This is a genomic window from Deltaproteobacteria bacterium (assembly GCA_016930875.1).
In the GTDB taxonomy this organism is placed as follows: domain Bacteria; phylum Desulfobacterota; class Desulfobacteria; order Desulfobacterales.
In genome coordinates, this window is the sequence record JAFGFW010000014.1 from 57672 (window position 1) to 99612 (window position 41941).

General features: G+C 50.4%; 32 protein-coding genes (1 of these 32 running past the window's edge). 12 read left to right on the forward strand and 20 right to left on the reverse strand.

Going from position 1 to position 41941, the window contains the following annotated elements:
* The 6 genes from mutS to guaB form a co-directional block, all read right to left on the reverse strand.
* A protein-coding gene (gene mutS, locus JW883_01335; protein MBN1840908.1) for a DNA mismatch repair protein MutS crosses the window boundary here: on the reverse strand, nt 1-1673 show its 5' portion. Its footprint begins 940 nt before the window's first position; the window shows 1673 of its 2613 coding nt (coding positions 1-1673); the start codon lies at nt 1671-1673; its stop codon lies off the left edge, out of view.
* A gap of 72 nt (nt 1674-1745) precedes the next feature.
* Nucleotides 1746-2090 (reverse strand): DUF1049 domain-containing protein, encoded by a 345-nt coding sequence (locus JW883_01340; protein MBN1840909.1) that lies wholly within the window; start codon nt 2088-2090, stop codon nt 1746-1748.
* Nucleotides 2091-2102: 12 nt separating this feature from the next.
* Nucleotides 2103-2591, reverse strand: coding sequence for an HIT domain-containing protein (locus JW883_01345; GenBank protein MBN1840910.1), 489 nt, complete (start codon nt 2589-2591; stop codon nt 2103-2105).
* A 231-nt stretch (nt 2592-2822) separates the two neighbouring features.
* Nucleotides 2823-3554: a UPF0280 family protein gene (locus tag JW883_01350; protein ID MBN1840911.1), complete on the reverse strand. Its 732-nt coding sequence runs from the start codon at nt 3552-3554 to the stop codon at nt 2823-2825.
* Nucleotides 3555-3593: 39 nt separating this feature from the next.
* Nucleotides 3594-7112 (reverse strand): DNA polymerase III subunit alpha, encoded by a 3519-nt coding sequence (locus tag JW883_01355; protein ID MBN1840912.1) that lies wholly within the window; start codon nt 7110-7112, stop codon nt 3594-3596.
* Nucleotides 7112-8575, reverse strand: coding sequence for an IMP dehydrogenase (gene guaB / locus JW883_01360; protein MBN1840913.1), 1464 nt, complete (start codon nt 8573-8575; stop codon nt 7112-7114). Before guaB ends, JW883_01355 begins: the two co-directional genes overlap by 1 nt.
* Nucleotides 8576-8909: 334 nt before the next feature.
* Here guaB and JW883_01365 point away from each other — a divergent pair, with 334 nt between their 5' ends.
* Nucleotides 8910-9524, forward strand: a complete 615-nt coding sequence (locus JW883_01365; GenBank protein MBN1840914.1) for a threonylcarbamoyl-AMP synthase — start codon at nt 8910-8912, stop codon at nt 9522-9524.
* Between the two features lie 3 nt (nt 9525-9527).
* On the opposite strand, the gene JW883_01370 is transcribed toward JW883_01365, so the two are convergent.
* The 5 genes from JW883_01370 to JW883_01390 form a co-directional block, all read right to left on the reverse strand.
* A complete protein-coding gene (locus JW883_01370; protein MBN1840915.1) occupies nt 9528-9806 on the reverse strand; it encodes an integration host factor subunit beta in 279 nt (92 codons plus the stop codon).
* A 3-nt stretch (nt 9807-9809) separates the two neighbouring features.
* Nucleotides 9810-10709: a signal peptide peptidase SppA gene (gene sppA, locus JW883_01375; protein MBN1840916.1), complete on the reverse strand. Its 900-nt coding sequence runs from the start codon at nt 10707-10709 to the stop codon at nt 9810-9812.
* A gap of 229 nt (nt 10710-10938) precedes the next feature.
* Entirely contained in the window at nt 10939-13035 is a 2097-nt protein-coding gene (locus tag JW883_01380; GenBank protein ID MBN1840917.1) for a 30S ribosomal protein S1, read from the reverse strand.
* Between the two features lie 107 nt (nt 13036-13142).
* Nucleotides 13143-13805, reverse strand: a complete 663-nt coding sequence (gene cmk / locus JW883_01385; GenBank protein ID MBN1840918.1) for a (d)CMP kinase — start codon at nt 13803-13805, stop codon at nt 13143-13145.
* A gap of 8 nt (nt 13806-13813) precedes the next feature.
* The gene (locus JW883_01390) at nt 13814-14893 is read right to left on the reverse strand and encodes a histidinol-phosphate transaminase (GenBank protein MBN1840919.1); all 1080 of its coding nucleotides are present in this window, start codon (nt 14891-14893) and stop codon (nt 13814-13816) included.
* Between the two features lie 160 nt (nt 14894-15053).
* Between JW883_01390 and JW883_01395 the strand changes: the two genes are divergently transcribed.
* Nucleotides 15054-16178, forward strand: coding sequence for a DUF1343 domain-containing protein (locus JW883_01395; GenBank protein ID MBN1840920.1), 1125 nt, complete (start codon nt 15054-15056; stop codon nt 16176-16178).
* Nucleotides 16179-16309: 131 nt separating this feature from the next.
* On the opposite strand, the gene JW883_01400 is transcribed toward JW883_01395, so the two are convergent.
* Together JW883_01400 and JW883_01405 are read right to left on the reverse strand one after the other, a co-directional pair.
* Complete coding sequence (locus JW883_01400; protein MBN1840921.1) at nt 16310-16612, reverse strand: hypothetical protein; 303 nt, start codon at nt 16610-16612, stop codon at nt 16310-16312.
* Nucleotides 16613-16721: 109 nt separating this feature from the next.
* Nucleotides 16722-17060 (reverse strand): hypothetical protein, encoded by a 339-nt coding sequence (locus JW883_01405; protein MBN1840922.1) that lies wholly within the window; start codon nt 17058-17060, stop codon nt 16722-16724.
* 101 nt (nt 17061-17161) lie between these two features.
* On the opposite strand from JW883_01405, the gene JW883_01410 reads away from it, so the two are divergent.
* Nucleotides 17162-19801: a 1-acyl-sn-glycerol-3-phosphate acyltransferase gene (locus tag JW883_01410; protein MBN1840923.1), complete on the forward strand. Its 2640-nt coding sequence runs from the start codon at nt 17162-17164 to the stop codon at nt 19799-19801.
* A 512-nt stretch (nt 19802-20313) separates the two neighbouring features.
* Here the strand turns inward: JW883_01410 and JW883_01415 are convergent.
* Genes JW883_01415 through JW883_01430 form a run of 4 tightly spaced genes read right to left on the reverse strand, consistent with a single transcriptional unit; the run spans nt 20314 to nt 26801 of the window.
* Nucleotides 20314-23469 (reverse strand): efflux RND transporter permease subunit, encoded by a 3156-nt coding sequence (locus tag JW883_01415; GenBank protein MBN1840924.1) that lies wholly within the window; start codon nt 23467-23469, stop codon nt 20314-20316.
* 16 nt (nt 23470-23485) lie between these two features.
* Nucleotides 23486-24673: an efflux RND transporter periplasmic adaptor subunit gene (locus tag JW883_01420; protein ID MBN1840925.1), complete on the reverse strand. Its 1188-nt coding sequence runs from the start codon at nt 24671-24673 to the stop codon at nt 23486-23488.
* A gap of 41 nt (nt 24674-24714) precedes the next feature.
* Complete coding sequence (locus JW883_01425) at nt 24715-26085, reverse strand: efflux transporter outer membrane subunit (GenBank protein ID MBN1840926.1); 1371 nt, start codon at nt 26083-26085, stop codon at nt 24715-24717.
* Between the two features lie 59 nt (nt 26086-26144).
* Entirely contained in the window at nt 26145-26801 is a 657-nt protein-coding gene (locus tag JW883_01430) for a CerR family C-terminal domain-containing protein (protein ID MBN1840927.1), read from the reverse strand.
* A 745-nt stretch (nt 26802-27546) separates the two neighbouring features.
* On the opposite strand from JW883_01430, the gene JW883_01435 reads away from it, so the two are divergent.
* The gene (locus JW883_01435) at nt 27547-27882 is read left to right on the forward strand and encodes a hypothetical protein (GenBank protein MBN1840928.1); all 336 of its coding nucleotides are present in this window, start codon (nt 27547-27549) and stop codon (nt 27880-27882) included.
* Between the two features lie 13 nt (nt 27883-27895).
* On the opposite strand, the gene JW883_01440 is transcribed toward JW883_01435, so the two are convergent.
* Nucleotides 27896-28186 carry a hypothetical protein gene (locus JW883_01440; protein MBN1840929.1) on the reverse strand — a complete coding sequence of 97 codons (291 nt, stop codon included), beginning with the start codon at nt 28184-28186 and terminating at the stop codon, nt 27896-27898.
* A gap of 393 nt (nt 28187-28579) precedes the next feature.
* Between JW883_01440 and aroF the strand changes: the two genes are divergently transcribed.
* From aroF to JW883_01480, 8 genes are all read left to right on the forward strand, one after another.
* Nucleotides 28580-29617 carry a 3-deoxy-7-phosphoheptulonate synthase gene (gene aroF, locus JW883_01445; protein ID MBN1840930.1) on the forward strand — a complete coding sequence of 346 codons (1038 nt, stop codon included), beginning with the start codon at nt 28580-28582 and terminating at the stop codon, nt 29615-29617.
* Entirely contained in the window at nt 29568-30698 is a 1131-nt protein-coding gene (gene aroB / locus JW883_01450) for a 3-dehydroquinate synthase (GenBank protein MBN1840931.1), read from the forward strand. The genes aroF and aroB overlap by 50 nt, the downstream gene beginning before the upstream one ends.
* Nucleotides 30695-31837: a shikimate dehydrogenase gene (locus tag JW883_01455; protein ID MBN1840932.1), complete on the forward strand. Its 1143-nt coding sequence runs from the start codon at nt 30695-30697 to the stop codon at nt 31835-31837. Before aroB ends, JW883_01455 begins: the two co-directional genes overlap by 4 nt.
* A gap of 362 nt (nt 31838-32199) precedes the next feature.
* Nucleotides 32200-33462: a 3-phosphoshikimate 1-carboxyvinyltransferase gene (gene aroA, locus JW883_01460; GenBank protein ID MBN1840933.1), complete on the forward strand. Its 1263-nt coding sequence runs from the start codon at nt 32200-32202 to the stop codon at nt 33460-33462.
* A gap of 94 nt (nt 33463-33556) precedes the next feature.
* Nucleotides 33557-33961 carry a type II 3-dehydroquinate dehydratase gene (gene aroQ, locus JW883_01465; protein ID MBN1840934.1) on the forward strand — a complete coding sequence of 135 codons (405 nt, stop codon included), beginning with the start codon at nt 33557-33559 and terminating at the stop codon, nt 33959-33961.
* A gap of 227 nt (nt 33962-34188) precedes the next feature.
* The gene (locus JW883_01470; protein ID MBN1840935.1) at nt 34189-34701 is read left to right on the forward strand and encodes a shikimate kinase; all 513 of its coding nucleotides are present in this window, start codon (nt 34189-34191) and stop codon (nt 34699-34701) included.
* A 195-nt stretch (nt 34702-34896) separates the two neighbouring features.
* Nucleotides 34897-35949 carry a chorismate synthase gene (gene aroC / locus JW883_01475; GenBank protein MBN1840936.1) on the forward strand — a complete coding sequence of 351 codons (1053 nt, stop codon included), beginning with the start codon at nt 34897-34899 and terminating at the stop codon, nt 35947-35949.
* The gene (locus JW883_01480; GenBank protein ID MBN1840937.1) at nt 35946-36782 is read left to right on the forward strand and encodes a prephenate dehydrogenase/arogenate dehydrogenase family protein; all 837 of its coding nucleotides are present in this window, start codon (nt 35946-35948) and stop codon (nt 36780-36782) included. The genes aroC and JW883_01480 overlap by 4 nt, the downstream gene beginning before the upstream one ends.
* A 1048-nt stretch (nt 36783-37830) precedes the next feature.
* Here the strand turns inward: JW883_01480 and JW883_01485 are convergent.
* Together JW883_01485 and JW883_01490 are read right to left on the reverse strand one after the other, a co-directional pair.
* On the reverse strand, nt 37831-40251 hold the full coding sequence (locus tag JW883_01485) for an AAA family ATPase (protein MBN1840938.1): 2421 nt from the start codon (nt 40249-40251) through the stop codon (nt 37831-37833).
* A gap of 16 nt (nt 40252-40267) precedes the next feature.
* The gene (locus JW883_01490; protein ID MBN1840939.1) at nt 40268-41383 is read right to left on the reverse strand and encodes an exonuclease SbcCD subunit D; all 1116 of its coding nucleotides are present in this window, start codon (nt 41381-41383) and stop codon (nt 40268-40270) included.
* Nucleotides 41384-41941 lie beyond the last annotated feature (558 nt).

Here is a 41941-nt window from a genome sequence, read left to right on the forward strand (position 1 = left end):
ACATCCACCTGGGAGACCAGGCCGGCCATTTTGCCGATGCGGCGATTACCTTGAGCCACCTTTTTTCGTACCGTGCAGAACAACTCATACTCCAACTGGGCCCGTTTCTCTTCCGCTCCAAGGACCTTTGATTCATAGGTTTTGAGGTCTTCGGAAATATAACGCTCTCCGTTCACCAGGGTCTGCTTGCGCACGTAGTGAGACGGCACTGATTTGATATGTGTCTTGGAAACCTCGATATAGTACCCAAAAACCTTGTTGAATCCAACTTTCAGGGAGTTGATACCGGTAGCCTTCCGCTCCCTGGCCTCCAATCGTGAAATCCAATCCTTGCCTTCCTGGCTTATGCGAATCAATTCATCGAGCCCCTGATCAAAGCCAGGCCTAATAATGCCCCCTTCCCGGAGAGTTAGGGGCGGTTCGTCGGAGATGGCGCTCTCGAGCAAACGCCCAATGTCGGCAAGATCGTCCCACTCGCCCTTGATCTTTGAGAAATCGCCGCTTCTATACCCCTCAATAAGAGCCAGTATCCGTGGAAGTCTCTCGATAGAGCGCTTCATCGCCACCATGTCCCGGGCATTACACCGGTCGAGGGCAATTTTGGCATTCAGACGCTCAAGGTCATAGATCTCGTCCATGGCCTCCCTTAGTGAACGTCTGACAAGAAGATTCTCCTTGGCCTCTTCAACGCTGTCCAGCCTCTGTTGGATTTTGCCGATATCCAAAAGGGGATACTGAAGCCATGTTCGCAGTTTCCGCCCACCCATGGCTGTTACTGTGCAGTCCATCACGCCCAGGAGGGAACCACGTCTTGCCCCGGTTCGAATAGTCTCAAAGAGCTCCAAGTTCCTTTTTGTCGCCTCATCTATTACCATAAAATCAGATAGGGAGTATGACACGATGCCCGTTAGATGGACAAGATCTCCTTTGTGTGTGTCATCCACATAACGCAACAGACCTCCTGCGGCAGCAATTCCGGCCTGCCATTCATGGCAGCCAAACCCTTCCAGCGAACTGGTCTTAAACTGCCTGAAAAGTCGCGCTCGAGACGATTCAAGTTCAAAGGTCTCGTCTTTCAAAAAGCATATTGAGGTTTGATTAAGGCCGTGTATTAGCGCCTTGACTTGCGCTTCTTCGCGCTGTGATTCGGCAATCAGAGTTTCCCGTGGCTCTATGCGCCTGCACTCATCCAATACCTCATCGAATTCTCTTGACTCTGTGACCTTGAAAGTCCCTGTGGAGATGTCCAGATTTGCAATACCGAAGCTTCCCTGCCACAAATAAAGGGCCATGAGGAAATTGTTCGATTTTGAATCCAAGATATCGGTGTCAAGAACCAGCCCTGGCGTTATGACGCGCACGACATCTCTTTTTACAAGGCCCTTGGACTTTGCCGGGTCCTCCACCTGATCGCAGATGGCCACTTTGAAACCGTGTTCGATCAATTGCGCAACATAGGACTGGGCAGCGTGGTGGGGAACACCACACATGGGAATCGCTTCTTGGTCTTTTTTGTTTCGGGAGGTCAGGGCAATTTCAAGAATTCGAGATGCAACCTTGGCATCTTCAAAGAACATCTCGTAAAAATCGCCCATCCGGAAAAACAGGATGGCATCAGGGTAGTTATGTTTGATGGACAGGTATTGCTGAACCATCGGGGTGGCTTTAGCCATGACAGCACAACAGGAATTTCCTCTGACTTCTCTTCTGCCTTTGAGCCTTCAGCTTTCAGCTTTGATCTTCAATCAGATGCTTCCGCTTTCTTTCTGAGGAGTTTGTTCCTCTGCAATAGGCAGGCTTTTTAGGACCTTTATTTCTTCCTCCAGCTTCCTGATGGTCTCTTGATGGTTTTGCAGGGTCTTCTTTGTCTTAAAGCGTTCGCTCAACCCATGAAAATAAGAGAGAAGGAGCCCTGCAAGCAAGAATCCGAGAAAATATACAGATAAAGGAACTGGCTGGCCTTCACCGCTCCATAGCAAAAGGTTAAGCCTTAAGGATTTCTCGTCCATGAAAACGTCAATATTCTGCACGACTACAATCACCAAAAAAATGATCACCAGAGAAAGTAACAGAGGCTTGAAAGATCTCATCACAAATTCTCCTTATCTTCTAGCTACTTCTAAAGCTTTAAAATGCGGTTTCAGGTTTCCGTAAGTCGCCTCCAAATGCTCCGGAATTACGCGAACTTCGGCAAAGACTGTCATCGCATTCGTGTCGCCGTGCCAGCGCGGAACAATATGAAAGTGAAGATGTTGCTCTACCCCTGCGCCTGCCACTACGCCCAGATTAAGCCCCACGTTAAATCCATCAGGGTTCATCACTTTCTTGAGCATCCCGATGGAGTCTCTGACCGTCTTCAAAAGATCACTCATCTCCTCCAATGTCAGATCGTCCAAGGAAGCTATGTGCCTTTTGGGAGCAACCAAAAGATGGCCATTAATATATGGATACTTATTCATCATGACCATTGAAAGAGATCCCCTGTATAGAGTGAGGCTTCCTTGATCGGACAGAGCAACACAGAAGATGCACTCTTGTTCCTTTTCGCCCAATATGTAATCCATGCGCCATGGAGCCCATAATGTCTTCACTAGTTGCGCCTCACACGACCGGTCTCACAGGATCCTGATGGCAATCCGTGCCCATCAATTTTATAGCACTATAACAAAGTTAGCTGAAAAAACAACCCCTTTTCCACAGTCTCCATAGGACTCCGTCATGTAAACATGTATCACCCACGAAACTGCAGACTTTCTCACTGAATAAATCTTTGGAAAACCCGATTGAGTTTGACGTTGTCATGCTCAGATTAGTTATGGTCGCTAACCAAGCCCGACCAACTCCACCGTACCCCATACGCCCATCTGGTCGTCCAGTATGACAACAACACCAAGGACTCCCTGGATATCTCCCGCCAGACGGATTGCAGAAACAACGTCTTCTTTCTTAGAAACCACGTTTCCTATGGTCGTGGCAGTTGCGTCTGCAAGTGCCGCAGATTCTGAGATTACAACGACTGCGTCAGAGCTTCCGAAGCTGATGGAATGCCCAACACTACCCGAAGAGGTGCAAACCGCCATAGGCGTTTCCGGCGAATCTATTCGCACGCCCAGCTTACCGCTTAAGGGAGAAGGCCCAGCAAATATGGCTACAGTCAAGGGAAATGTTGTACAGATGAAAATATCTCCCCCGTTTTCAATCATAACCTCTTTGCTATAGCTCAAGAGATCTCTTCCGACATACTCGGCCACCGCGCCTGCAACGGCGGCCATGGGGCCAACACCCGCCTTCTGGCTCGCCTCTATCATGGTCCTGACAATGGGCGGCGCAAGGTGATCATCAGAAAGTGGCGTCAGGCTCTCAACAAAGTCCGGATGGTCCTCGGCGTATCTTTCCAACGGCACTCTATGTTTCAGGACCAAATCCCTGGTTTCCCTTTCAAGGGGCCTCTGAGCCCTGACCAGCAAATCAGTTTCCTTCACAACTACACGAAAAGATTCAAGCTTGTCGTCCGTAACAAGACTGCGGTAGAAGCGATGTTGGTAATCTCTCATTTTCATTTCCCATCTGGTATCATGCATCCTGCAACCGACTCACTGTCTCTGGCAAACCGTTTCCACTGCATCGTATCCAAGGAACTCGTTTATGGCGTTGGTCAGTGCACTCCCGGCCCTTAGCCGTATATGGTCAGGCAGGGCAACGATGGTTTCCGTCCTTTGGGGAATACGCAGATGCAGATAGGCGCCGCTGGTCCCCTTATGTTTCTCCAAAATATCGTAGAGTTGTTGAAGCTTTTCTTTGTCAAGACTCGTTATGTCGAGCTTTAAACGGACACTCGTTGTCCAGGTCTCCTCGGCCTTTTCTATGGGAATGACGGTATCACCGAGAATCTTCACTGACTTTTCATCTTTTGTCACACGACCTTCGATGAAGATGGCGGCATCCTTGACAACAAGATCGGATACGCTCGAATATACTGATGAAAAAAGCGTGACCTCGGCAAAACCACTCAAGTCCTCAAGTGTCACAAAGGCCATAAGGTCGCCCTTCCTGTCGTTGTGATGTTTTACATCCCTTACCAGCCCCCCCAGGCGAACAACCGCCCCGTCGGAAAGCTCGCGGAGCTCCAGGGTGTCGGTGTTGGCAAATTTATTGAGTATGGATTCATGCCTGGCCAGAGGATGACCAGTGATGAAAAAACCCAAGGATTCCTTCTCGTGCTTCAAGAGTTGGCCCTCATTCCACTCCTCCATGTCAGGAAGCGGGGAATAGACAACGCCCAAGCCGTGCTCCGGCATGACCTCAAAGAGGCTGATCTGACCGTCCATGCGATCCTTTTGGATCTTCTGGCCGACTTCAAGAGCCTGACCGAGCACGGCTATCATCTGGGAACGTTTGGCTCCGGTGGAATCAAAGGCGCCGCATTTTATCAGACTTTCAATCACTCTCCGGTTGACTTTTTTCTGGTCAACTCTTTCGCAGAAATCAAATAGCGATTCAAAGGGACCGCCTTCACTCCGGACAGCAAGAATTGACTCAATGGCCCCTTCTCCAACGTTCTTTATGGCGGCCAGGCCAAAACGAATGGCGCCATTTACGACCGTAAAGGTTATGTCACCTTGGTTAATGTCGGGTGGAAGTATCTCAATTCCCTGGCTGCGACATTCGGAAATATACTTAACCACGGCTTCGGTGGTGTTCATCTCGCTGGTCAAAATGGCGGCCATCAACTCAACAGGAAAGTGGGCCTTCAAATAGGCTGTCTGAAAGGCAATCATCGCGTAGGCAGCGCTGTGGGCCTTGTTGAAACCATAGCGCCCAAATTTTTCCATGAGATCAAAGATCTCTTCCGCCTTTTCCGGGGCAACCCTTTTCTTTTCGGCCCTTGTCAAGAAACGCTTCCGTTCCTGAGCCATCATCTGGCCTATCTTCTTACCCATGGCCTTTCGGAGATTGTCGGCATCGGCCATGGAGTAGTCTGCAAGCACTGCGGCAATGTTCATCACCTGTTCTTGATACAGAATCACGCCGTAAGTGTCCTTCAGGATAGGTTCAAGCTCGGGGACTATGTAAGTGACAGGCACACGACCGCTTTTCCTCTCAACAAAAGCGTCATGCATGCCACTGTCTAGCGGCCCCGGACGATAGAGAGCCACCAGGGCAATGATGTCCTCAAAACATGCCGGTTTCATCCGGCGCAGCAGGTCTTTCATGCCGGAACTCTCCAACTGGAAAACTCCGGTGGTCTCGGCGGATGCAAGGAGTTCAAAGGTTTTCTTGTCTGTCAGATCCAGGCTTGCCAGATCCGGAGGTTCACGGCCGTCCTTGCGTATGATCTCACAGGCATGTTTCATTACGGTCAGGTTGCGAAGGCCCAGCAGGTCGAACTTGATCAACCCGATCTTCTCTATTGCCTTCATGTCGTACTGGGTTACGACCTCCCCCTTCTTTCCCCTGGCCAGCGGAAGGTGCTCCACCAGAGGCCTGTCTGAAATCACTGCCCCGGCCGCATGGGTGGAGGCATGCCTGGGAAGCCCCTCCAGGGCCAGAGCAATGGAAAGGAGTTCTTTTATTTGGGGACGTTCTTCTGCCATAACCCTTAATTTTGGCTCCCGAGAAAGAGCGCTCTCCAGGCTGATACCGAGTCCCTCTGGTATCATCTTGGCAATGGTGTCAACCTCCCTCAACGGGATGTCAAGGGCCCTTCCCACATCCCTGATGACGGCCCTGGCCTGCATTTTGCCAAAGGTGATAATTTGGGCCACATATTCGGGGCCTCCGTATCTCTCCACGATGTATCTGAAAACAGCATCACGGCCTTCAATACAGAAATCAACGTCAATGTCAGGCATGCTCTTACGAGCAGGATTCAGGAATCGCTCAAATATGAGGCCATAAGCAATGGGGTCCAAATCAGTGATCTTCAGGGCATAGGCTACAAGACTGCCGGCGGCAGATCCTCGTCCGGGCCCCACAGGAATGTTCTGTTCTTTTGCAAAACGAACAAAGTCTGCAACCACCAGGAAATAACTCGAAAACCCCATCTTCTTGATGACAGCAAGCTCCTGGTCAAGACGCCTACCGTAAAGCTCTATGTCTGCGGCTGAAAATCCGGGGTTCTTCGAACGGACCTCTTCTAATCTTGCCTCCCATCCCCTTCTGACTTCTTGCTCAAAATACTCGTCCACCATCAAAGGGATATTCTCTTGCCGGCCTGCATCTTCATGACCGGGGCCACTGGGAATCCGAAATTTGGGAAAATGATAAGAACTCAAATCGAGATCCAGGTTACAGCGGTTACTGATCTCAATCGAGTTTTCGACGGCCTTGGGGTAGTTTGCAAAATAGAGAGCCATTTCCTTTGGAGACTTAAAATAAAGCTGATCGGTCTGGAACTTGAGACGCTTTGTTTCCTGAACGGTCTTGCCTGTCTGGATGCACAACAACACGTCGTGAGCACGGGCATCTTCCGGATCCAAATAATGACAGTCATTTGTGGCAACCAGGGGGAGTGAAAGGTCTTGGCTCATTTCCAACAAGGCGCGGTTCACTGTCTCCTGGGCCTCAATACCGTTGTTTTGGACCTCCAAATAGAAATTGCCCTCGCCAAACATGCCCTCGTAGGCACGGGCAACCTCGGCTGCCTTTTCCAAACGCCCTGCTCTTATTAACCTGGGGATCTCTCCGTGAAGACAAGCGCTTAGCGCAATTAGGCCATCACTGCACTCTGATAGAATGGCCTTGTCAACTCGCGGCTTATAATAAAAGCCCTCCAGATGGCCGGCTGTCACCAGCCTGCACAGGTTCTTGTACCCCTTGGCATTTTTCGCCAGGAGAATCAGGTGATACAGGCCTCCCTTCTGGCGTGGGTCCTTGTCAAAACGGCTTGCGGGAGCCACATACATCTCGCAACCTATTATGGGCTTTATCCCTGCCTTGTATGCCTTCTGATAGAACTCAATGACACCGTACATGGTGCCGTGATCAGTGATTGCCAGGGAGGTCATCTGAAAGGATGCCGCACGATCCAGCAGGGGATCAAGGCGAATCGCCCCGTCAAGGAGACTGTACTGCGTGTGGACATGAAGGTGGACGAAGTTTGAAGATTGCATCAGTCTAACATATAGTTGGGGGCTTCTTTTGTAATAATCACATCATGGACATGACTCTCTTTCAGGCCCGAAGAGGTAATGCGAATAAACCGGGCATCTCGCTGCAACGCCTCAATACTCCGACACCCGACATATCCCATGCCCGCCCTCAGGCCGCCTACAAGCTGGTAAACACATGCAGAAAGCGCCCCCTTGTAAGGGACCCTGCCAACAATACCTTCAGGAACAAGTTTTGCTTCCTCGGTGAGATCTTCTTGATAGTACCTGTCTTTGCTCCCCTTTTTCATAGCCTCCAGAGAACCCATGCCCCGATAGACTTTGTAGCTTCGGCCTTGGAAAAAGATCGTTTCGCCGGGACTTTCCTCAGTGCCTGCAAACAGACCCCCGATCATTACGCAGTGAGCCCCGGCTGCGATAGCCTTGGTCATGTCACCTGAAAATTTTATCCCGCCATCTGCTATCAAGGGAACCCCTGTTTTTTCGGAAATTGGCCTGCAGTTCAAAATGGCTTCCACTTGAGGAACACCAACCCCTGCAATAATGCGAGTCGTGCAAATGGACCCCGGGCCAACACCTATCTTGACGCCATCAACCCCTGCCTTAATCATGGCCTCTGCGCCTTTGCCCGTAGCCACATTGCCTGCAATCAAATCTATCTCTTTAAATGTCTGCTTCAGCATCTCAACGGCCTTCAACACTCCTGCGCTGTGACCGTGAGATGTATCAATGACAATGACATCAGATCCTGCTCCAAGTAAGGCCTCGGTGCGTTCCTCCATGTCGGGTCCGACTCCGACTGCAGCACCAACTCTTAGCCTGCCCAGACTGTCCTTGCATGCCTTCGGGTATTTCTTGATCTTTTCGATGTCCTTTATCGTAATGAGCCCTTTCAAACGTCCTTTGTCATCTACCACCAGGAGTTTCTCGATTCGGTGTTTATGGAGAAGTCTCTTTGAATCTTCTAACGTAATCCCTGCAGGCACCGTCACCAAATTATCCTTGGTCATCACGTCAGAGACCTTCTTGTTCAGATCTGTCTCAAATCTGAGGTCTCTGTTAGTGACAATCCCTACCAGTTGTTCTCCTTTAACTACGGGCACACCTGAAATCCGGTATCTTTCCATAAGCCCCAAAACCTCGTGGATCGGTTTTTCAGGCTCAATCGTCGTTGGATCCACGATCATCCCACTTTCAGACTTCTTGACCTTATCCACTTCCTGGGCCTGGCTTATGGCGCTCATGTTTCGGTGGATAATGCCAATTCCGCCTTCTCGCGCTAAACTGATAGCCGTTTGAGCCTCAGTCACGGTATCCATGGCTGCGCTGACAATGGGAATATTAAGAGAGATCCTTCTCGTCAAGCGGCTGCTGACATCAACGTCTCGAGGCAATACCTGCGAATAGGCAGGAACGATTAAAATATCATCAAAGGTTAAGGCTTCCTTAATCATGGTCTCGCCCATAGGTCTTCTCCTCTTCTTTTTGGGACCGAATGAATACCAGAAGGGCACTCCCTTGGCAACGGCAAATTGGATCGCTCCGCGACATTGTACGCCGCGACCGCGGACCTTCGCCCACGGCAACGTCAAAGTCGATCGGGTTTTGCCACATTAGAAGGAGTTGCGACGCCTAAAATTCGTGCTTCGTATTTGTAGCATTTTGATTTAACATATAATTTTTGTTAATTCAGCCGGTTAGTTGCTTAAATGACGTGGCCCTGGCCCTGACCGCTTAGGACTTGCAGTGATCCATATAAAATGCTATTTTATTTATGGAAACCCCAGGACCCTAAAAATCATGCTAATAGCGATCAATCCAATAAACCCCCAAGCCCGCTTAATCCGAAAAGTGGCGCAAGTGCTTGAAGATGGCGGCATCATTGCCTATCCGACGGATACGTACTATGGCATTGGTTGTGATATCATGAACAAGAAGTCCATAGAGAGGATCTACAGGGTAAAACAGAGAAACAAGAAAAAACCCTTCAGTTTCATCTGCTCTGACCTCAAGAGCATCAGCGAGTACGCCAAGGTCTCCAACTACGCATACAAGACCATGAAACGCTTGCTCCCCGGCCCTTACACCTTTGTTTTGGAGGGTTCAAAGCTCGTCCCAAAGATCATGTTAACCCTGCGCAAAACAGCAGGAATTCGAGTGCCAGACCACCCCATTTGTCTGGCACTGGTCAAGGAACTCGGGCATCCCATATTATCCACAACCGCCAATCTCGCTGATGGACCAGCCTACAGCGAGTCTCATCCCTATCTGATCCACGAAACCTTCGGATCTCAGATTGACCTTGTTATAGACGGCGGCCCCGTGCCTGGAGGGCCCTCAAGTGTGGTTTCTCTCATTGATGACACACCTGACGTCATACGGGAAGGATCAGGAGATGTAAGTATTTTTCGGTGAGTGTCAACCGTTGATGCGGTTGATCAAGCTCCCTGCTGGCTTGAAGTGGACGACCCAACGTGCGGGCACATGAACATTGGCTGCGGTCATCGGGTTTCTTCCCTTCATGGGCCTTCGTTTCTTGACTCTCAAGCGACCCAGACCTCTAAGATCAACAGTCTCGCCTCGCATCAAGGCCTGTGCCATACTCTCAAACATTATTTCCACCACGGTCAACATATCCTTCTTGGCAATGCCGGGAAAAGCCTTCATCAAGTCCTCAGCGAGATCACGCTTAACCATTGCCTATGTTCTGCCCGGTAGACAGAGATATCCGGAATGAAGCGCCGCCGCGGTTATCTGGTCCAACACCCTGGTCAAAGTCGAGGACCCCAAAAGGTATTCTAGGAGGGAAAATTTCTTTTCCTTTGCATAAAAAACCGAGGGTTCGCCCTTGATGCCACCCAATTTGCCTGCCAGGCTAATAGCATCTTCCAGATTACCGAGACTGTCCAGCAAACCCAGTTCTCGAGCCTGTTCTCCTGACAAGATGCGACCATCGGCAATGGCCTGGACTTCTTCTTTAGGCATTTTTCGACCTTCAGCTACTGCCACCACAAACTGCTGGTGCACGTTGTCAATGAACCCCTGCAATAGTTCTTTTTCTTTGGAAGTCATCTGCCGCAAAGGAGAACCCACGTCCTTGTATTGCCCGCTCTTGAGGACAAAGGCAGCCACTCCTATTTTCTTGAACAGCTCTTCGAAGTTGGCAAATTCCATAATCACGCCAATACTCCCTGTAATCGTGCCAGGATTGGCCATGATATGGTCCGTTGCCACCGCCACATAATATCCCCCCGAGGCCGCAATAGCCCCCATAGACGCGACAATTTTCTTCAAGTGTTTGGTCTTTTTCACTTCTTCATAGATCTCTTGGGAAGGACCAACACCGCCTCCGGGAGAATTGATTCTTAAAACGATTGCCTTTATGTCTTTCTTGTCACGCAATTCCTTGAGATGCGTGAGTATAGGCTTGGGATCGGCAATAATTCCCTTTATTTCAATCACGCCAACGTTTTCGCCAAACTGAAAGGCTGAATTCCTCTTACCAAGGAAAAAAATGGCCGTCACGCTGATAACAGCGACGGCCCCGATGGTACATATTACTAGCAAGGAAAACAAGACAGGATGTCTTCTTGCAAACATCGCAATATCCCTTTTCCAATCAATCGATTATTTGTAAAATCTGTTTTTTTGTGCCAAAAAATATTCCTGGTACACTGTTTTTCAATGTATACCAATAATTGAGGAATCGAGGGATTAAATGAATTTCCGCTCGTTCGACCTTGAGGCTCTCGACAGGCAATTCATAAATTACTCAATTTCAAATTCCTCAATTCCATTCTATCCGGGCCAGAAATTGTGGATCAAGGAATCAACTCTCACCAGTCTTGTCCGCAGATGTACCAGTTGTCTCCTCGGCTTCACCTGAATGCGTCTGCTCATCGCCAGCCTCTGCTTCAATGTATTTAGTTGCGCCTTCCGTGCCTGGGGGCAAAACTCCTTCTTCGGCTTCGTTCCCGCCTTCCGGGCTTTGCGCCTCAGGCTCATCGGCCTCTTCATGGGTCGACTCGGAATCGTCCTTGGCAGAATCCTGCTCAGCTGATTTTTCTTTGAGATTCTCCTTCAAGAGTTCACCCAAGCTCGATGTGGGGCCGTTGTAACTGCTTAAGTAGTCGGACACCAGGTCGTGCTCTTCGTCCATCTCAAGCTGTTTGACCGAAAGCCCGATCCGCCGTTCCTTGGGATTGATATTGAGCACTTTGGCAGACACGATATCTCCAACCTGAAACTTGCCCAAAGGGGTCTTGAGTTTCTCTTTTGTCACTTCTGAGACGTGGACAAGGCCTTCAATACCTTCCTCCAGTTCAATAAAGACACCAAACTCCGTGACATTCGTGACCGTGCCGACAATCTTGGTTCCCACCTTGTAACATTCAGGAACAGCCTCCCATGGGTCTCGCTGAAGTTGTTTGATCCCCAAAGAAAACCGTTCGCTTTCCTTGTCAATATTGAGCACAATGGCCTGTACTTCGTCCCCCTTTTTGTAAGCCTCAGAGGGATGCTTAATCCGTTTGGTCCACGATATGTCTGAAATATGCACGAGGCCGTCAATCCCCTCATCAATTCCAATGAATAAACCAAAGTCGGTGATGTTCTTTATTTTTCCTTCAATGGTGGTTCCCACGGGATACTTCTCGGCAATCACATCCCATGGATTTGGCACCACTTGCTTCATACCGAGAGAGATCCTCCTGTTCTCGGCCGAGATGTTTAGGACAACAGCCTCCACTGTCTCTCCAACCGATACCACCTTGGAAGGATGACGAATCTTTCTCGTCCATGACATCTCAGAAACGTGAATCAGGCCCTCAACACCCTTTTGAAGCTCCACAAAAGCCCCGTAGTCCGTTAGGCTCACGACTTTACCCATAACGTGGGACCCAATAGGATATTCTTCTTCAGCCGTGGCCCAAGGATCAGGCACAAGTTGTTTCAGTCCGAGAGATACGCGTTCCCGTTCGAGATCAAGATTCAGGACCTTCACCGTTATGTCGTCTCCCACCGAGAACATTTCAGACGAATAATTCACGCGGCCCCATGACATATCCGTGATGTGGAGAAGGCCGTCGATGCCTCCCAAATCAACGAAGACTCCGTATTCGGTGATGTTTTTTACCGTGCCTTCCAGAACCTTGCCTTCGTGGATCGTGGCAAGGGTTTCCGCGCGCTTTGCTTCACGATCTTTTTCGAGGATAACCCGTCTCGATAGTACAATATTGCTCCGTTTTCTATTATATTTCAGGATCTTAAAATCAAAGGTCTGGCCCACCAGATCATCAAGGTTGCGCACTGGCCGAAGGTCTACCTGGGAACCGGGTAGAAACGCAGGCAGACCGATATCAACGGAAAGCCCCCCCTTGATCCGGTTGGTTATCACTCCCTTGATCGTCTCTTCGTTATCGTAGGCTTTTCGAATATCATCCCAGACCTTGACTCTTGAAGCCTTGTCTTTTGAAACCCTTACAGCCCCATCTTCGTCTTCCCAGCGGTCCACCATAACGTCGATGGTATCGCCCACATTCGCATCGATCCTGCCGTCTGGTCTCCTGAACTCCCCAATAGGGACTTGGCCTTCAGACTTGTACCCAATATCGACCAATACGAATTCCTTGTCGACTTGGATGATCTTGCCCTGAACAACTTCGCCTTCCTGCACCCGCCCGATGCTCTCTTCATACATTTCCATGAGGGCTTCTTGTTTGCCCTCTCCGGCTTGGGCGCCCTCTGCGTTCGCCTCACCTTTCACGGTTTGGCCAGGCTCCGACGTCTCTTCTGCTGCCAGTTCCTTTTCTGAAGTCTCTTGAGTTTGGGATTCCTCTGTTTCCAAACCTTCACCCGCCTCTAACTTCCCCGTCTCCGCGTTGTGCTCTTGTTGTTCGATTTCAGTGTTCTTTTCCAAGCCTTCCATTAAACGCTTGCCCCCTTATTGTTTGTTAACCGACAATGGGCTGTGTGCCGGTCTATAAAAATATTTTCTATATCAAGCATTTTAGCAAAAAACAACCTTTTATTTTACTAATGTGCAATGTGACGAAGCATAACTTCAACCACCTCTTCGATTGCCAAGGGACCAGAATCGATCCTGATCGCATCACGGGCGGGCCTTAAGGGCGCCAGGGCTCGGCTGGAATCATCATCATCCCTTTTTTTCATACTTTCTGCAACCTCAGCCAGGCTGGTATCTGCACCCATCGTCACCAATTCTCTGTAACGCCTCAATGCCCTGACATCGGGGTCTGCATCCAGAAAAAACTTAATATCAGCCCCAGGAAAAACCACCGTGCCCATGTCCCGTCCTTCAAAAACAACACCGCCGTTTTTGCCCATTTCTCGCTGAACGCCCAAGAGATAGTCCCTCACAACACGCCTTGCTGATAGGGCGGACGCAAACATGGTGATCTCCTGAGTTCGTATCTGATCCGAGACGTCAACCTCGTTCATGCACAATCTCGGCCCTCTTATGCTCTTTTCGAATCTCAGCGCAAGGCCCCTCAAGATCTGTGCCACCTTCCCGTCATCATCTACTCTGCACCCTTCGGAAAGAACCGCCATGGCCACGGCTCGGTACAAAGCGCCCGTGTCAACATACGTATACTCAAGATGCCGGGCCACCTCTCGACTCACAGTGGTCTTGCCAGCGCCTGCCGGGCCGTCAATTGTTATCAAAAAACGTTTCATCAATAGCACTAAAGCACTTCTTTCAAGGCCTCGACAAAACGCTGGTTTTCTTCAGGCAGTCCCACGTTCACACGAATGTAGTTCGGGTATCCATATGCGGTCATAGCACGGACAATCACCCCCCTCGAAAGCAACCTCTCAAAGACCTCATTGGCATCCTGTTTAAGGTTTATGAGAAAGAAGTTGGCTTGGGTAGGGAAATATCTAAGTCCCATCTTACTCACTTGTTCATACAGAAAGTCCAATTCCTCGTGGACCATCCTAATAGTTCTTTCGAAAAAGGCATCGTCGTTCAAAGCCGCCAGAGCGCCAACCTGCGCCAGCATATTGGTATTAAAAGGTTGCCTTACTCGATTAATGTAATCCGCAATATCCTTCTTCATCACCCCGTAGCCAATGCGAAGTCCGGCCAGGCCATATGCTTTTGAGAACGTCCGCAGAGTCACCACCGCTTTTTCTGAATCCAAGTAATCAAGACCTCTTGGACAAACCTCGGCTCGCACAAACTCAATATACGCCTCATCCATCACGACAATCACGTCCGAAGAAATTCGGTCCAGAAATGCCTCAAAGGCATCCCTTGAAACGATTGTTCCCGTAGGGTTGTTAGGGTTGTTTACAAAAACCATACGCGTATCCCCAGAGACACGTTCAGCCATTTTTTCCAAATCCACCGCGAGGTCTTTCAGAGAAACCTTAACAGGTCTTGCTCCAGCAGCCTGCACCATGATCTCATACATCAGAAACGAAGGAGATGGCATAATCACCTCATCGCCCTCTTGAAGAAACGTGCGAGCCAAGAGCTCTATGATCTCATTGGAGCCGTTTCCAAAAACTATCTCACTGCTTGAAACCTGGAGCTTTTCGCCCAACCGCTGCCTCAGCAGGTAGTTGTAGCCATCAGGATACCGATGAAGGTCCTTCAGCGCCTCCTTTATGGCCTCAACGGCCTTTGGGGATGGTCCAATGGGGTTCTCGTTGGAGGCAAGCTTGATAGAACCGCTGGTGCCGTATTCTCGTTCGAGTTCTTCAATTGGCTTGCCAGGCACATAAGCCTTTAGTTTGGCGATATAGTCAGGCACTTTCATAAGAATCACCTTGATTTTCGCTCAAATAAATTCTAAGAATCTGTTGCTATCATAATTTTCCAGACTGAAAAAGAATTTTTCGCAACTAGCCGCGCCAAAGCCAAAAGATGTGAAAACGATTGAAACCGGTATTGAGAGGTTTATCGCTAACCCGTCTCGAATGCTCCAAGGAAAACGCCTTGGGCTCTTGTCAAACCCCGCCGCGGTCGATCGAAAATTTCAGCACAGCCGCAGCTTGATTGAAAACCGTTTCCCCGGCCAGCTTAAGGCTCTTTTCAGCCCTCAGCACGGATTTTTTGGTGAAAAGCAGGACAACATGATCCCTTCCGATAATCTGGTCGACCCGATTCTCAATATACCTGTCTTCAGTCTCTATGGCGTAACCAGAATGCCCACTAAGGCCATGATGGAATACATAGACACGCTCATTGTTGATCTTCAAGACGTTGGGACCCGGGTCTATACCTTCATCTATACCATGGCCTTATGCCTGCAATCGGCTCGTTCTCATGGCAAGCAGGTCATAGTGTTGGACCGTCCAAACCCCCTTGGCGGAATCCTCATAGAAGGAAATTGCTTGAAACCCGAATACAGCTCTTTCGTTGGGATGTATCCTATTCCAATGCGTCACGGCCTCACCATTGGCGAACTGGCCCTTCTTTTTAACAACCACTTCGAAATAGGATGCGAATTGACCGTAGTACCCTTGGCAGGATGGAAACGTGACATGCTTTTCCAGGATACAGGCTTGCCGTGGATATCGCCTTCGCCGAATCTACCCACCCTATCCTCGGCCATGCTATATCCTGGACAAGTCTTATGGGAAGGCACCAATGTCTCTGAGGGCCGTGGCACTACTCAACCTTTTGAGATCTTTGGGGCGCCTTTTTTCGATGTAGGTCGTCTTCAAGAAACGCTGACCAGCAAGAATCTCCCGGGTGTCCACATTCGTCCGCTTGCCTTTGAACCCACGTCCAATAAGTGGACAGGAGAACTGTGTTACGGTTTTCAACTCCATGTTATCAAGCCCAAACTCTTCAGGCCCTACTTCACGACTCTGGTCCTTCTTCAGGCTGTGGTTGCTCTTCACTCTGATTCCTTTCAATGGAAGTCGCCGCCGTACGAATACGAGTTTGAGAAACTCCCCTTTGACGTGATCACAGGAGACCCTGCGGTCCGAAGTGCCATAGAAGCCCTCGAACCTCTGGAAGCTTTGAGAGACGGTTGGGAGGAAAATCTTGCGAGATTTGAGGAAATACGAAGGCCATATTTCCTCTATGAGTAAAGACGTTGGGCGCTTATGTAGGCCTTCCAGAAAAAAAATGAGCCTTTATAAAATACATAAGTCCCGCACAAAAAAAAGTACGGGACTTATGCGAATATATCCTTATTCAGCTTACTTTACTGTAATTATAGCTATTTTTTTGCTTTCTTTTCTTTTTCGCTTTTTAGGTCTTCGACCTCTTTCTTCAGGTCTTCGACCTCTTTCTTATAACTCTCCACATCTTCTTTGTTCACAGCAGGGGTTTCAAAACCTTCGTCTTTGCTTTTCCACGTGTCTTTAAGCTCGTCAAACCCCAAATAAATTGCTAGAGCACCCCCCGAAAGAAGGCCAAAAGGTATAGCTCCCGCCAGTAGCTGCAGGAAGGGTTTCCACCATACTGCCAGACCTATAATTCCTAAAACCGCCGCAGCCGCACCACCGATCAATGTCTTCATCTTACACCATCCTCCTTTTATTCAAATATTTTCTTCTTTGCTCATGTCAATACAAAAATCGCTACATGCTTAACACAAGCTGCAAATCAAATCAAGCCCAAAATTTCAATCAAGGCTTTTTTCGCTCAAAAAGGGATATCACATTATTATTATTCGCATTGTCCTCTCTCTGGTCGGACCCGTCCTCGGACGGCAAAGAATCACGTTCTGGTTTGCAAGCTCCCATGACCCTTTCTAATCTGATCCTGGCGCCGTTCATCGTGAAAGTGTCGCCATTGATATACTCTTCCCGCAGTATCCAAACAGCTTCCACAACAGGAACCTGCAAGATAAGCAACTTGACCTGGTACCAGTCCGCCTTGGAATCGGCGCAGATATCTTCGATGCGAGCAAAAAAGGCAGGGTGCTCTTCCTGGTAAATTAGGACAAGATCTCCAATAGTTGGCATATTAATTTTTCTATATCATACTATTTTCAAATTGACACGAGCAAAATTTGTGTTAATTTTTTGAGGTTATTCATTACCGTCAGTCCACAGGCAGCAATCTCATGAATTTTGTCCAACCCGTCAGGGGTAAAATAAGAAAATGGGTCGATGCATTTCTTCGTAGCCATCATGATCACTACACCTGTAGCCTGCCAAAAGACTGGGGGTGCTTTTCACCGTTATCCTTGATTTTGAAGTCGCTCTTCTCGCACGTTTCCACGAACTCGACGCAAACTGCCTTCTTAAAAACCCTTAAGGACGAATCATTTATTGTCTATGTATCCAAGTATAAAAGCAACTTCGAGTACCTGTTTTATCATATCAAATACAAAAGCGAGGGGCTCCCTTTCCCTCAATTCGGCTTTGATTACACTATATTGATCTGGCAGAGGCTCTCCAGGCTCATTCGCATTGCTCTTGCCCATCTAGATCACCTGCTCCGGCACAAGACTCTGCCCGACCCATATGTCTCAGGCTTTTTCAAACGTGAACTGGAGTCCGGCAAGGCGGCCTTCTTATCTCTGGTAGACCGCAAGGGATTTTACCACCGGTTTGTGAAGGCAAAGCGCGATCCTTTGGAGTATCTCATTGAACTTCAGCACGAGATCTCGCGTCCAATCCATATCATCCCCCAGTGGCTACTTTTCAGCAAGAAACCCCAGGATGTGCCATTAGGCCTTGTGGATATCTTCTTTGGCAGCGAGGAAAATCCCGGACGACTCCGACGGTGGATGGCAATACTGCGCACTCCTCAAAAAGCTTTTGTGGAGACTTCAGATCCATTGAATCTCTTGTCATTTGTCCAGAAAGCGGACAACCAGGAAAGAAGCGCCCAACAACAGGCCTTTGTCCTTAGACAGATGCTTCTGGATCAGATAAATCGTCACCGCCAGAGCATCACCGGACCGGTTCTCAAAACAAGGGTTGAACTAAAAGAGCTGATCCTGAGAAACGAGCGCTTCCAGGATTTCATGAGAGGTTATGCCCAAACCGGCAAAAAAAACCTGGCAGACTTGCATAAGAAGGCGGATGAAGATCTAAATGACATCGCCGCTGATTACAGTCCCCACTTCATTCAGGCCATTAGCATGATCTTCGGCTGGATATGGAAAACCATGTTTGATGGCATTGTCCTCGACATGGAAGGCCTGAACAGAGTGAAAAGCGCGGCCACAAGGGCCCCGATTGTGTTTGTTCCTTGTCATAGAAGCCACTTTGATTACCTCATCCTTTCACACGTACTCATTACAAACAACATGCCTTGTCCGCACGTAACCGCAGGACAGAATCTGGCCTTCTGGCCCGTGGGGACCCTTTTCAGAAAAAGCGGGGCCTTTTTCATCAGGCGGTCTTTTCACGGCGCAAGGCTCTACGCACAGGTTTTTTCAGAATACGTGCGCATGTTAATCCAGCAGGGCTTTAACATTGAGTTCTTTATCGAGGGAGGCCGGAGTCGAACAGGAAAGATGGCTCTTCCAAAGACTGGGCTACTTACAATACTCATAGAGGCTTATAAAACCGGGGCATGTCAGGATTTGATATTTGCGCCTGTCTACGTGGGATACGACCGCCTACTGGAAGAGAGCGCAATCTTAGGTGAGCTGGAAGGACGCGAAAAAAAGCAGGAAAGCTTTGCACAGTTGATCCGTGCGCGAAAACTCCTCAACAAAAGACACGGCCGGGTATATGTTCAATTTGACGAGCCGATATCTCTGAAGGCTTTGGTTTCTGAAGCCGGAAAATCGCTCCAAGATATGGAGCATGCTGAATACCAGGCCTTGGGTCGCAACCTCGCCTACCGGATTATTAATGCTGTTAATCGCATCTCGGTGGTGACATCTCAGGCAATCACAGCCAGCGCCATTCTAAATTATCCCAAGCACAGTTTTACTCAAAGCGACCTTATGACTTGCGTGGAGACATATCTCAATTATCTGATTTTCCATAATGCACGCTTGTCGGAAAACCTCGATGACACCCTCCTTGGAATAAAGAATGTCTTGGCCATCTACAGCAAACGCAAGTTCGTAGAAAAACAAAAGATCAAAGCAAAGGACGAGCCGCCTCCTGCCGATCCAAGATATGTGGCATCTGAGAACAAGCGCATGAACCTGGAATACTACAAAAACAACTGCATCCATCATTTCGTGCCGGCCGCTTACACTGCCTTGGCAATCCTGTCCTATGATGCATTTCAATTCTCCGCATCGGCCCTGCATTCTGACTACAATTTCCTGCAAGAGTTCTTCAAATACGAATTTGCCTATGATGTGGAAAAGACGCCTGAATACATGGTCAGAAAAACCCTTAAGGCCTTCATTGATGACGCTATTCTTATGCCTCATCCCACGCTTCCTGATACGTACAATATTACCTCGGCAGGCCTGCGAAAACTTCTGTTTTTTGCAGGCTTTCTAAAAACCTATTTTGAATCGTACCGCGTCGTCCTTGATGTCCTGAAAGGCTATGGCCGAAGGGAACTGGTCAAGAAAGAGCGCATGAAAAAGATCAGGGCCCTTGGCGATCAATTGTACAAGCAACAGGAGGTTGAAAGAAGGGAGGCGCTTTCTCACATCAACTATGAAAATGGCCTGACGTTTTTCAACTTCAAGGGAATCCGGGGAAACGAAGATCAGCAAGGTATTGAATTCTACAGCCAAGTTATAAGGAAATATCTCAACTGCTTTATGGTTCAGAAGTAGCGAAACAGTCAGTTCGTGCCAATTCAGACCAATATCAAACAGGATGAAGGCGGCTTTTTTCTTGTGACGTTTCCTGATATTTCTTTTCCCGCCACAGATGGAAAAACCCTAAAAGAGGCTCTGGTGGAAGATGAGGTTTTCCGGAGAACCTTCTTCAAAAGATGGATATTCTATCTTTACTGTACGCTTTTTCAGGGAAGGAAAGAGTATACAACAGATCGATTTTGTACATAAAGGCAGGGCAGGAGATTTGATGAACATGGAAACAGCCCCTTTTTGCATAAGCGGCTTGCCCTGCGTCAAAAAAAAATGGTTTACCTTATGCCTGAGCTGTTGCACTGGAGAAAAGCGTAACAGCAGGGTAAGAATGCCTGATAGGTTCCCCGAAGGGCTTATTGAAGGATCGGTCAAAGTCGCAGATCCGCCTCTGGCGTGGATGGGCTGAAGTCACAGATCCGCCGTTTTTCTGGCGGGCTGAGATGCCAAAATGTGAAGTTATTTTTGCGCGAGCCCTAAGATACGGTGGTGGGTAAGACTTTGGCTTTCAGGCTGGCCAGAAGATGATGCACATCGTTAAGAATCATATAGAGAGATGGCACCAGCAGCAACGTTATGCCGGTGCCGAAGAGCACTCCGAAGCCGAGGCTTATGGCCATGGGGATTAGGAACTGAGCCTGGAGGCTCCGTTCCAGGAGCATTGGGGTTAAACCGGCAAACGTAGTCAGTGAGGTAAGGATGATGGCTCTAAATCTCAGGGCACCGGCTCGGGTAATCGCCCCATGGGCGTCCGCCCCCTGACGACGGATCCGATTGGTCGCATCAATTAATACCAGAGAGTCATTTACCACCACGCCGGCCAGCCCGACAATGCCGAACATGCTCAGAAGACTCAGGTTGTGCCCCATAATCAGGTGTCCGAATATGGCGCCGATTATCCCAAAAGGGATGGCCGCCATCACGATAAACGGCTGGGTAAACGACTTGAAAGGAATTGCCAGCAGGGCATAGATGCAAAACAGTGCGATGACAAAGCCCTTCATGACATCAGCCATTGACTCTCTTTGTTCTTTGCCTTCTCCTTCCATGGTGTATCTCAGGCCGAGATATTTATGTTGGAGTTGCGGTAAAAAACGCCTCTCCAGGTCTGTACGCACCTCATTGGCGTTGGTGATCGTCTCGTCCACGTCCGCCGTGACCTTGATCACACGCAGACGCTGAGCGCGCTGGATGGAGGCGTACCCTTGCTCCATCTTCACCTCAGCCACCTGACTGAAAGGAACCTCCAAGCCATCCGGCGTGCGTATGCGCATTTCTTCGAGAGAGCCCAAGGACTTGCGTTCTGAGTCCGGATAACGCACCATGACCTTGACCTCATCCTGATCGCGCTGCAAACGCAGAGCCTCAGCCCCGTAAAAGGCATGCCGGACTTGCCGGGCCAGGTCGTCTAAGGTCAGGCCCAAACTGCGGGCAGCCAGTTTCAGTTTGAGCTGTACTTCTTTTTTGCCCGGGAAAAAACTATCACTCACATCAAATACACCGGGATAAACTTTCAGTTCTTCCTTTAGTTCATCCACCGCAGCTAAAAGCTGATCATGGTCGTCCAGAGATAAGTGAACCTCAACAGGATTGCCGGCGCTAAAAAGCGCGCTCTTGAAGGTGATTTCCTCGGCATCCGGGATCATCCCCGCTTTCTTGCGCCACAGCATGGCCAGTCTTGTGGCACTGACGTCCCGTTGTTCGCCTTCCAGAAGCTCGATCTTGACCTGGGCCAGATGGCTCCCAACCTGCGGTCCGCCAGCCATGGGGCCTTGGCCCCCTGTCTGCATCCCAACTATAGTGATACTGCTTTCAAAAAGTGGCGGCGCCCCGTCGGGACGCTTTTTGTCCTGTTGGGCCAAGGCTTGTTTTGCACACCGTTCCAAATGGGTGGCAATCTCTTTCGTACGTTCCACCGGTGTTCCCGCCGGCATGGTCAGGGAACATGTCAACAGGTCACTCTCTATCTTAGGGAACAAGGTGAACTTGATCCACCCGCCTCTCCACACGCCCAGAGTCAACAGGAGCATGGCGATACCCAGGGCCACGGTAGCGTAACGCCACCTGACACAAAAATCGACAAGCCGGGCATAAGGGCCGTTAATGACCCACCTTAACCACAGGACCATGCGCTTTTCCTTCTTGAGGTCATTCTTGCGGGGGGAGGCTCCATGTCTGGACCGGGATAGGTGGGCCGGCAGAATCAGCAGGGACTCTGCCAAAGAGCCAAGCAGCACCAGGATCACCACAATGGGGATGTTGCGCATCACCTTCCCCATGGTGCCCGTACCCAAAAGGAGCGGCCAGAACGCGGCCACCGTGGTAAGAACCGCAAAAATTACCGGTCGTCCCACTTCTATTGTGCCATGCACCGCACCATCAAGACCTCTAAGTCCTTCGTCTTGCTTGCGAAAGATATTCTCTCCAACAATGATGGCGTCATCCACTACAATACCAAGGACCGTGATGAAGGCGAAGAGCGAAATCATATTGATAGACACATCAAATCTGGGCAGGATCCAGATCCCGGCTGCAAAGGAAATCGGTATCCCCAGGGTAACCCAAAAGGCCAATCGCAAGTTCAAAAACATTCCCAACAGGATGCTCACCAGCACCAGACCGATAGCCATGTTTCTTAACAACAAGTCGATACGGCTCCGCAATATTTTCGATCTGTCTCGATAAAAATCGATGCCCACCCCCTGAGGAAGGCTGGGTCTGATCTCCTCAATGTAGCCTTTAACGGTATCGGCCACTGTCAAGGCGTTTTGATCGGCCACCCGGAAGACCTCAATCACCCCCGACAGTTTGCCTTGAAATTGGGTCAAGAGATCCGTATCCTCGAATCCGTCTATCAGGGTGGCAATTTGGCCCAGGGTGACCTTGCTGCCATCGGCCCTGGCAAGCACCGCCACATCCTGATAATCCGCAGCATGGTAACGCCGGCCCTTGGTGCGGACCAGGATTTCTCCACCTGCTGTCTTGATGTCGCCGGCAGGTAGATCCAGACTGGCACGTCTTACGATTTCAGCCACCTGGCCCAGGGTGAGCCTGTAACGGCGGAGGGTTTGCTCAGAAATTTCAATGTGAATCTCGCCCTGGCGTATGCCAGAGATCTCGGCATAGGTGATGTCCGGCAAATTGGTAATGTCGTCTTTGACTTTTTCAGTTAAGTGCTTGATGGTTGACTCTGGTGCATCACCGTAGACAGCAACATTCACTACCTGGACTCGCCGGGTTACCTCACTGACCACAGGCTCTTCCGCCTCTTCGGGAAATGTATTAATACGATCCACTTCGGCCTTGACCTCGTCCAAGAGAGCCTTCAAATCCCAATCCTTCATGACCTCAATGTTGACCCAGCCGGACCCCTCCCTGGCCACAGAATCGATCCGTTTGATGCCGGCCAGACCTGCCACGTTTTCTTCAATCCGACGGACAATCGCCTCCTCCACCTCTGCCGGAGAGGCGCCGGGATATGCCATGGTGATGGAGATTTGGTCCAGAGACGTTTCGGGAAAGACCTCCAGTTTCATGGTCAGGCCAGTGACCGTACCGGCCAGCAAGAGTAATATCATGAGCAGATTGGCTGCAACGTGATTGTCGGCAAACCAGGCGACGATGCCTTTCATGTAGGAATTTTCTCCTTTACAAATTTGCTTGGGTTCCAGGTACGGGGCGCACAGCCATCCCGTCAGCAAACGCCTTCAGGGGAGTGGTGACCAACCTTTCTCCCTCTTCCAGACCAGCCTGAATCACCGCATCATCACCCTGAACCAAAGCCACGTCCACTTTGCGGAAGTGAAGCCGACTGTGCTTGTCCACAACCCAGACCAGATCGTCCTGGCGCAAAGCGGACCGCGGTATGATAGCGGCATTGGGCAAGCTTCGGCCTTGAATATTCACTGTGACAAAGAGACCCATGACAAGTGGTGGCTTCTTTGCGTAGGGTTTTTCCACCCGGACAACCACATTAATCATCCGGGTGCGCTCATCCAGTTTTCCTTCAGCACGTACCACCGTTGCCGGCCAGATCCGCTCTCGTCCGGCAATGCTGGCCAGGACCTTTGCAGGAGAACCAGGGCTGTTTCCAGGGGTGAAACCGGGTATATGGAACCAGAATGCACTCTCGTCTTCCAATGGCACAACAATTTCTGCCGCCTCAGTGGAATAGAGGATGGCTAAGGTCTGTCCGATTAAGACATGTTGGCCGATATCTACATGCTTTTGACTCACTCGTCCGTCAAACGGGGCCTTAATCTCTGTTCGTTCCAGGTTCAACAGCGCCTTGCTAAGATCGGCCTGATCAGCCTCCAGCTTTGCCCGTGCCGCGGCCAACTGAGGCTCCTTAGCCACCAAGGGCGGCGGCTCTATGTTTGCTTTGGCCCCTTCTTCATGAAGTAGACGCCACTCTTCCTGTGCCGCAGAGGCCTCTTCTTTGGCCAACTCAAGACGACTTTCAGCGTCTTTCACCTTGGCCTTGGCCAGAGTGACGGCTAAGTGGTAATCCACCGGATCTATACGCAGCAACGTGTCGCCCTTACTGAATTCGCCGCCATTCACCAGGGCAGGAGAGACAAAGACGACCTTGCCGCCAACTTGAGGTACCAGGCTGATTTCCCGCAAGGATCTCACCGTACCTTCACCTAAGATGTGGACCACTTGCGGGCCCGCTTTGATCCGTATGGTCCGCACCATGGGCGCTGGGGCGGGTGGTGGTTTGCGTTTCTCGAGTTGGGGTTTGCTCGCCGTTAAGGCGCGCATGCCTAGCACGCCCAAGGCGATTAAACCAACAGCGACGGCAAAATGAACAAGTCGCTTCTTTGTTCTGTTCATGGACAATATTCCTTTGGTTCTATTGATTTCATTGGTTCTGCTTAATCAAACGCCTCTTCTATTTGTGCCCAGCCGCCGCCTAAAGCTCGGTGCAGCGTAACGCGGTTGTTGATGATGGCCAAGTCGACCTCGACCAGACTTTGCTCGGCTTCAAACCGGATTTGCTGGGCGTCCAGCACAGTCAAGTAAGCCACCAGGCCCCGTTCATACCGGTTCTCAGCCACCCTCTGCGTGGCTCGGGCCTCCTCTAAAAAACGAAGTGTCCGGCCCCGACGTTCCAACTGCTCCTTGCGAGTCAAGAAAGCGCCTTCTACTTCGCCAAAAGCCGTCAATACGGTTTTGGCGTAGTCGGCCAAGCCTTGCTCATATCTTGCCTCGGCAGCCCGTTGACCGGCCTTCAATTTGCCTGCGTCAAACAGTGGTTGCACTACGCCCAAGGCTATGTTCCACAACTCGCTTTCAGGCTGGAAAAGTCGATTCAATTCGTCGCTCGAATAGCCGAAACTGCCCGTCAAGGCAATGCGAGGGAAACGGCTGGCTTTGCTCACCCCCACCCGGGCGTTTAAGGCTCTCAAATTGGCCTCGGCCGCTCTAATGTCGGGCCGACGCAACAGGAGCTCAGAGGGCAAACCGGGCGGCACCGGGGCCAAACGTCTAAGATACTCTTCCGGCTCTACTCGAGGAGGCCGGGTCTTGGGATATCGTCCCAGCAGTATGGCCAATTTCTGTTGGGTCGTACCATGGTTCTGGCGCAAGGATGGGAGTAAGGCTTCGGCCTGTGCCAGAATTCGGCGAGCCTGTCTTAAATCCAAAACGGAGGTCAGGCCGCGCTCGTAAAGATTTTCCACCAAGGCCTGGCTGCGGCGGAAGCCTTCGATGCTCTGTTCTGTAATCTGTATCCGCCGCTCGAGAGACTCAATCTGAAAATAGAGGCTGATCGTCTCTGCCACAATGGTTTGAGCTACAGTGCGGCGATTTTCTTCAGCCTGCAAGAGGTCGGCCCGGGCTGCCTCTTGACCTCGTGCCAACCGACCCCACAGGTCCAGCTCAAAGGAAGCGGGCAAGGTCAGATTGTAGCTCTCGGTTTCTCTCTTTTGAGAACTTCCTGAAATGGAAGTCGTTGCCGGTTGGCGTTGCCGCTGGCCCTTACCCTCGATGTTTAGACTGGGGAAACGGTCGGCTCTGGCCTGGACGAATTGCGAGCGCACCTCCAAGATTCTGGCTGTGGCCTTCTTGATGTCCAGGTTGTTTTTTATGACTTCCTCCACCAGTTGATTCAATTCGGATTTGCCAAAGACTTCCCACCACCGGTCTTTGGGCTCAGGCGCCACCGTCCCGGTCGGGGCATGTTGGTAGATCCCAGGCGTTTGGATGTCAGTGTCAGGCCGGTAATAATCCGGACCCACCTTCATACATCCGCTGGATACAAGGAGCGCCGCTAATGCAATAGAGAGGCAAAGAAGCGGGTGCTTCACCGAAGCGCCCCCTGTTCGCCAACGCCCAATCCTTTGAGGGAAAATTCCATAATGTGTTTCACCAATCGGGCCTCAAACGCTGAATTGTATTCCCGTCCCGTGATGCGGGTAACCGCCATCCGGGCGAAGTTGAAGTAGAGCACCATAGCGAATATACTCAAGATGTTAAGCATCAGATGTTCTTCTCCAAGCCCCTCGGGCATAAACGAACGGAATGTGTCGGCCAACTCATTAAAGAATGGCCGCATCACCTGCTTGGCCACCAGCTCAAAGGCCTCAGTAGGCTGGCCCAGCTCTCTGGCCATGAGTTGGTGGTGGCGCTGACGTTCCTCATCCGATAGCGGTCCTTTCAGAAAGGCCTGGGCCAGGGCTTTAGCCACCGTCGTAGGCGAGGGCGGGCCTTGAGCAGCCAAGGATTTCCTGAAATATTCTTGCAGGCGCATAGCCCTGGGCACCCAACGGGCGCGGAAAATCTCCATGTATAGATTTTCCTTATTCCCGAAATGGTAATTCACGGCTGCCAGATTGCATCGGGCGGCAGTCGTAATTTGTCTAATACTGACTGCGTCAAAACCTTTTTGCGCAAAAAGGGCTTCGGCCTCATTAAGAATGCGCTCTCTAGTCAAGTCATGATTGTCTCTTCGAATAGTCATCGCGCTTGCTCCATTTTGTCTAATAAACATTTATATTAAACGAACGTTTTAATGTCAAGCGCTTTTTGGCCGGGACTTTAAGTCGTCCATGTCTCTGATCTCGGGAACGCCTAACTTTCCTTTTCCTAATCCGGACAAGCCGGAACAAAAAAGCTCTCACGAAAGCACGAAAAAGAAAACTTAATTTCGTGTTTTTCCTCTTTCGTCATTTGCGGCATGCGCCTTAGGAAGAGGCGTGGTTGTCTTTAGGTTCTCTTGCCAGAAAAAGCACGAATTTCAAGAACTCAAAGTGAAAAGTCTTACCAATAAATGGCATTGGATTCCACAACTGTGACATTTTGTTCTCAATTATGGCGGGCCGGGTTTAGCGCTTGATACGCGTCAACTCTTTGAAACTATTAACAAAGGACGACAGACGCTTGATTTGGCACGATTCTTGTTGTACTCCCTGAAAGACTCCATCACCCTAGGAGGTTAGTAGTAACGTGGTCTTGGCAAAAGGCTTGCTGAAGAAATCACCTGGTGCAGGAGGTAAAGACCCGGAGGGTGCGGCCACGAAGGCCTTCTTGATATATTTTCAGTAATGATGTAGCTCTCGAAGAACCAAAGCAGAAAATACAAGAATAGCGTTTTACGAATGGCCACGAAGGCAATCCACCCGAAGGAGCGACTTTCATGGCCTTTTTTTGTGAAGGGAGGTGGTCAGAGTTAGGGTTGGAACAAGTTTGTAAGGGAGGAAGGGAGAATGACGAGACTATTATGCGCGGATTTTGCCGTTCTAATCATGGCAACAATGTTAGTGACTGTGGGCTGTGGCAAGCGAGTCTATTACTCCAACATATTTGGGCAATACACGATTGCCCAAGCCTATCAGCAGTATGCGGAACTCTTTCAAGTGAAACAGAGCCAGTGCAAGGAGTTTCTTACCTTTGAAGCCGGTTGGTGGAAGGCTGATGTGAAAAAAATAAAAGAGATGGGGATAAACGTTAGGGAGTTGTGTGAAAGATACTGCCGTGTAACACATATTAAGGTGCCATTCCCCTTGCTTGTTGACTACGATCTGTTATGTAGGAGTGGATAAGGAGTAGATGATTTTAACGCGTTGACTTTGCCTTTTTGGTCTGCTCCTTTATTTCTTGGCGGATGAGCTTTTTTCTGGACCAGCGCTCAAGCGTTCCGATCATGCCGCACTCGTAGGCCCGATCAACGCGCTCCTCCTCCTGCTTCAAGCCGTTTGGGGTTCGCATGGCGGCCCGGATGCAGGGCGTCGCCAACGGGCATTTCATGCAGTCGGGGGGTGTGGTCCTAAGCCCTTCTTCTCCCATGGGAAAAACCGTGTCCAGATGTCCAAAACACTCAGGGCGATCTGTCGTCTCATCAACCATTTCTCTTTCCATTTTGTAAGTTCTCAACAACCTTCATCCCCCGACGCTTATGGCAACCGCGTTACTCGAACCTTTCGAGATGCTGCTCCATTTTTTTTCTTGACATGGCGTTGAATGTATTACAGTATACAACACTAGAGTTGGAGAAAAAAGCATGAAATTCGGAAAACACGCGCAAATGGGCATATTTCATTTTGGCTATTATTATTGGTTCTTTGGACCGGTCGGCCCAGGGCGCGTAAGGAGGACTAGCCAATAGCTAAGCCATAGAAAACCTTAAGCCGTGGGCAGGCCGGACAGCCTGCCCGCGGCTTTCTTGTGTAGGGACAAAGGGTCGCGGAGGCACAGATCGCCGAGGCCCTTTTTGTTTCTTGAAAGGGAGGAGATCTCAAAATGATTATCGTCATGAAAAAAAAGGCAGGCAGGGAGCAGGTCGACAGCGTGATTCAATGGGTAGAATCCGTGGGGTACAAGGCTCACATCTCCGAAGGCGTTGAAAGGACCATCATCGGCGCTGTTGGCGACGAGCGGGAAAAGGTGCGTCTGAAAGCGGCAGAAGACATGCCGGGCGTTGACAAGGTTATGCCCATCTTGCAGCCTTATAAGCTCGCAAGCCGGGAATCCAAGGATGGTGACACCGTGATTGAGGTAGGAGACGTCGAGATAGGCGGACCAAAATGCGTAGTCATGGCAGGGCCCTGTGCGGTTGAAAGCGAAGAGCAATTAATGACGACTGCTACTGCGGTAAAAGAGGCAGGGGCCTCCATGCTGAGAGGGGGCGCCTTTAAACCGAGGACGTCTCCGTACAGTTTTCAGGGCTTGGGTGAAGAGGGCCTGAAAATCCTGGCACGGGCGCGGGAAGAGACCGGGTTGCCGGTGGTTACCGAGGTCATGGATGCCTCAGACGTGAACCTGATCGAAAGCTACGCAGACGTGCTTCAAGTGGGAGCCAGAAATGTCCAGAATTTTGCGCTCCTAAAGGCTGTTGGTCTTGCGAAAAAACCCATTCTTCTAAAAAGGGGAATGATGACCACCCTGGATGAACTGCTCATGTCTGCAGAATACATCATGGCCTCGGGTAATGACAATGTAATGCTCTGCGAGCGTGGCATTCGCACATTTGAAACATCCATGCGTAATACGCTCGACATAAGCGCAGTGCCGGTCCTTAAGGAAAAGACCCACCTTCCGGTCATTGTCGACCCCAGCCACGCCATTGGTCAATGGAGGTTTGTCCTGCCTCTTGCAAAGGCGGCTGTGGCAGTCGGCGCAGATGGCCTGATGATAGAAGTCCATCCCGATCCGCGCAATGCACTCTCAGACGGGCCCCAGTCACTGAAGCCCGAGAAATTCCATAAACTCATGGATGAGATAGAATCGATTGCCAATATCGTCAGAAAAGGGTATGCACAAGAACGTGGAGCGCATTAGAATCAATCTGGAAAAAACCCGTAATAATTCCTACGGGATCTATGTGGGCCATGGGATCGTGGATCACCTCAGGCTAATCCCCAAGATTCAGGATTATGTGGATCGGTGCGTCATCATTACCGACTCAGTCGTGAACCCCCTTTACGGAAAAACGGTCAAAGATAAGCTGCAGGAAGCTGCGCTGCCCGTAGACATAATTGAAATACCGGCAGGGGAGCCGTCAAAATCAATTGGGACCGTCCTTGATGTGGTGAAAAAACTCATCAACCTCAAGGCCAGCCGCAAATCCCTCTTGATTGCCCTGGGTGGTGGCGTGGTGGGTGATCTGACCGGATTTGTAGCCTCCATCTTCAAGCGTTCTATCCCCTACGTTCAGATTGCTACCAGCCTCGTGGCCCAGGTGGACAGCAGCGTGGGCGGCAAAACCGGCATTGATCTTGCCGAAGGCAAGAACCTGCTCGGCACATTCTACCAGCCGAAAGCTGTCTTCATCGACCTGTCCTTCTTAACGACCCTTTCTGACAGGGACTTCAAGAACGGATTGGCCGAGATCATTAAGTATGGCATCATCAGCGATGAAGAGATGTTTGAACTGCTTGAGCAGGAAAAGGATGCCATTTTCAACAGACAGCCGGCTCTGATGAAGACATTGGTGGAGCGATCCTGTAAGATAAAGGCCAATATCGTTGAGGCGGACGAACAAGAAGGGGGTTTGAGACGGATACTGAATTTCGGCCATACTCTCGGGCATGCCGTGGAGGCCGCCTCAGACTACAGGCTTTCTCACGGTGAAGCCGTGGCCATAGGGACTGTTGCTGCTGCCAGGATCTCTCATATACTTGGCTACCTGGATGATCAGTCATGTAAGAGGATCGTTCACGTGATCAAGCAGTACGGGCTGCCCGCCAAAATCCCGCCAGGCTTCAGCACAAAAGAAATCCTTGCCTTTATGGCCAGCGACAAAAAGGCTGTGGGGGCAAAGCTTCACTTTGTCCTGATAAAAAAAATAGGGGACCCCTTTGTAACGGATGAAGTACCCACGGACATCATCACGGATGTTATTGAAGAACTTAGGACATGACTAAAGATTCCTTAGACCAACTCAGGCGCAAGATTGAATCCCTGGACCTCGAACTCTTAAGGCTGTTAAACGAACGGGCTTCGGTTTCCCTTAAAATCGGCAGAATCAAAGCCAAGGATGGCCTGGATGTCCATGACCCCTGGCGAGAACAGGTAATCTTTGACTACCTGGCCAAGCACAACAATGGGCCACTTAAAGCTGGCGAGATCCAGGAGATATTTCAAAGAATCGTATCAATATCCAAAAGGATCCAGTCTGCAGTCTCTTCCAGCAGGTCCGATCTGCTGACAAAGTCGGATGACGTGGACACATCGTTTACTGTGACCGGCGAAACCGCTCTCTACGGCATCCTGGGAAATCCTGTTGGACACAGCATGAGCCCTCTGATGCACAATACCGCCTTCAGGCTCCTTTGCCTGGATGCCATGTATCTGCCCTTTGAGGTGGACGATCTCCCAGCGGCCCTAATCGGTATGAAGGCGCTTAACGTAAAAGGCGCAAGTGTGACTCATCCCTTTAAGACACAGATCATCGGGCTTCTGGACGACATCGATGATACAGCCGAAAAGATCGGAGCGGTCAACACCTTGGTATTTAACAAGAACAACGTGCGCGGCGCCAACACAGATTGGATTGGCGCCGTCAGGTGCCTCGAGACCTTGCTTCCCATACAGCATCACAGGTTCGTGGTGATTGGCGCCGGGGGAGCTGCAAGGGCGGTGATTTTTGGCATCACGAGCAAAGGGGGAAAGGCTGTTGTGGTAAACAGATCTTCTGCGAAAGGGCGCGCCTTGGCCGAGGAATTTGATTGTGCTTTTGTCCCCCTTTCCGAAATCAAGAGCGCCGATGGCGACTGTTTGGTAAATACCACGCCAGTGGGGATGTATCCCAAAATTGATGAGATGCCTGTGCCAAGGGAGGTGCTGGGCACATACAAGGCCGTGGCCGATGCCGTATACAACCCGCTTAAGACATTGCTTCTCAAAGAGGCAGAAGCAGCAGGATGTAAAGTAGCGTCCGGACTTGAGATGTTTGTTCTTCAGGGCGTTGAACAGTTCAGGACCTGGACTGGGAATGAGGCTCCTATCGATAAAATGAGGCAGGTTGTGTGTCGAAGGTTGTTGGCTGGCGTTGACTAGTGGCTTGTACCATATATCCCTACGCCACTGGGAAAGTTGACAGTGCGGCCATTTTGCCAGCACGGTTGACTAGTGGCTTGTACCATATATCCCTACGCCACATTTTCGAGGTGTTATCAGGTGCCGGAGTAACTTCTCAATAAGTCCTGGTAATTCTCTGAAACTGTGATTTCGGGTCATTGCGAGGAGTCCCGCCTGTGGCGGGACGACGACGCAATCTCAGCGCTACCCAGGAAATTGCTTCGCTTCGCTCGCAATGACGAGAACCCGGACTTTTTGAGAAGTTACGTGCCGGAGCCCCAAAAACCTTGGCTCAAGGCACAGGGCAAAGCAATCAACTCCCTTGTGCCTCTCATACTGAAATGAAGCACATCAAGCCGATCAAGAATATTAATGCCACGGTTCGCGTGCCGGGCTCAAAAAGCTATACTCAGAGGGCGCTGATCGCTGCTTCACTTGCCAGGGGCAACTCGCTTGTCAGAGATGCCCTCATTTCCGAAGATACGGAGTATTTGATCAATGCCCTCAGACTACTGGGAGCAACTATCGGGCGCAACGGTTGCGACCTGAACATCCAGGGAACCGGAGGAGCGCTCAACACCCCTTCTGAGACCATCTATATGGGAAATAATGGAACCGGCCTCAGGCTCCTCACCGGCACGGTCTCGCTGGGACACGGGACCTTTGTACTTGATGGCAACGCTCGTATGCGTCAAAGGCCCATCCAACCCCTCCTTGACGCCTTAGAAAATATTGGCGTTCAAGCTGCATGTATTGAAGGAAACGAATGCCCTCCGGTTCGAGTCCTTGCCAAAGGACTTTCCGGCGGAAAGACAACACTCGCCACAGGGCTAAGCAGCCAGTACCTCTCCTCCCTCCTTCTTGCAGCTCCTTATGCCGGGAAGGATACCGAAATCAAGGTGCTGGGATCTCTCCCGTCCTGGCCTTATGTGCGGATGACCCTGGATGTAATGGCCCGATTTGGCGCGAAAGTCTCAGATGGACAATTCAATTCTTTTTTGATCAAAGCTCCACAGGCCTATCGCGCCCGGGACTATGTTGTGGAGGGAGATGCCTCGAGCGCTACCTATTTCATGGCTGCCGCCGCCGTCTGCGGAGGCACGGTGAGGATAGCAAATATCAATCCGGGCTCCTTGCAGGGAGACCTGCGTTTTTCGGATGTCCTCAAGATCATGGGATGCAGGATCAACACCTCTGGCAAAGGGCTGGAAATCACAGGCCCCTTATCCAATCACGGAGACCTTTCTTTTGATCTACATGACGTGCCCGACATGGTTCCTGGCCTTGCTGTAGTTTCTGCCTTCAGGAAGGGGAAGACGGTCTTGAAAAACATTGCGCATCTTCGCATTAAAGAGTCCGACAGAATCAGGGCTGTGACCAATGAGCTTCGAAAGATCGGCGCAAAGGCCGAAGAAAAAGCCGATGGAATGATCATACAGGGCATGGTTACACAGGGCGCGGAAATAGAGTGCTACAGCGACCACCGGATCGCCATGAGTTTCGCCATTGCAGGCCTGGCCGTTGAGGGCATTTCCATCAAAGATCCCGGTTGCGTCAAGAAATCCTTCCCGGACTTCTGGGAAAGGCTTGAGTCTTTGGGTTAAATCTAACACTCAAGATTGTGGAATAGGGGCAATAGCCGTGAACACAGAATCGAAAACCCGAAAAATCCTCGTTATCCACGGCCCGAATTTGAACATGCTGGGCCGACGCGAGCCGTCTTTGTATGGTAGCGCGACCCTCGAAGAGATCGACTCGGAGATCAAGAAGACCGCACAGAAATTCGCAATGGTGGCACAGACCTTTCAATCAAACTATGAAGGCGAAATAGTGGAAAAGATCCAAGATGCCTTGGAAGGTTATGAGGCTGTGATCATCAACCCTGCAGCATATACCCACACCAGCGTTGCCATAAGAGATGCACTGTTGATGCTGGATATTCCGATCATTGAAGTTCACCTTTCAAACATCTACAAGCGGGAGCCATTCAGGCACAGGTCTTTTGTTGCTGATGTCGCAACAGCCCGAGTGGCCGGCTTCGGCAAAGAAGGGTATCTGATGGCCGTGGAAGCTGTAGCAAACATGCTGAAAGGGAAGGATTGAGAGATTAGGGGATTTAGGAATCTAGTCCGTTAGCAATGAAATTCGTTTTTTTGATAGAAAATTGTAAAGCAACCACGCCTCTTCCTAAGGCGCATGCCGCAAAGCACGAAATTTCGAAGACACGAAATTTCTCTAGAAATCTTTTCTTCGTGCTTTAGTGTCCCTTCGTGTTTTCGTGGCAGTTCTCTTTTTTTGTTTCAGCTTCTCCGGGTTAAAGATTGTGCCATATGAACATTGTCTTGATCGGATACAGGGGCACTGGTAAGACAGCCGTGGGCAAAGCCCTTTCAAAAAGACTTGGAAGGCAATTCTACGATGCAGATCTCTTTCTTGAAGAAAAACTCGGAAGAACCATAAGCGACATAGTTGCTTCAGAAGGTTGGCCCTTTTTTCGGGAAAGAGAAAAGGAGGTCCTTCGGGAAATCTCTGCCACGAAGAGCTCGGTAATTGCTACCGGCGGCGGGGCAGTCATGGACAAAGACAATGTCAGGTCTCTTGGCAAAAACGGCTCATTTGTTCTCCTTAAGGCAGACATTGACACCATGATCCAGAGAATCCAAAGCGATGAGTCAAACTCGCAGCAGCGGCCAGATCTGTTGGGGAGTGATATCTATGAGGAAACCAGGGCCCTGCTCAAACAAAGAATGCCCGTTTACGAAGAAGTGGCGGATTTTTCTCTAGACACCACAAACCTGACCGTAGATGAAGTCGTAGAAAAGATAGCGCAACACCTCAAATGACATAAAGGTATAGCGTCGGGTACATGGCGCCGGGGGTTTGTTGGTCATGTGCGGCGGATGCCTGATACCGGATGGCGGATGATCATTTGTGCAAGTCGGAGGATTTCGTGCCGGTCTGCGGACTCCGGCTTTCGCTATCCAATTCACGATTACACGAGTCACGGTTCACGGCCCTGGTAGGGCCTGGGAGGTCTTATGTCAGGAAACAGTTTTGGTAAAGCTTTCGTTGTCACCACCTGGGGGGAATCACATGGAAAGGCACTGGGGGTGGTGATTGACGGATGTCCACCGCGGTTGCCACTGACCGAATCTCATATTCAGAACGAATTAGACAGGAGAAAACCCAAGGGCGCCCCGGCAAGCACTACAAGACGTGAACCGGACAAGGTGGAAATACTTTCTGGCGTATTTGAAGAACGGACCACAGGAACGCCCATCTCCCTCCTTATTAGTAACAAGGATGCAGACAGCAAGGCGTATGAGGCAATTAAGGATACCTTCAGGCCCGGCCACGGAGACATCACCTACCAAAAAAAATACGGGATACGCGATTACAGGGGCGGAGGCAGGGCCTCGGGCAGGGAAACAGCAGCACGGGTTGCAGCGGGCGCTGTGGCCAGAGCGGTCCTGGACCAAGAGGGTGTCACAGTGACTGCCTATACCCTGGAGCTTGCGGGGATCAGGGCACAGAATATGGACCTTGAGGATGTTGAAAGAAACCCTTTTCTTACCCCCGATCCGGATGCGGCGGCTCTGATGGGAAAAAAAATACAGGAGATCAAGGCTTGTGGAGATTCCGCCGGGGGTGTTGTTGAAGTGCTGGTCCACGGGTGTCCCCCGGGACTGGGGGAACCCGTTTTTGACAAGCTGGATGCGGACCTTGCAAAAGCCCTTATGAGTATCGGGGCCGTAAAGGCGGTCGAAATCGGAGTGGGCCTGGAGGCGGCCAGGCTGCTGGGTTCTGAGTGCAACGACGAGATCACACCGGAAGGATTTGCCACAAACCGCTCAGGAGGAATCCTTGCAGGTATTTCCAATGGCGACGATATTGCGGTTAGGGCCGCGGTAAAGCCTATCTCCTCGATTCAGATAGAGCAAAAAACCATTGATATCCATTCACAGCCCACCACGATCTCTGTCAAGGGCCGGCACGACATTTCCGCCATTCCCAGGATCGTGCCTGTGTGTGAGGCAATGGTAAGGCTTGTGATTGTGGATCATTTGTTACGACAGAGGGTTTTGGGATGAAAAAATGCAATATCGGCATCATCGGAGGCGCAGGCCGCATGGGCAGGTGGTTTTCCCGGTTTTTTGAAGCGGCCGGCCATAGAGTGCATGGTATTGAGGCAAAAGAAATTCAAGATATGCAGTCCGTGTCCAGGAGCAGTGATGTTGTGGTCATAAGCGTTCCCATAGGCAAAACCTGCAAGGTCATTGAAGAACTCGGGCCTTTCGTTCCAGCAGAATCGCTCCTCATGGATTTGACGTCACTCAAAGTCAAGCCCGTTGAGTGCATGGTAAGTTATTCACGGTCAGAAGTAATCGGCACTCACCCACTCTTTGGGCCTGATGCTCAAGACCTTCAAGGTCAGACCATTATCCTCTGCCCTGCTCGAGCCGAAAAATGGCTCCCGTGGTTGACGGATTTGCTCTCGGCTCATGGCGCAAGGCTGGAGATAATCTCTCCGGAGAAACATGATAAGATCATGGCCATTGTTCAGGCCATGGGACATATGAGCACCATGCTCATGGGCCTCCTGCTTAAAGAGCTGAATCACGACCCGAACGATCTCAAGAGGTACTGCACACCACTTTTTAGAATCCACATGAGTCTCATAGGCAGACTTTTCAGCCAGGACCCCAGGCTATATGCCGAACTGATCGCACTGAACCCCGAGGCTAAGCGCCCTCTCGCCATGTACAGCTCATTGCTGGAAAAGCTGAAGAGGTGGGTAGATGAGGGCAAAACAGACGAAATCTCCCGCGCTCTCACAGATGCTTCACACTTTTTTGACCCCGCAAAAACCGCGTCTTTTGCCGTAGACAAGGATCTGATCAAGGCGGTGACAGACTCGACCTGAAGAAAAACGAAACAAAGAAAAAGGCCCCTGGGGTGATTGGGGGACACCAGGGGCCTCAAAAAGGAGGTTTCACACGAAGGAGAACACCTCCCATCGTGCCTTTCTTAAAGCCCCTGAACGCAGGCAAACCCAGTCTTTGGGATGGAAGGGCGTTGCTTCAGGGGCCAAGAGGTAAAGGCAGAGCCGCTTCTGCCCCGCCAATCCTTTCTCAGGCTACAAAATCGCTTCGCGATCTTATCCTTATCTTATGCAAATACTATGCAAAAACGAGGAATACAAAAGTATTTCCTTCATTTTGGCATAGTTAGTCCATATTGCGCTGAACGCCGCGTCCACAATAATGGGCAATTAAGGTAATAATTTGGGAAAATAAATGCCACCTTCGAGTATGCAAAGTAGCAGTTTCTTACCGTCAACACTTGATGGACCCGCAATGTGCCAACAAGGCAGGTCGGGTTGTTACCAACCCAACGATGGCAATTTCTCATTTCCAGTCCTGGGATGTTGAGCGGACGATCCCCAAACCGAAGCAGACATCTCATAATCAGATCACAAACGCTTGTGGGCGGTCGTGGATTCGAGATTGAATGCAGAATTTTTAAGACAATAAGCCTTTGTCCGTCCCTCTTACGACCAACGTATAGCGTTTTATCCGTCGTCCCGCAGAATGGTCTGGATCATTACATTTCCTTTGTGACTGCATAATATGGTTACATATAATCATCGCTTCCCATTGTTGTCAGATAGAATCCGAAGCCCAGAAATATGTCTCTTTGTTCGTTTTCACGCGCTTTTGGCAACCAAAAAACGTCCACAAGCCTGGATGTACAAATATCTTCTGGAGGCAGCTTAAAACCGGTTCTTCGGCGAGGCTAAGGGGTAACTCTATATCCCCGCTTTCTTAGAAGGATGATTCTAGCCCCAAAAATGCCATTCTAAGACCTTATTTGGCGCGAAATCTGACGCTTTGTCTTGTAATATCTAATACTTGCCATGGCCCGGACCCCCTCTTGCCTCCCCGATCATGGAATCGAGGCTCTCCGTAAACTCAAAAGCTGATTATCTGATTGGCCCAGTCGTTGTAATGGTCGTGGCAGGAGAAGATGAGCACCTGGTGCGTCTTAGACATTTCCTTAAGTAGATTTCGGGTATTCTCCCGGCGCAAGGCGTCAAAATGTACTAACGGATCGTCCAGGATGAGAGGAATAGAATTTCCCCCCGTGACCGCATCTATGAGCGCCAAGCGCGCTGCCAGGTAAAGCTGATCCTTGGCACCCGCAGAGAGCTCTTCTGTGTCAGGATTGATCCAATCACCTTTCTCACGGCTAAACACCCGAAGAGAGAAGTCTTCTCTTGAGAGGCGGACTCGGTCATACTTCCCGCCAGTGATCAGGGCAAAATAAGCACCAATCCGTTCGTCAACCTCGCCAGAAATGCTCTTTAAAATGTTCTGGCGTGCTTCGTTAAGAACCTCACCGATAATCTCATAGGCCCTGAGCCTCATCCTTAGCCTGTCAGCCCTCCTTTCCAGGGACTCGATACGCTCCTCGAATTCGGCTACATCCTCCTGGCCATAGCGGTCTTCCTGGAGGATGTGTTCAAGCGTTTGTCGCTCAACCTTGAGCTCGGACAGTTTCTTTTCCAACGTTTTGACCTCATCCTCTTGCTTGACGACTTCTTCCCCTGATGCTTCGAAGGCCTTGAGATCGTCCAGGGCTGTCTCTGCCACGAGCATATGCCGGGCTAGATCTTTCTTCTCCTTTTCGAGATCCTCTTTGCTAAACGATTTCAGGATACCTTGGTTTTCACGGATATTTCCTTCAAGCTCCTGAACTTCTTTACGCATTGACGGGATCTCTCGCTCTCGCTCTGCGAGTTCCTCCTCTGAAATCGCAAACTCCTTCATCTCTTCAAAAGCCTTGCTTAGTTGCTCTAACCGGATTTCTAACTCGCTCGCCCCTTTTGCCAAAGACGCCATGGTCTCTTTGCCCAACGTGATCTTGAGTTCCCCCTCCTTAGCCTCCAATTGTCGCTGAGTTTTTTCCCGCAGTTCTTTCATGGCTACCAGTTCTGCGACCGACTGGCACTGATACTGTTCAAGCCGAGTCTTCAAAAGGCCCTTCTTTTCCTTCAGTTCCTCCAGGCTCTCTTCCAATGCCCTGTCCTTGGTGGCTACCCGTACTTCGGCAATATCTTTGAAGTCAACCCGGATCTCTTTTTTGGCGGTCTCTTCCAAGGTTGTGCCGGCAGCCCCCTCGCCAGCCGAAACGATGCCATCCTCGGTCTCGATTTCATAGGGTATTGGCCTTTTGAGGGTGACCTTTAGAAGCATGCCTCGCTCGCCTATACTCCTTTCCAGGGCTTTCACATCGCTTTCCATCTGAACCAGATCTCGCACCAATGCTTTGGGAAAGACAGGAATATCCCCAAGGGACTTCTTCAATACGTCGCGTGCCTCGGCGATTTCTTTGGCCCTGCCCAGTAAGTCCTTTTTTTGCTGGCATTCTTTGTCCAGGGCTTCCTTTTCCACCTTGGCCCTCACGGCCCCCCTGTGCTTTTGCAGATTGGCCTCGCAGGTTATCAGCTTGTTATCCTTGCTCTCGAGCTGCGACCTTATTTTGTCGATCTCTAGATCGGCCTTGCTGAGCCTATCCAGATTTGCCACTGTCTTTTCGAGGGCCTTGTCCAGGGTTTCGAGCTTCTCGTTTGCCTTGATGTACAGCTTGGATTTTTCCAGCGCTTGCTTCTTTAGCTCCAAAGACTTGGTAGCTTCCTCCAACTCATTGGCCACTTCGTTGACTCTGCTTCTGGCCCCGTGAAGCTTTGAAACTATACCGGCAACCTCCTCTCTCCTCTCTCTCAAGCGGTTTAGTTCATCCATCATCTGTCGTATCTGGCCGGGGTTGGCAGGCGCTGGCCGGTCCAGCCCCCTTTTCAGATCCAACACCTTTTTCTCAAGCCTCTTTGCAATAGTTTCCGCAGCCGAGTCTTCCTTGCCGGCGACTTTTTCCTCAAGGAGGCTGCGCAGCTCTTTTTGTCCGGAACTTATCGCGTGAAGTTCATCCTGGAAAACGCAAGCGGTGCTGGTGAAAATGTCTTTGGAGAAGAACCCGATGACCTCTGCCAGCTTGGCATTCACCTTGTTCTTATCTTTCCAAAATTCACCGGTTGTCACGTTGCGAAGCAGCGTGGATCTGTTTTCAAAGTCCTTCTCAAGCACATAGGTTTCACCATTTGTTTTGAATTCCAGAATGAGATGGTAGAGGCTTTCCTTGTTCCACCTCCTAGCTTCTTCAAGGCGCTGGGCAGATGATTTGGGGTCCTCAAACAAGCCGAAGAGCATGGCGGAAAGAAGCGATGATTTTCCGGCCTCGTTGGGACCTTTGAACAGTACGATGCCGTCGCCGATATCACTGGAAAAGGTATCAATGTTTCGAAAGCGATTGATCTGTAAGCGTGTTAATTTCATGTCACCCGTTTGGCTCTCAGGCCTCTCTGCCGTTCAGCAGGGCGAAGCCCCTTTGCAGTGCCTCATCCAGAACTGGTTTTTCGGAAGGATCTGCAGTCTCCAGCCTTTTTCCCATGACGCGCAGAAACTGGCCTATCACCGTAGATTCGGGAAAGTCTGCCACAGGGATACGGTCAAGGGATGTGGATAACTCACCGGTAATGACTTCGAGATGGAAAAACGAATCTCCCAGCGCTTCTGCAAGTCTCTCGTCACTCACGTTCCATGCCAGTGGCTTTAAGCCGTTTAATTTGACCCGAAGAAGGGTCTTTGGATCGGCCCATTGGCGGATCTCCTGAATAAGGTCTTCTTCTGATTCGAAAGTCTCGATGGCCAGATCGACTGTCTTCCAAAGAAATTTGCCTACCCGCTTCTTTTCAACCCGGGTGGCTAATTCCTCAATGGAAACGATGAGGGCGAAGCCGGAGTCCTCCCCTTCTTCGAAACTCAGGGTCTCTGACGCCCCGCAGTAAAAGGCCTTGACGCCACCTTGAGAAAAATCAGAGTACCGGTGCCAGTGCCCGAGGGCAACATAGTTCATGCCAGAAGCAGCAATCTCCCTGGGCTCAATAGGGTAATAGTCGCCAGCGAACTTTGCCTCGATGGCCATCTCTCCGTGGGCCATGACGACGTGGTACTTGGTCTCGTTGGTTTTCCTAAGTGCTGCCAGCGGGCTCTCGGTTCCTTTTGGGCTCAGGTTGGCCTTGCCGTAAACCGTGATGTCGAGTTTTGGAAAGGGAATGGCCGTGATTTCATCTGTGAAGATGTGTATATTAGGGATATTCTGAAATTCGAGGCGGCCGTAAACCGAAGAGGCGTCGTAGCAATCATGCGTCCCCGGAAGAATGCAGACCGGCACCAATGGCAGCCGCTTGAGCTGAGTCACGGCATCCTCTACCAGGTTCCTCGATACTGCATTGGAGTCGAACAGGTCGCCAGCGATAAGCACCAGATCAACGGCCTCTGCCACGGCCAGATCTACTAAAGTTCTAAGGGACTCTTTCACGGCTTGGCGGAGCTGTTTTCCCTTTTCTCCGAACCCGGAAAATTTGACGCCAACGTGCTGGTCCGCGGTATGAAGAAGTTTGACCATACGGTTCTATGCACTACAGAAAGACAGTTTCCAATATGAAACATACCGGAGAATCAGGGCTGGTCTTACATGCCCCTGCCGTCGGGTCGCCGGCTACAAGGCTCTTCCCAAATGCGACTTGAAACAAAAGCATTATTCAACACCGTCCTTTCTAAGCGAAAGAGCATGCTTGTCTCAGATGCCTTTCCGAAAGGTGCTTTTCTTAATGGAGGGCCATCCTTCGCCGTAAGATTTCCCATACCCTTGCTCCGGCAGGGGTGTTTTTCAAGAGTATAGGAGTCAGCGTCCCGAGTTTCACATGTCCCACCCCTTCCCTCGTTTTCATTATGGCCAACTACTTACGGACTGTTCAAGATTTTCTTGTGTTGTAAACAAAAGGCCTAAGTCTGGCCGACGAGGATAGAACTCTTGGCCCAATAGTTTTATCCTGCGTAATGTGTCTGGTTCTTGACGCTCACCCAATCCCAATACTATTGCCAGGGATGAAAAAGTACCCCGATTTCAGGGGTGAGAAAGTAAGCCTGCTTAAGGGGCAATAAATAACCCACCTGGATTTTC

Coding starts and splice junctions, on each gene's coding strand:
- JW883_01395 (MBN1840920.1), top strand. CDS start 15,054: ATGCTCCAAGGAAAACGCCTTGGGCTCTTGTCAAACCCCGCCGCGGTC.
- JW883_01435 (MBN1840928.1), top strand. CDS start 27,547: ATGACGAGACTATTATGCGCGGATTTTGCCGTTCTAATCATGGCAACA.
- JW883_01425 (MBN1840926.1), bottom strand. CDS start 26,085: ATGAAGGTGGGTCCGGATTATTACCGGCCTGACACTGACATCCAAACG.
- sppA (MBN1840916.1), bottom strand. CDS start 10,709: ATGTTTGCAAGAAGACATCCTGTCTTGTTTTCCTTGCTAGTAATATGT.
- JW883_01410 (MBN1840923.1), top strand. CDS start 17,162: ATGAATTTTGTCCAACCCGTCAGGGGTAAAATAAGAAAATGGGTCGAT.
- JW883_01340 (MBN1840909.1), bottom strand. CDS start 2,090: ATGAGATCTTTCAAGCCTCTGTTACTTTCTCTGGTGATCATTTTTTTG.
- JW883_01380 (MBN1840917.1), bottom strand. CDS start 13,035: ATGGAAGGCTTGGAAAAGAACACTGAAATCGAACAACAAGAGCACAAC.
- aroA (MBN1840933.1), top strand. CDS start 32,200: ATGAAGCACATCAAGCCGATCAAGAATATTAATGCCACGGTTCGCGTG.
- JW883_01415 (MBN1840924.1), bottom strand. CDS start 23,469: ATGAAAGGCATCGTCGCCTGGTTTGCCGACAATCACGTTGCAGCCAAT.
- JW883_01400 (MBN1840921.1), bottom strand. CDS start 16,612: ATGAAGACATTGATCGGTGGTGCGGCTGCGGCGGTTTTAGGAATTATA.
- JW883_01420 (MBN1840925.1), bottom strand. CDS start 24,673: ATGAACAGAACAAAGAAGCGACTTGTTCATTTTGCCGTCGCTGTTGGT.
- aroQ (MBN1840934.1), top strand. CDS start 33,557: ATGCTGGGCCGACGCGAGCCGTCTTTGTATGGTAGCGCGACCCTCGAA.
- JW883_01350 (MBN1840911.1), bottom strand. CDS start 3,554: ATGAGAGATTACCAACATCGCTTCTACCGCAGTCTTGTTACGGACGAC.
- aroC (MBN1840936.1), top strand. CDS start 34,897: ATGTCAGGAAACAGTTTTGGTAAAGCTTTCGTTGTCACCACCTGGGGG.
- cmk (MBN1840918.1), bottom strand. CDS start 13,805: ATGAAACGTTTTTTGATAACAATTGACGGCCCGGCAGGCGCTGGCAAG.
- aroF (MBN1840930.1), top strand. CDS start 28,580: ATGATTATCGTCATGAAAAAAAAGGCAGGCAGGGAGCAGGTCGACAGC.
- JW883_01485 (MBN1840938.1), bottom strand. CDS start 40,251: ATGAAATTAACACGCTTACAGATCAATCGCTTTCGAAACATTGATACC.
- JW883_01490 (MBN1840939.1), bottom strand. CDS start 41,383: ATGGTCAAACTTCTTCATACCGCGGACCAGCACGTTGGCGTCAAATTT.
- JW883_01370 (MBN1840915.1), bottom strand. CDS start 9,806: ATGGTTAAGCGTGATCTCGCTGAGGACTTGATGAAGGCTTTTCCCGGC.
- JW883_01355 (MBN1840912.1), bottom strand. CDS start 7,112: ATGCAATCTTCAAACTTCGTCCACCTTCATGTCCACACGCAGTACAGT.
- JW883_01440 (MBN1840929.1), bottom strand. CDS start 28,186: ATGGTTGATGAGACGACAGATCGCCCTGAGTGTTTTGGACATCTGGAC.
- JW883_01480 (MBN1840937.1), top strand. CDS start 35,946: ATGAAAAAATGCAATATCGGCATCATCGGAGGCGCAGGCCGCATGGGC.
- JW883_01405 (MBN1840922.1), bottom strand. CDS start 17,060: ATGCCAACTATTGGAGATCTTGTCCTAATTTACCAGGAAGAGCACCCT.
- JW883_01470 (MBN1840935.1), top strand. CDS start 34,189: ATGAACATTGTCTTGATCGGATACAGGGGCACTGGTAAGACAGCCGTG.
- JW883_01390 (MBN1840919.1), bottom strand. CDS start 14,893: ATGAAAGTGCCTGACTATATCGCCAAACTAAAGGCTTATGTGCCTGGC.
- JW883_01430 (MBN1840927.1), bottom strand. CDS start 26,801: ATGACTATTCGAAGAGACAATCATGACTTGACTAGAGAGCGCATTCTT.
- JW883_01455 (MBN1840932.1), top strand. CDS start 30,695: ATGACTAAAGATTCCTTAGACCAACTCAGGCGCAAGATTGAATCCCTG.
- JW883_01365 (MBN1840914.1), top strand. CDS start 8,910: ATGCTAATAGCGATCAATCCAATAAACCCCCAAGCCCGCTTAATCCGA.
- guaB (MBN1840913.1), bottom strand. CDS start 8,575: ATGGGCGAGACCATGATTAAGGAAGCCTTAACCTTTGATGATATTTTA.